Below are 53,952 nucleotides of genomic sequence, written 5' to 3' on the forward strand. Positions count from 1 at the left end.
GCCTCTACGAGCGCGCCGGCGGCTACCCGGAGGCGGCGCGGTTCGAGGACGTGGCCCTGGCGCGCGCCCTCTCCGGCCAGCTGCTGCCCCTCGATGCCGAGGTGACCGCCGCGGCCGAACCCTACCGCGCGCAGGGCTGGTGGACCGGCGGGCTGCGGCACTGGCTGGGGCTCGCCGCCCACAGTCTCGGGACGCGGGCCGGAACGCCGCTCAGGCGCCTCGCCCGGGGCGGGCGCAATGGCTGACGGCCGCTGCCGGACGGTCCTGCTGCTCGGCACCCGGCCCGGGCTGGCACCGGCGCCCTCGACCGGCGCGCTGGAGCGGCCCCGCCTGTCCTTCCCGCTGGCCCGGTTGCGCGAGCGCGCGCTGCACCGGCGCCTCGCGCATGACCGGCGCTGGAGCGTGCTCGACGCGAGCCGCTGCCCCGCGCCCCGTTCCTGCGCCGCCCCCGAGGGCGAGGCGCTGGCCCGGCTGCTGCGCGCCACCCCGCCCGGGCCCGTGCTGCTGGTCGACAGCCGGGTGCCCGGCATCGGGCGCGCGCAGATCGCCGAGGCCTTCGCGGCCCTCACCCGGGCCGACGCGGTGTTCGGCCCCACACCGGAGGGCGGCTACTGGCTGATGGGCCTCGCCCGCGCCGGCCGGCCGGTGCCCGGAGCGCTGTTCCGCGACGTGCGCTGGCACAGCCGCCACGTGCTGGGCGACACGCTGGCCGGGCTGCAGGGCCAGCGCGTGGCCTTCGTCACCCCGCTCGACGAGCCTGCCCCTCCCGGCCCTCCGGCGGCGGAGGAGCCGCCGCGTCAGCCGGCCTTGAGGCTGGTGGTCACGTAGTTCACCGAGAGATCGCGCTGCGAGAGGCTCCAGCTCCAGCCCAGCGGGTTGAACACGAAGCCCGTGCGGTCCACCGGCTCCAGCCCCGCGGTGCGGATCAGTGCGAAGAGCTCGTCGGGCGTGATGAAGCGGTGCCACTCGTGCGTGCCCTTCGGCAGCCAGCGCATCACCCATTCCGCCCCCACGATGGCCATGGCGAAGCTCTTGGGATTGCGGTTGATGGTGGAGCAGATCATCATGCCGCCGGGGCGCAGCAGGGCGGCGCAGGCGTCGAGATAGGCCTGGGGGTCGGCCACGTGCTCGACCACTTCCATGTTCAGCACCACGTCGAACTGCTCGCCGGCGGCGGCCATCTCCTCGGCCGTGCCGGCGCGGTAGTCGATGTCGAGCCCGGACTGCTCGGCGTGGATGCGCGCCACGGGGATGTTGCGCTCCGCCGCGTCGACCCCGGTGACGGAGGCGCCGAGTCGGGCCATCGGCTCGCAGAGCAGCCCGCCGCCGCAGCCGATGTCGAGCAGGCGCAGCCCCTCGAAGGGCCTGGGCGCGGAAAGGTCGCGGCCGAATTCCGCCGCGATCTGGTCGGTGATGTAGCCCAGCCGGCAGGGGTTGAGCATGTGCAGGGGCTTGAACTTGCCCTTCGGGTCCCACCACTCCGCCGCCATGGCCTCGAACTTGGCGATTTCTGCGGTATCGACGGTTGTCTGCATCTTTCTCTCCTGCCGCGACTTCGGGAGTATGGATTTTCCCGCCGCCCGCGTTATGACATAGTGCAACCATGCGCGAAAACGTGACACATGATGGCGCCGACCCGAGACGGGGTCTCTATCCGCCGCTCGAACCGTACCGGATGCACCTCTTCGAGATGCCCGGTGGCCACACGATCTATGTCGAAGAATGCGGCAATCCGAAAGGGGCGCCGGTGGTCATTCTCCATGGCGGGCCCGGCGGGGGCTGCAGCCCCGGGATGCGGCGCTTCTTCGACCCCGAGCATTACCGCATCATCCTGTTCGACCAGCGCGGCTGCGGGCGCTCGCGGCCGCACGCTTCCATCCAGGAAAACACCACCTGGCATCTCGTGGGCGACATCGAGCGCATCCGCGAGCGGCTGGAGATCGGCTCCTGGGCGGTGTTCGGCGGCTCCTGGGGCGCCACGCTCTCGCTGCTCTACGCCCAGAAGCACCCCGAGCGGGTGAAGGCGCTGGTGCTGCGCGGCGTGTTCCTGATGACGCAGCAGGAGCTCGACTGGTTCTACGGCGGCGCGGCCGGCGCCTTCTGGCCCGAACGCTGGGCCACCTTCCGCGACATGATCCCGGAGGAGGAACAGGGCGACCTGATCGCCGCCTACCACGCGCGCCTCTTCGGGCCGAGCCACGAGGAGCAGGTGCGTTTCGCCCGCGCCTGGGTGGCCTGGGAGAGCGGGCTCGCCGCCCTCGACCCCGGGCCGGTGGTGGGCCGCGGCGGGGCGGGCGAATACGCCCGCGCCTTCGCGCGGCTGGAGAATCATTACTTCGTGAACCGTGGTTTCCTCGAGGAAGACGGCCAGATCCTGCGCGACATGCCGCTGATCGAGCAGATCCCCGGCTACATCGTGCAGGGCCGCTACGACCTGATCTGCCCGCCGCGCGCCGCCTGGGCGCTGCATCAGGCCTGGCCGGGCTCCGAGCTCTCCCTCGTGATGGCCGCCGGCCACGCGCTTTCCGAGCCTGGGATAACCGCCGAGCTGGTGAGCATCATGGACCGCCTGCGCGAGCGCTGAGTCCCCCCCTCGCCGCAGGGCAGCGCCCGACCCTGGGTGGGCGCGGAAACACCTGTGGTAAGCGGTTTATCCCGAAAGCCCCGGACGATGGCTGTGCGGCGAGCGACATCGCCAAAGCGCCCTCCCGGGGGAGGGTCGGGCGCTGCCCGGGCTGGGCGCCCGGGCGGGTAGACACCAATGTCCCGCCCTCTCCGCAGGGCAGCGCCCGACCCTGGGTGGGCGCCACCACGCAGGTGGTCAGCGGTTTATCTCAAAGCCCCCGACGAGGGCTGTGCGGCGAGTGACATCGCCAGTGCGCCCTCCCGTGGGGAGGGTCGGGCGCTGCCCGGGCCAGGCGCCCGGGCCGGCAAGACGCCAATGTCCCGCCCTCTCCACAGGGCAGCGCCCGGCCCTGGGTGGGCGCCACCAAGTCGGTGGTCAGCGGTTTATCCCGAAAGCCCCGGACGATGGCTGTGCGGCGAGCCACATCGCCAAAGCGCCCTCCCGGGGGGAGGGTCGGGCGCGGCCCGGGCTGGGCGCCCGGGCAAGGGATGCCGATCGCCTGCGCCCCCCGATCCGAAGGCGCTGCCCGGGCCAGGCGCCCGGGCAGACAGGGGGATGGCAGCCGTCAGGCCTTGCCGTAGCGGTAGGGCCGCCCGGCCTTCGCCATCGCGGCGTTGTAGTCCTTCAGGATCTGCACCACGCGGGCGTTGCGCTCGCTCTCGGCGGCGATCTCGTCCCAGAACTCGTGGGCGGCGGCCTCGACCGTGTCCCATTCCTCGTCGGGGATGGAGGTGAGCTGCATCTTGGTACCCTCCACGCGCAGCTTGGCCTCGCCGCCCCAGTACCAGTGCTGGCGGTAGTAGTGCGAGCTGTCCATGCACAGGCGGAACAGCTCCTTGAGGTGGTCGGGCAGCTCCTCCCAGCGCTCGGTGTTGGCGAAGTAGCTGCCGCACCAGGCGCCGGAGATGTTGTTGGTGAGGAAATAGGGCGTCACGTCGGCCCAGCCCACGGTGTAGTCCTCGGTGATGCCCGACCAGGCGATGCCGTCGAGCTCGCCCGTCTGCACCGCCACCTGCACGTCCTCCCAGGGCAGGGTCACCGGCACCACGCCGAAGCGCGACAGGAAGCGGCCCGCGGTGGGGAAGGTGAACACCCGCTTGCCCTCGAGGTCGGCCAGCGAGCGGATCGGCTCCTTCGTGTTGAAATGGCACGGGTCCCAGGCCCCGGCGGAGAGCCAGGTCACCCCGTCGATCTCGCCGTAGGCCTCCTCCCAGATCTCGCGCAGGCCCCACTGGTTGAACAGCACCGGCACGTCGAGCGAGTAGCGCGTTGCGAAGGGGAAGTAGCCGCCGAAGACGGAGACATCCACCGGAGCGGCGATCGAATCATCGTCCGACTGCACGGCGTCGATGGTGCCGCGCTGCATGGCGCGGAACAGCTCGCCCGTGGGCACCAGCTGGTCGGCGAAGTAGAGCTCGATCTCCATCTGCCCCTGCGCCACCTTGTTGAAACTGTCGATGGAGGGCTTGATCACGTGCTCGGCCAGCGCCGGGCCGGCATAGGTCTGCAGCCGCCACCTGATCGGGCTCTGCGCCTTCACGTAAGGCGCGGCGAGCGTGGTGCCGGTGGCGGCCGCCGCGGCGCCCAGCAGGAATTCGCGTCTCTTGGTCATTGCTCTTGTCTCCCTGTTTTGAAACGGCGCGCGGGAGGGGCTCAGCCCCGCGTCTGGACATGCTGCGGCAGCCACAGGGCGATCTGCGGGAAGATCGTCACCAGCGCCAGCGCGATGAGCATGATGAGGGCGAAGGGCAGCACCGAGCGGTAGATGTCGGAGAGCGAGATCTCCGGCGGCGCCATGGCCCGCATCAGGAACAGGTTGTAGCCGAAGGGCGGCGTCATGTAGGCGATCTGGCAGGTGATGGTGTAGAGCACCCCGTACCACACCAGGTCGAACCCGAGCGCCCCCACCAGCGGGATGAACAGCGGCGCCACGATCACCAGCATCGCCGTGTCGTCGAGGAAGGTGCCCATGATGATGTAGGTGACCTGCATCAGGATGAGCACCTGCCAGGGGCTGAGGCCCCACTCATCCACGAACAGCGCCTCGATGGAGCGCACGGCGCCCAGCCCGTCGAACACCTGCCCGAAGCACAGGGCCGCGAGGATCACCCACATGAACATGCAGGAGATGCCCAGCGTCTGGCGCAGCGTGTCCTCCATCACCTTGCGGGTGAGCCGGCCGCGGATGAAGGCCGCCCCCATGGCCGAGAGCGCGCCCACTGCCGAGCTCTCCACCAGGCTCGTCACCCCCATCAGGAACAGGCCGGTCATCAGGAAGAAGATCAGCAGCGGCAGGATGCCGGCGCGCAGCAGGCCGAGCTTCTGCGACAGCGGCATGTCGCGCTCCTCGGGCGCGAGGGCGGGGCCGAGCGAGGGCTGCAGCCGGCAGCGCACGGCGATGTAGATCACGAAGAGCGCCGCCATCAGCAGCCCCGGCAGCGCGCCAGCGAGCCAGAGCTGCCCCACCGGCTGGCGCGCGATCATGCCGTAGAGCACCAGCACCACCGAGGGCGGCACCAGGATGCCGAGCGAGGAGCCGGCCTGCACCACCCCGGTCACCATCACCTTGTCATAGCCGCGGCGCAGCAGCTCGGGCAGCGCGATGGTCGCCCCGATGGCCATGCCCGCCACCGAAAGCCCGTTCATCGCCGAAACCACCACCATCACCCCGATGGTGCCGATGGCAAGCCCGCCGCGCAGGCCGCCGAACCACACGTGGAAGGCGCGGTAGAGATCGCTCGCGATGCCGCTCTCCGACAGCATGTAGCCCATGAAGATGAACAGCGGCAGGGTGAGCAGCGGGTACCATTTCATCAGCTTCATCGCGGCGGAGAAGGCGAGCTCGGAGCCGCCGTCGCCCCAGAGCAGCAGCGAGGCCACCACCGCCACGAAGCCGATGGCGCCGAACACGCGCTGCCCGGTGAGCAGCATCACCATGAGCGAGGCGAACATGGTGAGCGCGATCATCTCGTAGCTCATGCGATTTCCTCGCCGCGGATGCGCGCGATGTCGCGCAGGAACACGGCGCTGGCCTGCAGCAGCATCAGGAAGATGCCGAGGCACATCACCAGCTTGATCGGCGCCATGTAGGGCCGCCAGCTCGAGTAGCTGCGCTCGCCGTATTCCAGTGCGTAGGCGGTGCTGGACACGGCGCCGTAGAACAGCAGCGCGAGGTAGAACATCAGGAACAGGCAGGTGATGCCGTCGGCCCAGGCCTTGGCCCCCGGGCTCCAGCGGCCGTAGAGCAGGTCCATGCGCACATGGTCGCCGAGCTGCATCGAGTAGGGCCCGCCAAGCAGGTAGTAGCCGGTCATCACGAACTGGGCCATCTCGAGCGTCCAGAGCGAGGGCAGGAACACGCCCTTCGACACCGAGGACCACAGCAGGATGCCCATCATCACGAAGATCAGGTACATGGCCGCGCGGCCGATGACGCGGTTCACCCGCTCGACCCAGCGGATGTAGGCCAGGAGGAAGGCCGGCATCAGCCCGTCGCCCCCGCCGGGAAGGCTTCGACAGCGGGCCCCGGCAGCCTGTTTGGCAGGATCGGGAGGAACGTCAGCTCGGACAAACGGAGATCTCCACGGCAGAACCGCGGATCATCAATCCGGATATTGAACGGCCCGTCAATCCCCCCTGCCGATTTTCAGGGCTGTCTCTCGTCCCGTTCTGCACACAACTGACGCACATGGATCGCCGTTGCCCGATTACGTGCATCTCCCCATCCCCGCCGCACCGACGAAGCGACCGGCCGGAGCAGAGCGCCGCGCAGCGGCCCGGGACCGGGGCACGCCCCGGTCCGGGGAGCGGCACAGCCGCTCCTGCGCCGGATGCATGGCATCCGGCGGGGGCCGCGTTCCGCCCCGCCCCGACGCCGGCGCGGGATGGCGCCACCGTTCACTTCGTGAGGATAAGCTTGCCCTGGCGGGTGATGCGCAGCAGGTAGCTCTTGCCATCGAGCATGATCACCGCCTCGGTGCCGCCGGCCGTGAGTTCGCGCACCTCGTGGCGCGGGGCGGTGTCGAGCAACTGCAGGGCCGCGGCCTGCGCCTCCGCGCTGGCCCGGGCGTCGGCGGAGGGAGAGGCGGGCGCCATGCCGCCCTCGCGCCCGGCGCCGCAGCCGGCCTCGCTGTCGCGAACCGGCTCCTGCTCGCGATCCTGCGCTGGTGGCCGCTGCCGCCGGTCGTCCTCGCTCATGACCGGGTCTCCAGCCGGTCGAGCAGATGCTCGAGGGAGAGCTCCACGGGCACCAGCCAGCCCAGGCTGTCGCGCAGGAGCTCGAGCCCCTCGGCCCGCCGCCCGGCGCTTCCGGGCTCCACGGCCGCCGCGGCGCCACGGCGGCCCGGCCGGCCCGATACCGCTTCGAGATAGATGACCATCGGATCCCCCCGGGACATGCAAACTGCGCGTGCCGGGTGATCCGGACGCTGCCATTAACCTGACAAAAATACTTTTGTCAGTCAATTCGCCGCGCGCGCTCATGTTGACAGTTTTGATCGGAATACGGTAGCTGAGACCATCGAGCCACCCGCGGCAGGCCTTGCCGGTGCGGGAAGCCAGTGCACCGTGCCCGCCCCCCGGACGCTGCGCTGGCCGCGCGTCCCGCCCCCCACCCCGAGGATGGACCCATATGCTCGAATCGCCCGATCCCTCCGCCCTTTTCGCCCGGTACACGGCCCTGGTCTCGGAAGGCGGCACCCGCCGCGCCCGCGACGCGGCCGCCCAGCTGGGGGTGCCCGAGGCCCTTCTGGTGGACGCGAAGCGCGCCGGCGGCGAGGCCCGCCGCCTGCGCCCCGACCCCGAGCGGGGCTTCGCCCCCGTTCTGGAAGCGCTCCCGGGCGTGGGCGACATCATGTCCCTCACCCGCAACGAGGCCTGCGTGCACGAGCGCCACGGCCGCTTCGAGGCGCTGAGCTTCGAGGGCGGCGCCGGGCTGGTGCTGGGCCCCGAGATCGACCTGCGCCTGTTCCTGAACCGCTGGGCCTCGGGCTTTGCCGTGCGCGAGCAGGTCGCCTCCGGTGACCGCATCTCGCTGCAGTTCTTCGACGCCACGGGCACCGCGATCCAGAAGATCTACGCCACCGACGCGACCGACCGCACCGCCTTCGACGCGCTGATCGAGACCTGGGAGATGCCGGCAGAGGCCGCCGCCGCCGCCCCGCTCACCGTCGAGCCCGCCACCCCCGCGCGCCCCGACCGGCCGGACAGCGCCGTCGACACCGCCGCCCTGCGCGCCGACTGGGCGGCGATGCAGGACACGCACGAGTTCTTCGGCATGCTGCGCCGCCACGATGTCGGACGCCAGCAGGCGCTGCGCCTCGCCGACCCCGCCTTCGCCACGCCCCTCGCCCCCGGCGCCGAGACCCGGCTGCTCGAGGGCGCGGCCGCCGCGGGCCTGCCGATCATGGTCTTCGTGGGCAATGCCGGCACCATCCAGATCCACACCGGCCCGGTGGCCACCATCCGGCCGCACGGCCCCTGGATCAACGTGCTCGACCCGCGCTTCAACCTGCACCTGCGCACCGACGCGGTGGCCGGGGCCTGGGTGGTGCGCAAGCCCACCTCCGACGGCATCGTGACCTCGGTCGAGCTCTTCGACGACACCGGCTTCTGCGTCTGCATGTTCTTCGGCGCCCGCAAGCCCGGCCAGCCGGAGCGCGAGGACTGGCGCGCCCTGGTCGCCGGGCTCGAAGACCCGGTGCCGGCATGATCGCCCGTCGCCTGGCCCCAGCGCTGCTCGCCGCCCTCCTCACCACGGCAGCCGCGGCGCAGGAGCGGGTGGTTATCGCCGGCGGCGACCTCACCGAGATCGCCTTCGCCCTCGGCGAGGGCGCGCGGGTGGTGGCGGCCGACACCACGTCGAACTACCCCGCCGCGGTGGAGGCGCTGCCCAAGGTGGGCTACCTGCGCGCCCTGCCCGCCGAGGGCATCCTGGCCCAGGCGCCGGACCTGATGATCGCCGGGCCCGAGGCCGGCCCGCCGCCGGTGCTGGAGCAGCTTCGCGCCGCGGGCCTCGAGATCGCCACCGGTCCCGAGGGCATCACCCCGGACGTGGTGCCGCAGAAGATCCGCTTCGTCGCCGATGCCCTCGGCGTGCCGGAGCGGGCGGAGCCGATGGTCGCCGCCTTCGAGGCCGAGATGACCGAGCTCGCCGGCCTCGCCGAGGGCTTCACCGACCACCCGCGCGTGCTCTTCCTGCTCGCGGTGCAGGAAGGCGCGCCGCTGGTGGCCGGCAGCGGCACCGAGGCGGGCGAGATGATCCGTCTCGCCGGCGGGGTGAACGCGGTGGAGGGCATCGAGGGCTACCGCCCGATGACGCCCGAGGCGATCATCGCCGCCGCCCCCGACGTGGTGCTGATGATGCGCGATTTCCTCGGCCGCTACGGCGGGGCGGAGGCCATCCTCGCCCGCCCCGACATCGCCCAGACCGAGGCCGGACGCGAAGGCCGGCTGGTGGCGATGGACGGCATGATGCTGGTGGGCTACGGGCCGCGCACGCCCGCGGCACTGCGCGAACTGATGCGCGCCCTCCACCCCGCGGACGCCGACCGCCTTGGCCTCTGAGGCCGCCGATATCCCGGCCCCGCGGCTCACCGGCCGCAGCCTGGGCCCGCCGCTGCTGCTCGCACTCACGCTGGTGCTGGCGCTCGCGGGGCTGGGGCTCGGCCCGGTGGCCATCACCCCGGCCGAGATGCTGGCGGTGATCACCGGCCACGGCACGCCGGCGCATGAGGCGATCCTGCTGCAGATCCGCGCGCCGCGGGTGGTGCTCGCGCTTGCCGCGGGCACCAGTCTCGCGCTGTCGGGCGCCACGCTGCAGGGCGTGCTGCGCAACCCGCTGGCCGACCCCGGGCTGATCGGCGTCACCGCGGGCGCGGCGCTCGGCGCGGTCTCGGTGATCGTGCTCGCCGGCGGCGCCACGGCCCTTCCGCCGGGCCTGCGCCCCTACCTGCTGCCCGTCGGCGCCTTCGCCGGGGCCGCGGCGGTGACGAGCTTCGTCTTCCTCGCCGCGCGCAGCCGCGCCGGCACCTCGGTGGCAACCCTCATCCTCGCCGGCGTGGCGGTGAACGCCATCGCCTTCGCCGGCATCGGCGGGCTGATCTACGTGAGCGACGACGTGGCGCTGCGCACCCTCTCGCTGTGGCAGATGGGCTCGCTCGGCGGGGCGGGCTGGCCGGTGGCGCTGGTCGCACTCGGCTTCGCCGCCCTCGCCGCCGCGCGCTTCCTGCCGCTCGCCGCGGCACTCGACCTGTTCCAGCTCGGCGAGCGCGCCGCCTTCCACGCCGGGCTCGACGTGGAGCGGGCGAAGTTCCGCGCCGGGCTCTGGACCGCGGTCGCGACCGGGGCTGCCACCGCCGCCGCCGGGCCCATCGGCTTCATCGGCCTCGTCGCGCCGCATCTGGCGCGGCTGATGTGCGGGCCCGGCCACCGGGCGGTGCTGCCGGTCTCCGCGCTAATGGGCACGGCGCTCCTGCTCCTCGCCGACCTCGCGACCCGCCTCGCGGTGCCGCCGGCGGAGCCCCCCATCGGCCTTGCCACCAGCCTCATCGGCGGGCCGTTCTTCCTGTGGCTGCTGCTGCGCAAGCGGGGGGCGGCGCATGGCTGAACCCGCCTCGCTCGCGCTGGAAACCGTCACGCTGCGCCTTTCGGGCCGCGAGGTGCTGAGCGCGGTGAGCTTCGATGTGCGCCCGGGCGAGCTGCTCGCCCTCTGCGGGCCGAACGGCGCGGGCAAGTCGAGCCTGCTCTCGGTCCTCGCCGGCGACAGGGCGCCGGAGCGCGGCGCCGCCCGGCTCAACGGCGCGGAGATCACCTCCCTCCCCGCCGCCACGCTGGCGCGGGCGCGCGCGGTGCTCGAGCAATCGCCCGCCACCGCCCTGCCCTTCACCGCCGAGGCGCTGGCCGGCCTTGCCATCCCCCGCGCCATCCCGCCGGCCGAGGCCCGGGCCATCGCCGCCACCGCACTGGCCGACGTGGGCCTCGCCGACCGCGCCCGCGTGCCGCTGTCGCGCCTCTCGGGCGGGCAGCAGCTGCGCGCGCATCTCGCCCGCACGCTCGCCCAGCTGCGCGCCGGGCGGCAGCTCGGCGGCGGGCACTGGCTGCTGCTCGACGAGCCGACCGCGAGCCTCGACATCGCCCAGCAGATCGCCACCATGCGCATCGCCGCCGCCGAGGCGCGCGCCGGTGCGGGCGTGGTGGCGGTGCTGCACGACCTCAACCTCGCCGCCGCCTTCGCCGACCGGATCGGGCTGATGGAGGCCGGCCGGCTGGTGGCGCTGGGGCCGCCGCGGGCGGTCTGCACCCCCTCGCGCCTCGGCCGGCTCTACGCTACAGAGGTCTCGGTCGAGACCGGGCCGGACGGCGCCCTGCGCATCCTGCCGCATTACGGCGCCGCCCCGGCGCCCGGCCCGGGCTGAGCGGCCCGGACACCAGAAGGGAGAACCCAGATGTTCCTTGCCATGAACCGTTTCCGCGTGCTGCCCGAGGCCACCGAGAGCTTCGAGGAGGTGTGGCGCAGCCGCGAGAGCCACCTGCACGAGGTGCCGGGCTTCGTCTCCTTCCACCTGCTGAAGGGGCCGGAGGCGGAGGACCACACGCTCTACGCCTCGCACACGATCTGGAAGGACCGCGCCGCCTTCGAGGCCTGGACGAAATCCGAGCAGTTCCGCCGCGCCCATGCCGGCGCCGGGCAGAACAAGCCGATGACCCTGGGCCACCCGCAGGTGGAGCTCTTCGAGTCGATCCTCGAGGCGTAGGTTCCGTGGGGGGCGCGCCGGCGCGCCCCCGCTTGCCCGAAACGTGCAGGCGCACTAATGTAGGCGCATGGATCCCGATTGCACATGTTTCCGGGTGCGCCGCCTCGCCCGGCAGATCTCGCAGATCTATGACGCCGCCTTGCGCGAGGCGGGGCTGAAGGGCACCCAGATGACCCTTCTCGAGACCATCCGCGGCCGCGGCCCCCTGTGCATCGCCGACCTGGCCGAGGCGGTGGGGGCAGAGCGCAGCTCCGTCACCCGCGCGCTGGCGCCGCTCACCGCCGAGGGCTGGGTGTCGATCGGCCAGGGCTGCGACGGGCGCACCAAGGCGGTGCGCATCACCCCCGCCGGGGCCGAGCGCATCGCGCTGGCCGAGCCGCTCTGGGCGCGCGCCCAGGCCGAGGTGGCCCGGCTGCTGGGCACCCCCGGCAAGGTCGAGCTCGACCGCATGCTCGACGAGGCCTCCCGCCTGCTGCACGAAACCGATCCGGAGGCCGGGCCCGACCCGCACCGCGAGGCCGACACCGCCCCGCCCTGAGCCCGACCTGCCCGGGCCGACGCCGGCCCGCAGCCGCTTCCCCCCTGCCCGCGCGTTCCCGAGGTCTCCCCCACATGGTCATCACCGCCCCCGCCGCCGGGCCCCGCCCCGGCCCACAGGAGGCGCGCCGCCGCCTGCTCGAGCGGCCGCTGGCCACGCTGTTCCGCATGGCCGTCCCGGGCATGGGTGCGACGCTCATCCAGTCGGTGCTGGTGATGGTGGAGGGCGCCTTCCTCGGCCATGCCGGGCCGGTGGCCTTCGCCGCGGCGAGCCTGGTGTTTCCCTGCTACATGCTCTCGCTGATGCTGGCGGGCGGGGCCATCGGCGGCGCGGTCTCCGGCGCCATCGCGCGCGCGCTCGGCGCGGGCGAGGCGCGGCGGGCCAACGTGGTGCTGCGCATCGCCCTGCTCATCGCCTTCACCGCCGGGGTGATCAAGACGGTGCTGATCCTCGGGCTCGGCCGGCAACTCTTCGCCCTGATGGGCGGCGAGGGGCCGGTGCTGGAGGCGGCGCTCACCTATTCAGGGGTGCTGTTCTCCGGCATCGTGCTCCTGTGGCTCTACAACATGATGGGGGCGGCGCTGCGCGGCTCGGGCGACATGGTGCGCCCGCTGATGGGCTCCTTCGTGGTGGTGAGCACGCATTTCCTCGCCATCCAGGCGCTGCGCCTCGCGCCCGAGAGCTGGGCGGTGCCGGGCGCTGCGGGAGCGCTGGTGCTGGCCTATGCCGCGGGCACCGGCTTCCTCGCCTTCGTTCTGTCGCGCCCCGGGCGCGAGCTGCGGCTCAGCGTCTACGGCTGGGGCGGGCTGAGCGGCGCGGGGCGGCTGCTGCGCGCCGGCACGCTGGCGGGCGGGCAGTCCACCCTCACCATCCTCTACGCCATGGTGGTGACCGCCGCCTTCGGCCGGCTCGGGCCGGAATGGCTCGCGGGCTACGGCATCGGCGCGCGGCTCGAGCTCACGGTGATCCCGATCATCTTCGGGGTGGGCGGCTCGCTCATGGTGGTGTCGGGCACGCTGCTGGGCGCCGGACAGGCCGGGCTCGCGGTGCGCACCGCCTGGACCGGCGCCTTCCTCACCGCGGTGGCGATGGGGGTGCTGGGCACGGGGCTCGCCCTCTGGCCCGGCCTGTGGTGGAGCCTGTTCACCACCGACCCGCAGGTGGCCGCCGCCGCCACGGCCTATCTCACCCGGGTGAGCCCGCTCTACTTCTTCTTCGGCCTCGGCATGTGCCTCTACTGCGCCAGCCAGGGGCTGGAGACGCTGGCCATGCCGGTGCTCGGCGCGGTGCTGCGCTTCGTGATCGTGGCCGGCGGCATCGCCGTGCTGGGCGCGCTGGAGGGGTTGTCGGCGGATGGGCTGCTGCTGCTGGTCGCCGTGGCGATGACCGCCTACGGGCTGTTCATCGCCCTCGGCCTGCATCTCGGGCCCTGGCGGCGGCTGGCGCGGGCGGGCTGAGGGCCGGGGGCCGGGCCTCAGCCCAGCTCCAGCGTGGCGAGGCCGAAGCAGCGGGTGAGATCGGCCTTCGGCGCCGGGCCCCGGTACATCCGCGCCGTCTGGAACACCGGCTTCAGGCCCAGCCCGGTGACGAGCTTCACCCCGGCATGGTTGGGCGAGGGCACGTCGATGGACACCGGCACCCGGCCGATCCAGGGTGCGAGCCCGGCGATGAGCTGGCGCGCCACGTCCACGTCATAGGCGAGCAGCGGGCCGATCTTCACCCCCACCTCGCAGAAGCGCGCCGTGGCGAGGCCGAGCAGAACGCCGCCGTCGACCACGGCCACCGAGCGGCGGGTGACACTGTCGGTGAGCATGCGGCCGATGTAGGTGGTGCGCTGCACGCCGGCCACCTTGCGGTCGAAGCTCAGCGCGGGGGCGAGGTTGTGATGGCCCACCGGCTCCACGCTGGCGGAGCCCATGTAGGGCAGCAGCCCGGTGTAGCGGTGGCTCTGGTGCGCCTCCTCGAAGCCGGAGCGGCGGTAGTTGTCCTGCTGGTCCGGCACGCCGTCGAGCCCGACGACCCGGCCCTCCAGCCGCTCCATCCCGGCCTGCCAGATCTCCAGCCCCAGCCCCTTCCGGCGCCATTTCGGCGGCACGATGTAGAGGCCGAGAAAGCCGTAACCGGTGCCCTGGCGCACCACCGAGATCGCCGCCACCGGCTCGCCCCGGATGTGGCCGACGAGAAACCCCTCCGGGTCCGCGTCATGGAACATCGCGGCATCGTCGAGGCCCGGGTTCCAGCCCTCGTCACGCGCCCAGCCGAGGATGAGCGGCATCTCGTCCTGCCGGACGGGGCGGATGTCCATCATCCCTGCAGCGCCTTCGCGAGGCTGGAGACGGGTTTCACCCGGTCCGAGAGGTCGAGCCCCGATAGCAGGTCGACGAGATGGCTCTGCATCAGTTCCTCCGCGGCGGCGCCGTCGCCCCGGCCGATGGCCGCGAGCAGTTCGTGATGGGCATGGCTTTCGCACACCGTATCATGCCGGCGCCAGTAAAGCGCGATCACCAGCGAGGAGCGCGAGACCAGCGCGCGCACGAAGCTCGCGATCGTCTCCTGAGCGGCGATCTCGGCGATGCGGGTGTGGAACAGGCCGGAGAGATGCACCGCGCTGCCGGTGTCACCCTGCGCGAGCGCCGCGTGCTCCTCCGCCACGTGGCGGCGCAGGTCCTCCACGTCGGCCGGCACGGCGCGCTGTGCGGCAAGGCGGGCGGCGCGCGGCTCGAGCAGCGAGCGGGCCTCGAACACCTCGCGCGCCTCGCGCGGGTCGGGGCGGGCCACGAAGGCGCCGCGATTGCGCTCCAGCGTCACCAGCCCGTCATGCGAGAGCGAGAGCAGCGCCGTGCGCACCACCGTGCGGCCCACGCCGTAATGGCCGGCGGCGGCCTCCTCCGTCAGCCTCGTGCCGGGGGGCAGGCGGTGGTCGAGGATCGCGCGCCTGAGCTCGCGCTTCACGGTCTCGACGGGCGGCGATGTCTCTAGGCTGTCCCTGGCCAAGGCGGTCCATCCGTTGCATGCGGCCGGGATGGCAGGCGGCCGGCCCTGCTTGCGCACAAATGTAGACGCGCCGCGCGCGCGCACAAGCGGGAATTGTGTGCAATCTTCCATCATATTGTTGGCAATCTGCCCGATCCTTGCGCACATCCGAAAGCGCCCGAAGCCGCGCGCCCGAAAATGATGTTTCTGCTCAATATCTTAAAAGATTGTGAACAATTGGCACGCGCTTTGCATCTCCCTGCAGAGGGTCGGCAAGACGGCCCGGACCGGCAGCGGAGGAGCCCATGCGCCAAGCATCCGATCTCGAACTGGTGTCCCTCACCAAGCGCTACGGCGACACCGTGGCGGTGGACGCGATCTCGCTCATGGTGCCGGCGGGCACCTATTGCTGCCTGCTCGGCCCCTCGGGCTGCGGCAAGTCCTCCACCCTGCGCATGATCGCCGGCCACGAGACGGTGAGCGACGGCGACATCCTGCTGGGCAACCAGCGCATCGGCGCCCTGCCCCCGGCGAAGCGCGGCACGGCGATGATGTTCCAGAGCTACGCGCTCTTCCCGCATCTGAGCGTGATCGACAACGTCTCCTTCAGCCTCAAGATGAAGGGCGTGGACAAGCCCGCCCGCCACCGCCGCGCCGGCGAGCTGCTCGAGCTCGTGGACATCTCCGCCTATGCCGACCGCCTGCCGGCCCAGCTCTCGGGCGGGCAGCAGCAGCGCGTGGCGCTGGCGCGCGCGCTGATCACCGAGCCGCAGATCCTGCTGCTCGACGAGCCGCTCTCCGCGCTCGACCCGTTCCTGCGCGTGCGCATGCGCGCCGAGCTCAAGCGCCTGCAGCGCGAGCTCGGCATCTCCTTCATCCATGTCACCCACGGACAGGACGAGGCGCTGGCGCTGGCCGACATGATCGTGGTGATGAACCGCGCGAAGATCGAGCAGGCCGGCGCGCCGCGGGCGATCTTCAACACCCCCACCACCGAGTTCGTGGCCCGCTTCATGGGCGGGCACAACGTGCTCTCCGACGGCGGCCGCCGCCACGCCATCCGCACCGACCGCATCGCGGTGGGCCGCGGCGGCGAGGGGATGGCCGCCATCGTGAGCGGCATCGAGTTCCAGGGCCACAGCGTGAGCGTGGCGCTGCGCACCGCGGGGGAGGACGACCTCACCGCCATGGTGCCCGAGGCGGAGTTCTACGCCGCGCCCCTCGGGCCGGGAGACCCGGTGACCCTCTCGTGGAACCCGGCGGACCTGCATCCGCTGGCAAGCTGAACCAGAACCTCCAACAGGGAAGAGGACGATTGCAATGACCAAGAAAACGACCGGACTGAGCCGGCGCAGCATTCTCAAGGGCGCCGCCGCCACGGCCACGGTCGCGGCCGGCAGCACCCTCGGCGCGCCGATGATCTGGGCCCAGAACATCAAGGACGTCACCCTGCGCCAGTTCGGCACCGGCGTGTCGAACCTCAACGAGGTGGCCGAGAAGGTGAAGGAAGACCTCGGCTTCACCCTGGAGATGACGGCGCTCGATTCCGATTCCGTCACCCAGCGCGCCGCCACCCAGCCCAACAGCTTCGACATCGCCGACATCGAGTACTGGATCTGCAAGAAGGTCTGGCCGGCGGGCAACCTGCAGCCGATGGATGTCTCCAAGATCACCAACTACGACAAGATCGTCGGCATCTTCAAGGACGGCAAGCTCACCCCCGAGAGCGTGATCGCCCAGGGCACCGCGCCGCACACCGTGGGCTTCGTCGACGGGCCGGACGGCACCAGCTTCGCCGATCACGAGACCGGCTGGATGACCCTGATCCCCACCATCTACAACGCCGACACGCTGGGCATCCGCCCCGACCTGATCGGCCGGCCGATCGACAGCTGGGCCGAGCTGCTGAACCCCGAGTTCAAGGGCAAGGCCTCGATCCTCGACATCTCCTCCATCGGCATCATGGACGCGGCGATGGTCTGCGAGGCCATGGGCGAGATGTCCTACGGCGACAAGGGCAACATGACCCGCGAGGAGATCGACAAGACCATGGCGATCCTCACCGAGGCGAAGCGCGCCGGCCAGTTCCGCGCCTTCTGGAAGAGCTTCGACGAGAGCGTGAACCTGATGGCCTCGGGCGAGGTGGTGATCCAGTCCATGTGGTCGCCGGCGATCACCGCGGTGAAGACCAAGGGCATCCCTTGCGTCTACCAGCCGCTGAAGGAGGGCTACCGCTCCTGGGGCGGCGGGATCGGCCTGTCGAAGAACCTCTCCGGCCTCGAGCTCGACGCCGCCTACGAGTACATCAACTGGTATCTCTCCGGCTGGGTCGGCGGCTTCCTGATGCGCCAGGGCTACTACTCCGCCGTGCCCGAGACCTCGAAGGAGTTCATGACCGCCGACGAGTGGGGCTACTGGTTCGAGGGCAAGCCCGCCCAGGAGGACATCATGAACCCGCAGGGCCAGGTGATGGAGAAGGCCGGCGCCACGCGTGACGGCGGCTCCTTCGAGGAGCGCATGGGCCATGTCGCCTGCTGGAACGCGGTGATGGACGAGAACCAGTACATGGTTCGCAAGTGGAACGAGTTCATCGCCGCCTGAACCGAAGCCGCCGGCCGGAGCGCGCGCCCGGCCGGCACCCCGAAACACGCCGCCCCGTCCGCTCCGGGCTGATCGCAAGAGCCTCACCGGACACCGATCCGTCGCTGGCGCCCGGGGCCTGAGCAGCCCGAAGCGCTTGCCCGGCACGCCGGGCGGCGCCCTTCCGGACCGCCCCCGGGCGACCGCACTGAGGCTGACGCCCTGCCGAGGCCAGCAGCCGAGGCCAGCAGCCGAGGCCAGCAGCCGAGGCCAGCAGCCGAGGCCAGCAGCCGAGGCCAGCAGCCGAGGCCAGCAGCCGAGGCCAGCAGCCGAGGCCAGCAGCCGAGGCCAGCAGCCGAGAGCTGCGGAACAGACATCCGGCCAGCCCGCAAGGGCTGGTCTGCCGCCCCCGCGCATCGGGGCCCGCTCGGGTTCCCGTATGCGTGCCCTGCAGTTCGGCGCGTGGCACCGGATGGGCACCTGCCGCGGAGCCGCGCCGGCCCGCCGGTCGGGAGCCGATACGGAGCCCTCCCGTGCTCCGGCCACCTGTCGGTGTCCTGCGCTTTGGGCCCGGCCGGGTGCTGCGCACCCGGTGTCCCGGCCCGGGCGGGCGCCGCGACGGGGCCAGCCCGGCACCCGGCCCGAAGGGAGCTGCCTCCCGGCCGGGCGCTCGCGCCGGAGGGGCCCGAAGGGACACGACGCCGCCGCGGAGGCGGGGGGCGCAGCCCCTCTCCGACGCGGTCGGCCCCTCCGAAGGCGTCCCCCCGCGCCGACCGGGGGAGATGAGAGACCACCCGGTGGCGCATCGTGCCGCCGGCCCGCCTGACACCTCCCCCGCGCCGCGCGGGGCCGCAGAGCAAGGGAACCGCCGAGGATGAGCGAACTCGAGATCACCGCGCCCGCCCCGGGCCGCAGCCGCGCAGGCGCCGTGCAGCGCATTCCGGAGGCCGTCACCGCCTGGGCGCTCGCCTCGCCGCTGGTGCTGGTGCTGGGCTTCTTCCTGGTGCTGCCGGTCATCACCATCGTAGTGGTGAGCTTCTGGGGCTCGACGGAATGGTCCTTCTATCCCGCCTTCCTGTGGGACAATTACGAGTTCCTGCTCACCTCGCCGGTGACGCTCTCGGTCTATCTCAACACGCTGATGTACACCGTGCTCACCTGGGTCTTCACCCTGGTGATCGGCTTCACCGTGGCCTATTTCCTTGCCTTCCACATCCGCACCCAGACCTGGCAGATCGCGCTCTTCCTGCTCTGCACCATCCCGTTCTGGACCTCGAACATCATCCGGATGATCTCCTGGATCCCGTTCCTGGGCCGCAACGGCATCGCGAACTCGGTGCTGATGGACATAGGGCTGGTGAACGAGCCGGTGGAATGGCTGCTGTTCTCCGATTTCGCGGTGGTGCTCGCCTTCGTGCATCTCTACACGCTCTTCATGGTGGTGCCGATCTTCAACACCATGATGCGCATCGACAAATCCCTCATCGAGGCGGCACGCGACGCGGGCGCCACCGGCGCCCAGATCCTGTGGAACGTGGTGATCCCGCTCACCAAGCCGGGCATCATGATCGGCTCGATCTTCGTGGTGACCCTGGTGATGGGCGATTTCATCACCGTGCGGTTCATGTCCGGCGGGCAGTCCGCCTCGGTGGGGCGGATGATCTCCAACGAGATCGCGCTGCTGCAATACCCCGCCGCCGCCGCCGACGCGGTGATCCTGCTGCTCACCGTCCTCATCATGATCTCGGCGATGCTGCGCTTCGTCGACATCCGCAAGGAGCTCTGAGATGGAACCGCGCCCGCGCTCCTTCTACGTCCTCGCCGCCGTCTTCGCGCTGTTCGTGCTGTTCCTCTACGGGCCCACGATCACCATCGCCATCCTGAGCTTCCAGGGGCCGCAGGGCGGGCTCACCTTCCCGATGAACGGCGTCTCGCTGCACTGGTTCGCCGACCTGTTCGAGCAGCAGGCGGTGGGCGACATCTGGGGCAGCTTCGGGCGCAGCCTCGCCCTCGGGCTGATGGTGATGGTGGTGACCGTGGTGGTCTCGGTGATGGGCGGGCTCGCGTTTCGCAAGAAGTTCCGCGGCTCGGGCGTGCTGTTCCTGCTCATCATCACCTCGCTGATCATCCCCTCGATCCTGATCTCGCTCGGCGTTGGGCTGATCTTCAACATCGCCGGGCTCAACGTGCACTGGTCGACCTCCGGCTTCGGATCCCAGCTCACCTGGACCCTGCCCTTCGGCCTGCTGATCATGTTCGCGGTGTTCAACCGCTTCGACGCCTCCTATGAGGAGGCCGCGCGCGACCAGGGCGCCACGCCCTGGCAGACCATCCGCCACGTGGTGCTGCCGATCATCGCGCCCTCGCTCATCGGCGTGGCGCTGTTCGGCTTCACCCTGTCCTACGACGAGTTCGCCCGCACCCTGCTCACCGCCGGCAGCTACAACACCCTGCCGCTGGAGATCTTCGGCATGACCACCAATGTCACCTCGCCGGTGCTCTACGCGCTCGGCACGCTCACCACGCTGTTCTCGCTCGCCATCATCGGCGTGTTCCTGGGCGGCGCCTTCATCGCGCAGCGGCGGCGGGCCCGGCGGGCCTCCGACGCCGGCAAGGGCCTGGTCTGAGACGATGGCGACCCTTCCCGGATACGTCCCTCGGGGGCATCGAGCCCCCTCGTGCCGTCGCGGCGCCACCTCGCGCGCGGGCTGTCGCCGGCGGTCCTCGCCGCGGCGCGGGGCGGTCTCCCCGGCCCGCGGGGCGGCCTGAGATGCGCCTGTTGCTGGTAAACCCGAACACCACCGTATCGATGACCGAGAAGGCGGCGGAGGCGGCCCGCGGCGCGGCGCCAGCCGGGGTCGAGATCCTCGCGCGCACCTCGCTCTCTGGGCCGGCCTCGATACAGGGAGCCGAGGACGGCGCCGCCGCGCTGCCCGGGCTCTTCGCTGCCCTGCGCGCCGGGGCGGCCGAGGGCGCGGATGCCGCGATCATCGCCTGTTTCGACGACACCGGGCTCGCGGAGGCGCGGGGCTTCTTCCCCGGGCCGGTGCTGGGCATCGGACAGGCGGCCTTCCATGCCGCGGCGCTCTCGGGGCACCGGTTCTCCGTGGTCACCACGCTGTCGGTGTCCATCCCGGTGATCGAGGAGAACCTAGTGACATACGGGCTCGCCGCGCTCTGCGCCCGGGTGCGGGCCAGCGAGGTGCCGGTGCTGGCGCTCGAGGAGCCGGGCGGGGCGGCCGAGGCGCAGGTGAGCGCCGAGATCGGCCGCGCGGTGGCGGAGGACGGCGCGGGCGCGATCGTGCTCGGCTGCGCCGGGATGGCCGACCTCGCGGACCGGCTGTCGGCCGCGCACGGGGTACCGGTGATCGACGGCGTGCGCGCCGCGGTGCGCCTCGCGCATGCGATGGCGGGGCTCGGGAACGGCAGGGGCTGACGCGGGGGCGGGCCGTTTATCCCCACGCCGGATGTCGGTGCAGCCTGCCGCCGGAGCCGGTCTCGGCACATCCGGCGAGTGCCGAGCAGCCGGAATCGGTGTCTGTGGATCATCGCGTCGCCGGAAGAGCGGCATGCGACGCCTGCCCGATGCCCGATGCCCGTTCCCGGCAGCTCGCAGGCAAGTCAACACCCTCTCAGCTCGTCCCTTCCGCCCGGGCGACCAGCCCGGGCCGCGCCCGACCCTCCCCCAGGGAGGGCGCGATGGCGATGCCACTCACCGCACAACCCTCGCCCGGGGCTTTCCAGATAAACCGCCCTCCACAAGCGCAGGAGCGCCCACCCAGGGTCGGGCGCGGCCCTCCGCGCTCAGTTCAGCGCGCGCCTTCGGGCGTGCGCCGCCGCCCCGCACGGCGGGGCGGCCCGGCCCAACGCGGAGGCGACATCCGCGCGCAGCGCGGGTGTCAACGCAGGGGCGGGAGGCCTCCCGGACCCGCGCGGCGGTGATGCTGTTGCTGCCTGCAAAAGCCGCAGGTAACGGCGCTCCGGCACCGGGAGATCGGCGGGGCGCGGCACCCGCATCGCCGGCGGCCCCTCCCCTTGCCATGGTCATCAAAGGGCCATGCACGCGTCTTCGTCCTGTCATTGCAGGAGATTAGGCGGCGGAGCACCAAGCCCACATCGGAGTCCCCCATGACCGACCACACCCTTCCCCTGCTCGGCGTCTGCCTGCCCACCGACGCGCTCGAGACCTACGGCGACTGGATCATCGCCGACCAGCGCGACCTGGAAATCCAGGATTTCTTCAATGCCGAGCTGCTGGAGGGCGACTGGCGCACCACCGCGGCGAAGACGAAGCGCCTGCTCGCCGGCTACACGGGGCGCCTCGGCATCCACGGGCCGTTCTGGGGCTTCTCCATCGGCACGTCCGACCCCGACATCCGCGCCGTCGTGCAGAAGCGCTTCGGCCAGGGGCTCGACGCCTGCGAGGAGATCGGCGCCACGCAGATGGTGATCCACAGCCCCTTCACCACCTGGGACTACACCAACCGCCACCACCTGCCCGGCCAGTACCGTGCCGCAGCCAATGCCCGCGCCACGCTCGAGCCGCTGCTGCCGCGGGCCGAGGCGCTCGGCGTCACCTTCGTGATCGAGAACATCGAGGACCGCGACCCCGCCGAGCGCGTGGCGCTGGTCGAGAGCCTCGCCAGCCCCTCGGTGCGCGTCTCGCTCGACACCGGGCATGCCAACATCGCCCATCACCAGCACAGCGCGCCGCCGGTCGACCACCACGTGATCGCGGCGGGCGACATGCTCGAGCACGTGCACATCCAGGACACCGACGGCTACGCCGACCGGCACTGGCGCCCGGGGCTGGGCAACATCCTGTGGGGGTCGCTCTTCGCCGCCCTCGCCCGGCTCGAGGTGAAGCCGCGCCTGAACCTCGAGCTGCGCGACAAGGCCGAGGTGCCCGCCGCCGTGGCGCATCTCGAGGCGCTCGGCCTCGCGCGCTGAGCCGCTCCCCCCCCGGCGCCACCGCGCCGGGGGTGCCGGAGGGGCTTGCCCTGCCGGCCGATCCGCGCTTTCTGTGGCACATGAGCGACACGATCACCCTCTGGCGGCCGGTGGGGCCGGAAGAACTCGCCCTCATCCGCGACAGCGGCATGCGGGCCTTTCCGCCGCGCCTGCCCGAGCAGCCGATCTTCTACCCCGTCACCACCGAGGACTATGCGGTGAAGATCGCGCGGGACTGGAACGTGAAGGCCAGCGGCAGCGGCTTCGTCACCCGCTTCGAGGTGCTGCGCAGCTTCCTCGAACGCTACGACGTGCAGGAGGCCGGCGGCGCGGCGCACCGGGAATACTGGATCCCGGCCGAGCACCTGCCCGCCTTCAACGAAGCCATCGCGGGCGAGATCGAGGTGGTGCGGGAGTTCCGCTGACCCTCCGGGGCGACAGCCCCGCCCGCCGCCCGCTGGCGCTTCTCACACCCCCCGGAAGCCGCGAACCCGCCCGATGACGCTGCGCCGACCTGCGTCTCGGGGGCACCGGGGGGCATACGTCCCTCGGGGGCATCGAGCCCCCTCGGGCCGTCGCGACGCCCGAGGGAGCGCGGGATGGCGACGTGGAGACCCTGTCGCGGCGCGGGGCGGTCTCGCGGCAGGGGCCCGGCGCCGGGGCGTCGCCCGGGCAATGGCTCGCCAGGCTGAGCGCGAGGCCGGCCGGCGACGGTAACCCCTTGCGCGGGGGCGACCGCCAGCGCCTTTCCCCCCGCAGCGGCCCCACGCGGTGGCGGGGGACGCCGTCCGGTACGGCGGGGCCCCGGGGAAGCGGCGGCAGAGCCCGGGTTCGCGAGGGCCCGCGGAGGCTGCCGCTTCCTGTCCGATGGCCGATGCCCCTTGCCCGGCCTCAGAGGCGGTTGCCCTCGGAGAGGTAGATCCGGTTGCGGTAGCGCAGGCGCTCGAGCTCCTGGGCGAAGCCGCCCGCCCGGGCACGGTCGTGGAGGCGCTCGGCGGCGGCGGGTGCCGCGCCCCAGGCCTCTTCCAGCACCCGGCCCTCGGCCTCCTGCTGGCCCGCGCCGAGGGCGGCGAGCACGGTGGGCATCACGTCGACGATGCCGGCAGGGCAATCCCGCTCACCCGCCGTGATGCCGGGCCCGGAGAGGGCGAGCATCGTGTTGAGCTCGTGCCGGTTCAGCCCGCCATGCATGCCGCCCATCACCGGCACGCCGCCGGTGAAGGCGCCGCGGCCGGGCAGGCCGTCGGGGTCGGGGCTCACATCGGAGCGGCAGGCGTAGACGAGATCGGGCGCGCGGGGATGGTCGCCCATCACCGCGGCGAGCGGCAGGGTGCCGGGCAGGCCGTCACGCGAGAAGAGCAGGCCGAGCCAGTCCTGCTCCATCGCCCAGGCAGCGAGCTCGGCGGCCGCCACCGGGTCGGGGCCGCCGAGCAGGCGCAGCTCGCCCGCGGCACCGCGGGTGTAGCCGATCCGGTCGCCCTCGGCCGGCCGGTCGGCGGCCCGGAAGCCGGCGGCGCGCAGGGCGGCGCCGAGGTCGATCTCGCGGTCGACGGTGATCTGGCCATGGTCGGACATCGCGATCAGCAGCGTGTCGGGCGGCAGCGCGTCGCGGATGCGGGCGAAGGCGGCGTCGCAGGCGGCGAGGGCGCGGCGCGACTCCTCCGAGCCGATGCGGCAGTAGTGGAAGGAGGTGTCGGGCTCGGGGAACCAGGCGATGGCCACGTCCGGCGCCTGCTCGGCCAGCACCATGTCGCAGAACACCGTTGCGGCCCGCTCCACCGCGCCGAGCTTCGGCAGCTCGCGCCCCGGCAGCGCGCCGTGGCGGGCGAGCGAGGCGCGCACCGCCTCCGGCGTGCGGGTATGCGCCTCGCCGTGGATCGAGAAGGTCCAGTGGCCGTTCTCCAGCACCCGGGAATTGAGCAGGTAGGCCGAGCCCGCCGAGCCGCAATGCACGACAGAGAGCCGCTTGCCGGCCCGCGCCAGTGCGGTGCCCAGGTCCTCCCGACCCACCACGCCGCCGGGCCAGGCGGCGGCAGCGGCCTCGAGATGGGCGTAGTTCGATGTGTCGAGCGGGCCGCCGGCGATCAGCCCGGGCTGGTGGAACTGGTTGCCGATGATGCCGTGGCTGCGCGGCCAGGCGCCGGTGGCGATGCTGGTGGTCGCCACCCGGGTGTAGGAGGGAAACACCGAGCGCGCCTCGCGAAACCAGGCCGCGGAGGCGGCGAAGCCCGCGAGCTCGGGCATCAGCCCGGGGGTCACCATGTCGGGCCGCAGCCCGTCGAACACCACGATCACCGCCCGCCGGGCACCTGTCACATCCATCGTCCGCTCCTTGATAGCGCGGCCCCGGCGCGGAGGCACCGGCGGCACGGGGCCCCCTCATGCACCGGCTCTGTCACGGTTCGATGACGTTCGATGCCGTTCTGTGACCGGGGCTGTGCAGTGCCGCGCGCGGGGCTGCGGCCCGGCATTGTGACAGGATCGTCGCATCGCCGTCACGCGGCTGTTGCCGCGCGCGGGCATCTCTCGCCCCGTCATTCTCCAGGAACGGGACCAACCGATGCACCTCACCCGCCGCACCCTCGGCCTCGCCCTCGCAGCGAGCCTCATGGCCAGCACCCTGCTGAGCAGCCCCGCCTTCGCGCAGGAGCGCCCGCACATCACCGTCGCGGTCCAGCAGATCGTGAACGCCGGTGCCCTCGACGTGCTGCGCGAGCAGTCCAACGTCGGCGCGCGCGTGTTCTACTCGATGTTCGAGACGCTGATCGACTATGACCGCCAGCTGCCGGACCTGCCGCGCAAGCCCGGCCTTGCCACCGAGTGGACGCGCATCGACGACCGCACGGTGGAGCTGAAGCTGCGCGAGGGCGTGAAGTTCCACAACGGCGACACGATGACCGCCGACGACGTGGTGTTCACCTTCTCGCCGGAGCGCTTCGGCACCCTGCCCGAGCAGGTGCAGGCCCAGAAGGACGGCGCGCAGCTCTTCACCTCGACCATCGCGCAGATCACCAACGGCAAGGTGCCCCCCCCGGAAGTGGCCGCCGTGGCCCGCCGCGCCTGGCCGAACCTCGACCGGGTGGAGAAGGTCGACGACATGACCGTGCGCTTCGTCTCGAAGGTGCCGGACCCCACGCTGGAGGGCCGCATCTCCCGCGGGGGCGCCGAGATCCTCTCCAAGCGCGCCTACGAGGAGGCCGAGACCTGGGCCGACTACGCCCGCCACCCGGTCGGCACCGGCCCCTACAAGGTGGTGGAGTTCAAGCCCGACAACGTGCTCGTGCTCGCCGCGCATGACGAGTACTGGGGCGAGAAGCCGCCGATCGCGGAGCTGCGCTTCGTTGTGGTGCCCGAGGTGGCGAGCCGGGTGAACGGCCTGCTCTCGGGCGAGTACGACTTCATCACCGACGTGCCGCCGGACCAGATCGCCCTCATCGAGGACGAGCCGAAGTTCGACGTGGTGGGCGGCCCGATCACCAACCACCGCCTGATGGTGTTCGACAAGAACAACGGCCCGATGAAGGACGTGAAGATCCGCCAGGCGATGACCCATGCGATCGACCGCGAGTCCATCGTGGAAGCGCTCTGGGGCAGCCGCACCAAGGTGCCGGCCGGCCTGCAATGGGAATACTACGGCGACATGTACCTGTCGGACTGGACCGTGCCGGAATACGACATGGACCTGGCGCGCAAGCTGGTGGAGGAATCCGGCTACAACGGCGAGCCCATCGTGATGCGCGTGCTCAACAACTACTACACCAACCAGGTGTCGACCGCGCAGATCAACGCCGAGGCCTTCCGCCAGATCGGCCTGAACATCCAGATCGAGATGAAGGAGAACTGGCAGCAGATCTTCGACACCGAGAGCGGGCCGCGCATGGTGCGCGACTGGTCGAACTCCGCGCCCTTCCCGGACCCGGTGTCCTCCATCGTCAACCAGCACTGCCAGAACGGCCAGCAGCAGCAGGTGGGCGAGTGGACGAACGAGGAGTTCAACGCGCTCTGCACCACGCTCGAGACCTCGACCGACCTCGAGGAGCGCCGCGCCACCTTCCGCCGCATGCTCGAGATCGCCGAGCGCGAGGACCCCGCCTACACCGTGATGCACCAGAACGCGATGTTCTACGGCAAGCGCGCGGACATCGAGTGGGCGCCCTCGGCGCTGCAGTCGATGGACTTCCGGGCCGACAACTTCCACGTCGTCGCCCCGGCAAACTGACGGCCCTGCCGGGCCCGACCTGACAGGCAGCCGCCCCCGGAAGCCCCGGCCCCGGGGGCGGCAGCCGTTCCGCCGGCACCGCCCGGCCCCGCAGACAGCCAGCGGCTGCCCCCTCCGGCCGCAGGCCCCATCTCCCACAAGAGAGCAGGGCACCCGCCATGACCGAGCATTTCGAACAGCTCAAACCCCTCGTTTCGCTGCGCGGGCTCACCGTCGACTTCGACACGGGCCGGCGCTACGTGCGCGCGCTGCACGGGGTGGACCTCGACATCCACCGCGGCGAGACGCTCGGTGTCGTCGGCGAGAGCGGCTGCGGCAAGTCGATCACCTGGCTCGCGGCCACCGGCCTGCTCGACGCCCGCGCCCGCATGCGCGGCTCGGTGAAACTGGCCGGCGAGGAGATCCTCAACGCCCCCGCGAAACGCCTCGCGAAGCTGCGCGGCGGGCGCATCGCGCTCATCTTCCAGGACCCCTCCTCGGCGCTGAACCCGGTGCACCGCATCGGCCGGCAGCTCGGCGAGGCGCTGTGGCTGCACCGCGGCCTGCGCGGCAAGGACGCGCGGCGCGAGGCCACCCGCCTGCTGGAGCGCGTCGGCATCTCCAACCCCGCCCAGCGCCTGCGCGACTACCCGCACGAGCTCTCCGGCGGCATGAACCAGCGGGTGATGATCGCGATGGCGCTGGCGGGCGAGCCGGAGTTGCTGGTGGCCGACGAGCCCACCACCGCGCTCGACGCCACCATCCAGGCGCAGATCCTCGACCTGCTCGCCGACCTGCGCCGCGAAACCGGCATGGCCATGGTGCTGATCTCGCACGATCTCGGCGTGGTCTCCGACATCTGCGACCGCGTGGCGGTGATGTATTGCGGCCGGGTGATCGAGACCGCCCCGGCCGAGCGCCTGTTCGCCGCCCCCGCCCACCCCTATTCCATCGGGCTGATGCGCGCCCTGCCCGAGCTCGACGGCCCGCGCCGGCGGCTCGACGCCATTCCCGGCACAGTGCCGCCGCCCGACGCGCTGCCGCGCGGCTGCACCTTCGCGCCGCGCTGCGCCTTCGCCGACGACGCCTGCTCCGGCGCCCTGCCCGGCCTGCGCCCGGTGCAGGGCGGCGACCACCGCGCCGCCTGCCTGCGCGTGGAAGCGGTGCGCCGCGGCGCCCTGCCGCCCGAGGGCCGGGTGGCCTGCCAGACCGGGGTGCACGCATGAGCGGCGCCGGTTCCGCCACGCCGAAGCGCCGCGCGGCCAGGCTTTCCGAAGCCTGCCCGGCCGCTGCCCCGCTGCCGCGCCTGCTCGCCGGGCCCGAGCTGCCGCGCAGGCTGCTCATGCGCCGGCCCGCCCGCGCCGGCAGCGCTTCGCGCCCGCGCCCACCCGCGCCCGGCGCGGCACCACTGCACTCATCCGCGCCCGGCGCGGCGCCGCTTCACCCGGCCGGGGCCGCGGCCCTGCCCGCCTTCCCCTGCCGCCCAGCCCTTCCCCCCTGCCAGGAGGCCCGATGACCGCGCTGCTCTCCGTCCGTGGCCTCAAGCGTCACTATCCCGTCCGTCGCCCCGGCGGCCTGTTCGGCCGGCCCGCCACGCTGAAGGCGGTCGACGGGCTCGACTTCGACATCCCCGCCGGCCGCACCCTGGGCCTCGTGGGCGAGAGCGGCTGCGGCAAGTCCACCACCGCGCGGCTGGTGCTCGGCCTCGTGCCGCCCAGCGCCGGCGAGGTGCGTTTCGACGGCGGGCTGGTGACCGCGAAGCACGACGCCGCCTGGCGCCGCCAGCGCCGCCGCATGCAGATGGTCTACCAGGACCCGCTGGGCGCGCTCGACCGGCGCATGCCGGTGGCCGAGCAGATCGGCGAGCCGATCGCCATCCACGAGCCCGGCCTGCCCGCCGCGGAGCGCGCGGAGCGGGTGGCCGAGCTGATGGCGCAGGTGGGGCTCGGCGCGAGCATGGCGCAGCGCTACCCGCACGAGCTCTCCGGCGGCCAGCGCCAGCGCGTGGTCATCGCCCGGGCCCTCGCCCTCGACCCCGCGCTGCTGGTGTGCGACGAGCCGGTCTCCGCCCTCGATGTCTCCATCCAGGCGCAGGTGCTCAACCTGCTCGACGACCTGCGCGCCCGCACCGGCTTCGCGGCACTCTTCATCAGCCATGACCTGAAGGTGGTGCGGCAGATGTCGGACCGCGTGGCGGTGATGTACCTCGGCCGCATCGTGGAGGAAGGCGCCCCGGAGGAGGTGTTCCACGCCCCCCTGCACCCCTACACGCAGGCGCTGGTCTCGGCCATCCCGGTGCCGGGCCGCAGGCGGGAGCGCATCGTGCTGGAGGGCGACCCGCCGAACCCGGTGGACGTACCCGCCGGCTGCCCCTTCCACCCGCGCTGCCCCGTCGCCACCGCCCGCTGCACCCGCGAGGTGCCGCGGCTGGAGCGCGACGCCGGCCGCGCCGTTGCCTGCCATCTCGTGACCGCGCCCGCGGCACATGCCGCGGAGTGAGCCGAGCATGACCCGCTATTTCCTCTCCCGCCTCGCCCGCGCCTTCGTCACCGTGGTGCTGATCGTCTCGGCCGCCTTCATCGTGCTGCGCCTCTCGGGCGACCCCGCGATCACCATCCTCGGCCCCGAGGCGCCGCCGGAGGCCTACGCGGCCTTCCGCGCCGCCTGGGGCCTCGACCAGCCGCTGTGGAACCAGTACCTGCGCTACTTCGGCGCCGTGGCGCAGGGCGACCTCGGCACCTCGATGCGCGACGGCCGCGCCGCCCTCGACGTGGTGCTGGAGCGCGTGCCCGACACGCTGCGCATCACCCTGCCGGCGCTGCTGCTCAACCTCGCCATCGGCATCCCCGCCGGCATCTGGGCCGCCCTGCACCGCAACACGCTCATCGACCGGGCGATCATGACCGTCTCGGTGATGGGCTTCACGGTGCCGAGCTTCGTGATGGGGCTCGTGCTGGCCCTCGTCTTCGCGGTGCGGCTGCGCTGGCTGCCCTCGGGCGGCTCGGACACGGCGCTGCACGCGGTGCTGCCCATCCTCACCATGGGGCTGATCGGGGCGGCGGTGATCGCGCGCTTCACCCGCTCGGCCATGCTCGAGACCCTGGGCCAGCCCTATATCCGCACCGCCTCGGCCAAGGGGCTGCTCTGGCACCAGGTGGTGATCCGCCACGCGCTGCCCAATGCCGCCATCCCCACGCTCACCATCATCGGCTTCATGGTGGGCAGCCTGGTGGCCGGCGCCGTGGTGGTGGAGAGCATCTTCTCCTGGCCCGGCGTGGGCCGGCTGCTGGTGACCGCGGTCGCCAACCGAGACCTTGCCGTGGTGCAGGTGATCCTGCTGCTGATCGGCTTCACCATGGTGGCGGCGAACCTTCTCGTCGACATGGCCTACGGCTGGGTCGACCCCCGGCTGCGCAGCGGCCATGCCGCGAAACCCGCCTGAGCCCGGAGGACCAGACCATGACCACGATCCCCGACGACAGCGGCAGCGTCTTCACCGCCAAGAACCGCGCCGCCGCCTTCTTCCAGAGCTGGCCGCCGGGCATCCTGCTCGCCCTCGCCTGGCTCGCGATGTGCGCCCTGCTGGTGGCCTTCGCACCGCATGTGGCGCCCTATGACTACCTCGCGATGGACCTGCGCGCCCGCCTCACCCCGCCGGTGTTCTTCGGCGGCGACTGGGCGCATCCGCTGGGCACCGACGAGCTGGGCCGCGACGTGCTCTCGCGCCTCATCACCTCGGTGCGCATCTCGCTCGTCATCGCCTTCCTCTCCACGCTGATCGCCGCCACTCTGGGGGTGAGCCTGGGCTTCCTCGCCGCCTGGTTCCGCGGCCGGGTGGAGCAGGTGGTGCTGATGCTGATCGACGCGCAGGCGGCCATGCCCTTCATGATCATCGCGCTCGCCATGCTCGCCTTCCTCGGAAACTCGCTGCCGCTGCTGGTGATCCTGATGGGGTTCTACGGCTGGGAGCGGATCGCGCGCATCGCGCGCGGCCTTGCCATCGCCGCCTCCGAGCAGGGCTATGCCACCGCGGTGCGCGACCTCGGCGCCACGCCCTGGCGCATCTACGGCCGGCACATCCTGCCCAACATCGCCTCCACCCTCATCGTGTCGATGACGCTGAACTTCCCCGAGGTGATCCTGCTCGAATCCGGCCTGTCCTTCCTCGGTCTCGGCGTGCAGCCGCCGATGACCTCGCTGGGCAACATGGTGGGCTACGGGCGCGACTACATCCAGTCCGCCCCGTGGATCATGCTGGCGCCGGCGGCGGCCATCGTGCTCACCACCCTGTCGATCTCGATGATCGGCGACTGGCTGCGCGACCGGTTCGACCCCACGCTGCGCTGAAGGCCGCCGCCCCGGCCCCGGCATGCGGGGTCGGGAAGCCTCGACAAGGGTCGCCCCGATGCACGGGGCCGCCGGCCGGATCCCGGAGCGCGCCGCCTCCCTATCCGCCCGGGGCGCGGGCGAGAATGCGGACCACCCGGGCGCTGCCCTGGTGGCGGGGGCCCTCGTCGAGCCGCACCTCGCCGAAGAGCCATTCTTCGCGCGCGAAGCCCTCGAGCCAGGCGGCGAGTTCGTCGCGGCCGTAGCGCAGGGCGGGGTCGGACGGGCCGCAGCCGCCCTCGCCTTCCGCCGCGAAGCCCTCCAGCACCAGCCAGCCGCCGGGGCGCAGCGACCATGCGGCGAGGCGCACCGCCGCCTCGCGCTGTTCGGGCGGGCCCTGGAGGTAGAGCAGGAAACTGGCGTCGAAGCTGCGCTCGGGGCTCCAGCCGCGCAGGTCGGCCGTGACGCGGCGGGCGGAGACACCGGCCGCCCTGTCGCGCGCGCGGGCCCGGGCGGTGGCCTCGGCGGAGATGTCGATGGCGGTCACGTCGAGCCCGCGCCGCGCGGCCCAGGTGCCGTTGCGCCCGTCGCCATCGGCGATGAACAGGGCCCGGCGGGCGTCGAAACCCGGCCGCGCCAGGGTCATCACCAGCCAGAGGTTGGGCGCATCCCCGAACAGCCCGCCCCCGGCGCCGGCATAGGCCGCATCCCAGTCGGGCGGTGGTGCCATGCGGGAGTCCCTCCCCGGGTTCACTCCACGGCGAGCATGAGGTTGCGCACCAGCGGGTAGATCTCGTTCTGCCACTTGCGGCCGTTGAACACGCCGTAATGCCCCACGTTGGCCTGCAGGTGGTGGCGCTTGAGATGCGGGCGCAGGCCGGTGCAGAGCTCGTGCGCGGCCGCGGTCTGGCCGATGGCGCAGATGTCGTCGCGCCCGCCCTCCACCGTGAGCAGCGCGGTGCGCATGATCGCGCCGGGGCGCACCGGCCGGCCCTTGTAGCTGAGCTCGCCCTTCGCCAGCAGCGCGCGCTGGAACACCATGTCGATGGTCTCGAGGTAGAATTCCGCCGTGAGGTCGAGCACGGCGAAATACTCGTCGTAGAAGGTCTTGATCTTCTCCGCCGCCGCGTCGTCGCCCGCCACGAGATGCTCGTAGAGCTCGCGGTGGGTCTTCTTGTGGCGGTCCATGTTCATGGTCATGAAGGCGGTGAGCTGCACGAAGCCGGGGTACACCTTGCGCCCGCCGCCCTTGTAGCGCCAGGGCACGGTGGCGATGAGCTTCTCCTCGAACCACGCGAGCGGGTGCTCCATCGCGAGGTCGTTCACCGTGGTCGGGCTCTCGCGCACGTCGATCGGCCCGGCCATCAGCGTCATCGACAGCGGCGTCGCCGGGTGCCTGTCCTCCGACATCACCGCCACGGCGGCGAGGGCCTGCACGCAGGGCTGGCACACCGCGAGGATGTGCGAACGCGGCCCCATCTCCTCCAGGAAGCGGATGATGTAGGTGATGTAATCCTCGAAGCCGAAGCGCCCGGCCGACAGCGGCACATCGCGCGCATTCGTCCAGTCCGTCACGTAGACGTCATGGTCGCGCAGCAATGTCTCCACCGTGCCGCGCAGCAGCGTGGCGAAATGGCCCGAGAGCGGGGCGACGACGAGAACCCTGGGCTGCGGCACGTCGCTGTCCTTCACGAAGTGCAGCAGGTTGCCGAAGGGCAGCTCCAGCGCCACCTCCTCCCAGACCTCGACATCGCGGTTGCCCGAGGGCACGGAGGTGATGCCGAAGGCGGGGCTGGCGTGGGAGAGCTCGAACCGGGTGATCATCTCCAGCCCGGCGGCGAGGCTGCGCTCGGGCAGGCTGCGCTCCGAGGCGGGCTTCGGGCCGCCGGAGACCACGTCGAGCATGGAGAGCATCCAGTTGGCAGCATCGCGGACGGGGGTGAGCATGTCGTCCTGCGCCTGGTAGAGCTGATAGAGCATTCCCTTGCGGCCTCCCGGGGTAGATTCCGGCGAATCGTAATGTCTTTTCGCTTGCGCGGCGAGCGAATTGTGCGTTGCAATAGAGCGACCTGCCTCCGGGAGAAAATCACGATGCCGCGCGCCACGCTCACCATTTCCAGCAAGAACTACTCCTCCTGGTCGCTGCGCGGCTGGCTGCTGTGCCGCATGGCGGGGCTGGAATTCGACGAGGAGATCGTGACGGTGGACGACCCCACGGTGCGCGCCGAGCTGCTGTTGCTCTCGCCCTCCGTACTGGTGCCGCGCCTCACCGACGACAAGGTGAGCGTGTGGGACACGCTGGCCATCGGCGCCTATCTCAACGAGAAATTCCCGAAAGCCGGCCTGCTGCCCAAGGACATGGTGGCCCGCCAGCACTGCCGCGCCATCTGCGGCGAGATCCACTCCGGCTTCCACAACCTGCGCTCGGCCCTGCCGATGAACCTCAAGGCGCGCCACGAGAAATTCAAGATCTTCGCCGGCGCGCGGCCCGACATCGAGCGGGTGAAGGCGATCTGGACCGAGTGCCTGGAGCGCTACGGCGGCCCGTTCCTCTTCGGCGAGCCCACGATGGCCGATGCGATGTACGCCCCGGTCTGCACCCGTTTCCGCACCTACGCGGTGGCGCTCGACGGGCCGGTGGCCGAGTACGTCGACCATATCCTCAGCTGGTCCGTGCTCCAGCCCTGGATCGCCGACGCGCTGGAGGAGCCGGAGGAGATCGAGGAGCTCGACGTCGAGTTCTGACATCCGGAACGGGCGGGAAAGCCGATGCGCGCACCCGCGATGTCGGGGGGCGTCAGGGGCGCCACACCACCCCGCCTGCCCTTGCGGGCTTTGTCCAAGAGGCGTCCGGCGAGCTGCCAGGCCCAGCGCAGGCGGACCCGCCCCGGCACCGCGTCAAGCCACGCGTGCCCCCCCGCATGCCGGAAGATGCCCGCGTCGTCCGGGCTGCGACACCGCGCATGAGCCCGGCCGAAAAGCCGCCCCGCCCGCGCGGGCGGGGCGGATGCCTTCAGGCCACGCGCAGGCCGCGCACCCAGACGCCCTTCGTGTAGGGGAAGCCATCGGCGGTGGCGAAGCGCACCAGGTCGGCGCGCTGGCCCGGCGCGAGGGCGCCACGGTCGCTGAGGCCGGAGGCCCGGGCCGGCGCCTCGGTGACCGTGCGGATGCCGCGGGCCATGTCGCCGCTCTCGCGCCCCAGCCGCACCGCGCCCATCAGCAGGCTCGCCGGCGCGTAGTCGGAGGAGAGGATGTCGAGCAACCCGGCGTCCGCCAGGGTCTGCGCCGCCACGTTGCCCGAATGCGAGCCGCCGCGCAGCAGGTTGGGCGCGCCCATCATCACCGCGATGCCGGCGGCGCGCAGGGCCTCCGCCGCCTCCAGCGTGGTGGGAAACTCGGCGAGCCCCGCCCCGTGCGCCGCCGAGGCCGCGACATGGTCGGTCGTGGTGTCGTCATGGCTGGCGAGCACCGCGCCCCAGGCCCGGGCCGAGGCCACGGCGTCAGCCTCGTGCTGCGCGCCGAAACGGCGCTTCACCTCGAGCAGGTGCACCACATGGGCGTCGAACTCGGCGTCGGAATAGCCGTACTTGCCCTGCACATAGGTGCGGTACTGGCGCTCGTCGGCGAACTGGCGTTGGTGGGGGGTGTGGTCCATCAGGCTCAGGATGCCCACCCGGTCGGCGGGGCCGAATTCGCCGAGCTCCTCGGTGAGGGTCTCCGAGCAGATCTCGGCGCGCAGGTGCAGGAAATGGCTGATGCGCAGGCTGCCGCTGGCCCGGGCGGCGAGGATCTCGTTGGCCATCTGCCGGGCGTAGCGGCCATAGCTCTTCTTCTTGCCCGAGAGCACCGAGCCCACGCGGATGGCGTCGTAGACGGTGGTGATGCCGATGCCGGCAAGCTCGGTGTCATGCGCGAGGATGGCGGCGGCATGCGGCCAGTCCACCCCGGGGCGCGGGCGCATGTGGCGCTCCAGGTTGTCGGTGTGCAGCTCGACGAGCCCGGGCGAGAGCCAGTCTCCCCCGCAGTCGAGCGCGCCGGCGGGCACCGCGTCGCCCTCCACGATCTCGACGATCTCGCCGGCGGAGACGGTGACGCGCCCGCGCATCACCCGGTCGGGCAGCACCAGCTCGGCATTGGCGAATTCGGCGTCTCCGGCGGGGAGGGCGTGTTCGGCGGCGCCCACGGCATGGGCCTGTGCGGATGCGGTCATGTCATGCACGCGAGGGTTCCTTTCGGGTCGGGGCCGGGGCGACGGCGGGCACCGGCGGCAGGGCGGCGAGGAAATCGGCCACCGCGCGGGGCAGCGGCTGGCCATTGTCGATCACGGTCACATCGGGCCCCTCGGGGGTGGCGAAGGCGGCGCGGGCGAGGCGGCGGCGGATGGCCTCGGCATCCTCGCGCCCGCGCGCGGCGAGCCGGCAGGCCAGCACCTCCGGCGCGGCGGTGACCACGATCACCCGCAGGGCCGGGTGGGTGGCGCGGAGCGCGTCGATCACGCTGCGCGAGCCGTTGAACAGCACATGGCGGCCGGAGGCGAGCATGGGCCCGATTTCGGCCGGGATGCCGTAGGAGAGCCCGTGCGCGTGCCACAGCGTGGCGAAGGCGCCGGCAGCCTCGCGCGCGGCGAACCCGGCCACGCTCACGCCGGTGAAGGCCTCGCCGCCCGCCTCCTCCGGCCGGGTGATCACCCGGCGCGGGAAGAAGATGTCGGGCCGCGCGGCGCGGGCGGCGTCGATCAGCGTGTCCTTGCCGGCGCCCGAGGGGCCGACGACCACGATGAGCGTGCCGGGGCTCATGACGCCCCCGGCGCGAAGCCGCTCACGTCGACCTCGCGGTCGCACACCCGGGCGCGGGCCTCCTCGTCGTGGAAGATGCCGACGATGGCCGCCCCGCGCGCCTTCGCCTCCTCGATGAGGGCGAGCACGGTGCCGCGGTTGGCGGCGTCGAGGCTCGCGGTCGGCTCGTCGAGCAGCAGGGCGGGGTATTCATGGGCAAAGCCGCGGGCGATGTTCACCCGCTGCTGCTCGCCGCCCGAGAAGGTGAGCGGCGAGAGCTCCCACAGGGCGGGCGGGATGTTGAGCCGGGCGAGCAGCGCCTCGGCGCGGGCGCGGGCCTCCCCGGCCGGGCGGCCGAGGGCCAGCAGCGGCTCGGCCACCACGTCACGCGTGGGCACGCGGGGCACCACGCGCAGGAACTGGCTCACGTAGCCCAGCACCTCGCGGCGCAGCGCGATGATCTCGCGCGGGCGGGCGGTGACCACGTCGAGCGCGCCCACCCGGATCGCCCCGGAGGCGGCGAGGTAATTGCCGTAGATCATCCGCATCAGCGTGGACTTGCCGGCACCCGAGGCACCCACGAGCGCCACGCATTCGCCCGGCGCCACGGAAAGCTGCGCCCCGCGCATCACCTCCAGCGCGGCGCCGCCCTGGTTGTGCAGCGTGAACTGCTTGGAGACATTCTCGACCTGGATCATCCTCTCCCCCTGGTCTCGCGCGCATGGAGGCGTGCGGGTGGGTGGGTGGGGCACGCGTCCATGCGCGCCTCAGACATGAAGCACCGAGCTGACGAGCAGCTGGGTGTAGGCGTGCTGCGGGTCGTCGAGCACCTGGTCGGTCAGGCCCTCTTCCACCACGCGGCCGGATTTCATCACCATCAGCCGGTCGGCGAGCAGCCGCACCACCGCGAGGTCATGCGTGACGATGATCGCCGAGAGGCCGAGGTCGCGCACCAGCGCCCGGATGAGGTCGAGCAGCCGCGCCTGCACGCTCACGTCGAGCCCGCCGGTGGGCTCGTCCATGAACACCAGCCGCGGGCCGGTGACAAGGTTGCGCGCGATCTGCAGGCGCTGCTGCATGCCGCCAGAGAAGGCCGAGGGCCGGTCGTCGATGCGCTCGTCCGCGATCTCCACCCGGCCCAGCCAGTCGCTCGCCGTGGCGCGGATGTTGCCGTAGTGGCGCGCCCCCACGGCCATCAGGCGCTCGCCCACGTTGCCGCCGGCGGAGACGTTCATGCGCAGCCCGTCACGCGGGTTCTGGTGCACGAAGGCCCAGTCGGTGCGGCCGAGCATGCGGCGCTCGGGCTCGGACATGGTGAGCGTGTCGCGCGCACCGTTCGCCCGGGTGTCATACACAACCGAGCCCGTGTCCGGCGCCAGATGCCCCGCGAGGCAGGAGAGCAGCGTCGACTTGCCCGAGCCGCTCTCGCCCACGATGCCCAGCACCTCGCCGGGCCAGAGCTCGAAGGTCACATCCGCGCAGCCGATGCGCGGGCCGTAGCGTTTGGTGAGGTCGCGGACCTCGAGAAGCGGGGTCATGAGAGCTCTCCCGGTGCGGCGGAGTGAGGATGGGTCATGCGAAGGCCTCCGGCACGCCCAGCGCCCCGGTGTGGCCGGCCTCGCGGCGGGTGCGGCAATGGTCGGTGTCCGAGCACACGAACATCCGCCCGCCCTCGTCGTCGATGATCACCTCGTCGAGGTAGCTGTCGCCGGCCCCGCAGAGCGCGCAGTCATGCGCCGCCCGGCCGGCCTCGAACGGGTGGTCCTCGAAATCGAGGCTCACCACCTTCGTGAAGGGCGGCACCGCGTAGATGCGCTGCTCGCGCCCCGCGCCGAAGAGCTGCAGCGCCGGGCAGTCGTCCATCTTGGGGTTGTCGAACTTCGGGATCGGCGAGGGGTCCATCACGTAGCGCCCCTCCACCTTCACCGGATAGGCGAAGGCGGTGGCGATATGGCCGTTCTTCGCGATGTCCTCGTAGAGCTTCACATGCATCAGCCCGTATTCCTCGAGCGCGTGCATCTTGCGCGTCTCGCTCTCGCGCGGCTCGAGGAAGCGCAGCGGCTCGGGGATCGGCACCTGGTAGACGAGGATCTGCTCCTCGGAGAGCGCCTGCTCGGGGATGCGGTGGCGGGTCTGGATGATGCTCGCCTCCGAGGTGGCCTCGGTCACCGCCACATCCGCCGTGCGCTCGAAGAACTTGCGGATGGAGACGGCGTTGGTGGTGTCGTCCGCGCCCTGGTCGATCACCTTCAGCCGGTCCTCGGGGGTGAGGCAGGCGGCGGTCACCTGCACGCCGCCGGTGCCCCAGCCGTAGGGCATCGGCATCTCGCGGCTGGCGAAGGGCACCTGGTAGCCGGGGATGGCCACGGCCTTGAGCAGCGCGCGGCGGATCATTCGCTTGGTCTGCTCATCGAGATAGGCGAAGTTGTAATCCTGGCTCATGTCGGTCATTCGGCGGCCTCCTTCATGGCTGCGGCCCCGGCTGCGGCCTGCGCCTCGGCCGCCTCGCGGCGCATGCGGCGCACCAGCTCCAGTTCGGCCTGGAAATCGACGTAATGCGGCAGCTTGATGTGCTCGACAAAGCCGGTCGCCTGGATGCTGTCGCAGTGGTAGAGCACGAACTCCTCGTCCTGCGCCGGGGCGCCGACATAGTCCTCGCCCAGCTCGCGCCAGCGCATCGCCCGGTCAACGAGCGCCATCGAGATCGCCTTGCGCTCGGCCATGCCGAAGGTGAGCCCGTAGCCGCGGGTGAACTGCGGCGGCTCCAGCTTCGAGCCCTTGAACTGGTTCACCGTCTCGCATTCGGTCACCTCGATCTCGGCGATGGTGACGGCGAAGCCCAGCTCGGGGATGTCGAACTCCACCTCCACGTCGCCGATGCGCAGCTCGCCCACGAAGGCGTGGTTCTTCGCGTAGCCGCGCTGGGTGGAGTAGCCCAGGCCGAGGATGAAGCCCTCGTCGCCCCGCGCCAGCGCCTGCAGGCGCAGCGAACGGTCCGCCGGGGTTTCCAGCGGCTGGCGGGTGAGGTCGGGCGGTGTTTCCTCCGAGGGGCGCTCCTGCTGGATCAGCCCCTCGCGGTTGAGAAATCCGGTGATGTGCGGCACAGGGCCCTCCGCGGGCTCCGCCTGCGGCGCGGGCGGCACCTCGCCCTCGGCGGCCAGCGCAAAGTCGAGCAGCCGGTGGGTGTAGTCGAAGGTGGGGCCCAGCACCTGGCCGCCCGGCGCGTCCTTGAACGTGGCCGAGACCCGGCGCTTGCAGGCCATGTCGGCGGTCTCGATGGGCCGGCTCGCGCCGAAGCGCGGCAGCGTGGTGCGATAGGCGCGGATGAGGAACACCGCCTCGATCAGGTCGCCCCGCGCCTGCTTGATGGCCAGCGCCGCGAGGTCGGGGTCGTAGAGCGAGCCCTCGGCCATGACGCGGGCCACGGCGAGGCCCATCTGCTCGCGGATCTGCGCCACGGAGAGCTCGGGCACCGAAGTGTCGCCCCGCCGCTCCTCCGCCAGCCAGGCATGGGCGTTCTCGATGGCGCGCTCGCCACCCTTCACGGCAACATACATGTCTCAGCCCTCCACGCGGGTGGTGCGCGGCAGCGCTGCGAGGCGGCTGCCGGCGGTGAAGATGAAGTCGAGCCCCAGCGGGTAGAGGGCTGCGTTGCGCGCGAAGGCCTCTGCCTCCGGCAGGCTCAGCGCCGCGGCCTCGCGGATGCCCGGGCCGGTGAGACGGGCGCCGGCGGGCGCGAGCCCGGGCAGGCCCACCACCAGGGTGGCCGAGCGGTCGGGGAATTCCGCCGTGCCGATGGGGAAATCGGTGAGCGGGGCGAGCTCCTCCCAGCTTCCGAAGGCGAATTGCGCGGCCTCCCGGGGGCCCAGCGGCGCGCCGGTGTGGAAGCGCAGCCAGCCCTCCACCTCCGGCGTGGCGAGCGAGGGCGCCAGCCAGACCGGGGTTTCGGGGTCGCACAGGGTGAGGGCCACGGCCCCTGCTGCGGGCGAGAGCGGGGCGGGCGGTGCTGCCCCCGCCATCTCGTGGATGCTGCCCGGCCGGGCCATGGCGTCGAGCACGGCGCGGAAGGCGCGGGCCGCGTCGCGCGCGGTGTCGGCGAAGCCGCCGGAAAGGGTTTCGGCCTGCATCAGTTCTCTCCCCGCACCATGGTGAAGAAGTCGACCTTCGTGGCTGCGGCCTTCGCGGCGCGGGCGCGGCGGGCCTGCGCCATGCGCGCGGCGAGGGGGGTGAGGATGCGGGCGCGCACCTCCTCCGCCGCCGCGGTCTGCATCAGCGCGTCGCACAGGGCGGCGATGCGGGCCTTCTCGCGGTCGCGCCCGGCGACACAGGCATGGCCCACGGCCCCGCCCTCCTCCAGCGTGAGGGCGCAGCGGGTCACGGTCATCTCGCCGAGGTTGAAGGGCGCGCCGGTGCCGCCTGCCCGGCCGCGCACCATCACGCCACCGAATTCCGGCGCCCGCGCCCAGGCGAAGGCGGGTGACAGCCCTGCCTCCGCCCAGAGCGCCGCGAGATCGCCCGCCGGGGCGCGCGCGAGCAGGCCCATCCAGTCCTGCCGTTCGGTCCTTGCCTGTTCCACGAGTCACCTTTCGCTCTGGCCGTCTTCCGCTCCGGCCGCCTGTCCGTTCCGGCCGCGCCGGCCCCGGGACATCCCGGGCTAGACAGGTTCCGGAGTTATCTATATAACTAGACATCTAGACAAATTCTTACGGCCGAATCATGCCCGAAGCAAGGGGGCGTTCGGTGAAGCTTCCATGACGATGACGGGCAGGCAGGAGACGCGCAGATGAACACCACTGGCGGGCGCCAGGCGATCTGGGAGCAGATCCGCGACGCGCTGCACGAGGACATCGGCGCCGGCCGCTACGCGCCGGGCACGAAGCTGCCCACCGAGGCGGCGCTGTCGGAGCGTTTCGGGGTGAACCGGCACACGGCGCGGCGGGCGCTGGCGGCCCTGCAGGAGGCGGGGCTGATCCACGTGCGCCGCGGCGCCGGCGCCTTCGTGGCCACCACGCCCTTCGACTACCGGCTGGGTGCGCGCACCCGCTTCACCCGCAACATCACCGACGCGGGCCAGAGCCCGGCGCGCGAGATCACCCGGCTGGAGACCCTGCCGGTCACGGCGCGGGAGGCGTCGGAGCTGGGCCTCGCCCCCGGCGCGCCGGCGCATGTCTACGAGGGCATCGGCCTCGCCGACGGCCAGCCCTTCACCTGCGTGCATTCGCTCTTCCCCGCCGCGCGCCTGCCCGACCTGCCGGCCCACCTGCGCGAGAGCCGCTCTGTCACCGAAGCGCTGCGGCGCTGCGGCGTGGCCGATTACACCCGCAAGTGGACCCGGCTCACGGCCGAGCGCGCCACCGGCAGCGTGGCGCGCGCCCTGCGCCTCGCCGAGGGCGCGCCGGTGCTGCGTACGGTGGCGCTCAACGTAGATGCCGCGGGCGTGGCGGTGGAACTGGGCCGCACATGGTTCAACGCCGATCTTGTGCAGCTGGTGATCGACGAGAAGAGTTTCCCCAACGCCTGACCCGGGCGCCTGAGGCTCCTCCCTGCCTGCGGCTTCGGCAGGCCCGGCGGGCGCACACGCGGATGTGAGTGGAAAATCCCTCCCCCGGCGCCCCCGTCACAAAACCTCCACCGAAGTGCAAACATTGCGACACCGCGGCCCCGTATCCGGCCTCTCGGGAACACGAAGCCGCGGAGCACCTCATGGATCTGACCATCACCGGCCTGACGAAACGCTTCGGCACCGCCGTCGCCGTAGACGACGTGACGCTGACGTTCGAGCGGCCGCAGATGATCGGGGTGATCGGCCGCTCCGGCGCCGGCAAATCCACGCTGCTGCGCATGCTCAACCGGCTTACCGGCGCCTCCGAGGGCTCGGTGCGCGCCGATGGCACCGACGTGCTGGCCCTGCGCGGCCGCGCCCTGCGCCGCTGGCGCCGCGACTGCGCGATGATCTTCCAGCAGTTCAACCTGGTGCCGCGGCTCGACGTGCTCACCAACGTGCTGATGGGCCGGCTGAACGACCATTCCGCCGCCTCCGCCATCCTGCGCCTGTTCAGCCGCGAGGAGCGGCTCGAGGCCCTCGCCGCGCTCGACCGGCTCGGCATCGCCGGCCACGCGATGAAACGGGCCGAGGCGCTTTCGGGCGGGCAGCAGCAGCGCGTGGCCATCGCCCGCGCCCTGATGCAGGACCCGAAGCTGATCCTCGCCGACGAGCCCATCGCCTCGCTCGACCCGCTGAACGCCAAGGTGGTGATGGACGCCCTGCGCGCCATCCACGAGGAGGACGGCCGCATGGTGATCTGCAACCTGCACACGCTCGACACCGCCCGCGCCTATTGCGACCGCATCGTGGGCATGCGCGACGGCCGCGTGGTGTTCGACGGCCTGCCCGCGCAGCTCACCGAGGGGGCGGCGCGCGACATCTACGGCGCCGGTGACGAGTTCACCGAGGCCGCCACCTCCACCAGCATCGAGACGCTCGGCCGCCAGCCCCTGCGCGAGGCGAAAGCCCTGGCCGAGTGAGCCTTCCCGCCCCCGCCCCCGGGCGGAGGCACCGCGGGCCGGCCGGGGGGCCGGCCGGTTCTTCCACGGCCCCGCGCCATGCGGGCGCGACCATCACACCGGAGACACACATGTTGCTCAAATCCATCCTCGCCGCCGGCACCGCCGCGCTCGCGCTCAACGCCGTGGCGGCCTCCGCCGAGGGCATGGCCGGGCTCACCGAGTTCCGCATCGGCATCCTGGGCGGCGAGAACGAGGCCGACCGCCTGCGCTCCAACGAGTGCATCAAGACCCGCTTCGAGGAGCTGCTCGGCGTGCCGGTGTCGCTCTACCCGGCGGCGGACTATGCCGGCGTGATGGAAGGCCTGCTCGGCGGCAACCTCGACTACGCCCAGCTCGGCGCGTCCGGCTATGCCGGCGTCTACCTCGAGAACCCCGACGCGGTGACCCCGATCCTCACCGTGCAGCAGCTCGACGGCTCCACCGGCTACTACTCGGTGATGGTGGCGCGCGCCGACAGCGGCATCACCTCGCTGGAGGACATGAAGGGCAAGCACCTCGGCTTCGCCGACCCCAACTCCACCTCCGGCTACCTGATCCCCTCCGTGGTGCTGAGCCAGGAAGGCTACACCGCCGGCAATTTCTTCGGCTCCACCAGCTTCTCCGGCGGCCATGAGCAGAACGTGATCGCGGTGCTCAACGGCGACGTGGATGCCGGCGTGACCTGGGCCTCCGGCGTGGGCGAGTGGGAAGAGGGCTACTCGAACGGCAACCTGCGCAAGATGGTCGACAAGGGCCTGCTCGACATGAACGACCTGGTGCAGATCTGGCAGTCGCCGCTGATCCCGAACGGCCCGAACGTGGTGCGCAACGCGCTGCCGCAGGAGGTGAAGGACGCGGTGAAACAGTCGCTTCTCGCGCTGCCGACCGATGATCCGGAGTGCTTCTACTCCTCCGAGGCCGGCGAGGCGAAAGGCTACGTGGAGGTCGATCCCTCCTTCTACAAGCCGATCATCGACGCCCGCCGCGCGAAGCTGACCAACTGATCGGCCAAGGCCGGAGCGGGGCGCGCCCGAAAGGGGGCGCCCCTCTGCATTTCCACCAGACCAGAACAGAGGGCATCGCATGACGCTCGAGGCAGACGCAGGGGCGGCGGGCCCCCGACACACGGGGAGCGGCGGGCTGTCCGCGCTTGCCGAGGCCTATGACCGCGCCGAGATCCGCCGCCGCAGCTACACGGGCCTGCTGATCCTGCTGGTGCTGGCCATCCTCGTGGGCGGCTTCCGCATGGCGGAGGACGCGAATTCCGGCAGCTTCCTCGGCGGCCTCGCGCACCTGGCCGACTACCCGGCCGAGATCCTCGCCGATGCCTGGGAGAAGGGCTGGTCGTTCTGGCTGGTGCCCTTCACCGTGCAGCACGCGGAAAACGGCATCACCCACACCTACGTCCACTACCTGGTCGAGACGATCAACATGGCGGTGGTGGCCACGCTCACCGGCTTCACCATCGGCGCCGCGCTGAGCATCCTCGCCTCGCGCAACCTGGTGCGCAACCGCGCCATCGTCTGGGTGACGCGGCGCTTTCTCGACGTGGCGCGCGCCTTCCCCGAGATCGTGATCGCGCTGTTCCTGATCTTCATCATCGGCAAGAACCCGATCGCCGCCGTGGCGGCCATCGCCTTCCACACCGTGGGGGCGCTCGGCAAGCTCTACTCCGAGGTGAACGAGAACGCCGACATGAAGGCCTGGGAGGGGCTCGATGCCGCCGGGGCCTCGTGGCTGCAGAAGGTCTGGTTCGGCATCCTGCCGCAGGTGATGCCGAACTGGGTGAGCTACGCGCTGCTGCGCTTCGAGATCAACGTGCGCGCCTCGGCCATCATGGGCTTCGTGGGCGCGGCCAGCAGTTCAAGACCTTCGTGGACTGGCGCTTCGGCGCCGACATCGTCGCCATCATGGCGCTGCTCATCGTCACCATCATCGCCATCGACAGCTTCTCGGCCCGGCTGCGCCGCCGGCTGATCGGCCCCGGCGCGCACTGAGGGAGGGGGAAACATGGCTCTCGCCGATTACGACACGCTGGCCGCCCGCCACGCCGACGTCCTCGCCCCGAACCGCCGCCGGCAGGCGCTGTGGGTGGGGGGCGCGCTGCTGCTCGCGCTCTACTCGGTCTATGTCTGGTTCGCCTTCGATGTCTCCACCGCGCTGGGGCGGGCGAACATGGAGCGGGCCGAGCTGCTCGCCCTGGACAGCTACGCCCACAAGGTGCACGTGGAGATGAGCCTGCGCGACCCCTCCGAGCTCGAGGTCGAGCTCGAGGGCAACCGCCTCAACCGCTACGAGACCCTGCCCGACTGGATCACCCCCGCCGCCGCCGGCTGGCAGGTGGAGATGAACGCGGGCTACGAGATCGACCTGCGCCCCGACGGCCTGCGCATGCTGGACGAGGACGGCACCCTGCTCGCCGACATCGCCTTCGCCGAGGAAGGGCCGGTGCTGCTCTCCGCCCCGCAGCCCTGGATGAAGGTGGCGCCCAACAAGATCGAGGGCCGGCCCGACAGCTACGCCCGCTTCATCGTCACCGCCTCGAAGGTGACGTTGATGAACTACTTCACCGGCTGGGAGAACTTCTGGTTCGACTGGAGCTCGCCCCTGCACGGGATGGGCCCGCTGCAGGCCGCGGCCCTCGTCTTCTCCGCCGAGCGGGTGGACCCCGCGCAGTCCAACCTCTCGCTGGTGGTCTCCGAGTTCCTCGGCAACCAGGACTGGCAGCACGGCGAGGTGCTGGGCGCCCTCGGCATCACGGTGCTGATGGCGGTGGTGGGCACGCTGATGGCCGCGCTCTGCGCCCTGCCGCTGGCCTTCCTCGCGGCCAACAACATCACCCCCTCGGCCTGGATCCGCGGTCCGTTCAAGCGGCTGTTCGACTTCCTGCGCGGGGTGGATGCGCTGATCTGGTCGCTGATCTTCATCCGTGCCTTCGGGCTGGGGCCGCTCTCGGGCATCCTCGCCATCTGGTTCACCGACACGGGCACCTTCGGCAAGCTGTTCTCCGAGGCGATCGAGAACGCCGACCGCCGGCAGGTGGAGGGCATGCAGGCCACGGGCGCGAGCCCGGTCCAGCGCACCTGGTTCGGCATCATGCCGCAGATCATGCCGGTGTTCATCTCCCAGTCGCTTTACTTCCTCGAGTCCAACACCCGCTCGGCCACGGTCATCGGCATGCTGGGCGCGGGCGGCATCGGCCTGAAGCTTGCCGACACGATGCGCACCGGGCAGGACTGGGAGAACACGATGTACATCATCGTGCTGATCATCGGCATCGTGATCCTGATGGACAACCTTTCCGCCCGGCTGCGCCGGCGGCTCATCGAAGGCTCGAAATGAAGAAACTCTCCGAGGCCCCGACCATCCACCCCGGGGCGAAGGTGTCCGGCGGCCATCTCGGCCGCTGGACGGAGGTGGGCGAAGGCGCGCGCCTGCTCGACACCACGCTGGGCGATTACTCCTACTGCGAGCGCTTCTCCGACCTCGCCTATGCCGAGGTGGGGCGCTTCGCCAACATCGCGGCCTTCGTGCGCATCGGGCCCACCAACCACCCGATGCACCGCGCCAGCCTGCACCATTTCATGTACCGCGCCGCCGCCTACTGGGACGATGCCGAGGACGAGGCGGAGTTCTTCGAATGGCGCCGCGCGCAGGGGCCGAAGGTGGGGCACGACACCTGGTTCGGCCACCAGTCGGTCGTGCTGCCGGGGGTCACGGTGGGCACCGGGGCGGTGGTGGGCGCGGGCGCCGTGGTCTCGAAGGATGTGGGGCCTTACGAGATCGTGGCCGGCGTGCCGGCGAAGCCGATCCGCCGCCGCTTCGCCCCCGAGATCGCCGAGCGCCTGCTCGCCCTCGCCTGGTGGGAATGGGACCACGCCGCCCTGCGCACCGCCCTCACCGATTTCCGCGAGCTCTCCGTGGAAGCCTTCCTGGAGAAGCACGGCGGCTGAAGCAGGGGGCTCAGGGGCGCGCGGGCGCGCCCCCTGCCCTCAGGCGGCGCAGCCGAAGCGGTGGGAGAGCTCGGCCGCGGCGCCGGTTACCAGCTCCTGCATGCGGGTGAGGCCGTCTTCCGAGTAGCGGTCGATGGGGCCGGTGACGCCGATCGCGGCCATCACCCCGCCGCGGATGTCGCGCACCGGGGCGGCGACGCCGTACTGGCCGGCGTTCCAGTCTCCGCGGTCCACCGCGCAGCCGCGCGCGGCACTTTCGGCCATGTCGGCGCGCAGCCAGGCCAGCCCGCCGGGCGGCAGGGCGGCATCGGTGAGCGCGCGCTCGGCATGGGGAATGTCGGCATGGGCGAGCAGGATGCGCCCGATGGCGCCCTCGTGCAGCGGCAGCCGCTCGCCGGCAGGCACCGGGCAGCGGGGCGAATGCGCGCAGGCCGAGGCCATCACCCGGGCCGAGAGCCCGTCGCGCACCGCGACGATGGCGGTCTCGCCGGTGCCGCCGGCGATCTCGCCCAGCAGGTCGCGCGCCTCGCGCTCCAGGTCGACCGAATCATAGACGCGCAGGCCCAGGTCCCACAGCCGCAGCGTGGGCAGGTAGCCGCGCGTCGCGGGGTCCGCGCGCACCAGGCCCGCGGCCTCCAGCGTCTTGAGAACCCGGTGGATGTTGCTCTTCGGCAGGCCCAGCTCGCGCGAGAGCGCCGTCACGCCGCATGGGCCGCCCCGGTCGACCATATGCGTCAGAACCCGCAGACCCTTGAGAAACGTGCTGTCCAATTCCCCTCCCGACCCCCTTCTGAGATGGTCTTCCCCGTGCCGTTATTCAGAACACTGTCCCATATTGCAACAGGTACATATGTCGCGTGACCGCCCTGCGACACCGGGCCTCGACAGGCGCGGCCCCGCCCCCCAGACTGCCGCAAAACCGGAGGATCCCATGCCCGCCTATCTCATCGTCGACACCCGCCTGACCGACCCCGAGGCCTACGAGGAGTACAAGGCCCTCGCCCGGCCCGTCGCCGAGCAGTACGGCGGCACCTACCGGGTGCGCGGCGGGGCGATGGAGGTGATCGAGGCCGGGCTCTGGACCCCCTCGCGCCTCGTGGTGGTCGAGTTCCCCGACATGGCCTCCGCCCGGGCCTTTCTCGACTCGCCCGAATACGCCCCGGTGAAGCAGATCCGCCACGCCAATGCCGAGTGCACGGTGGTGCTGGTCGAGGGGTTCTGAGCCGGCCTCACCGCACCCATTCGCCGCGCCGGCGGATCTCGGAGGAGGAGATGCCCAGCATCGGCCCGGTGAGCAGCGTCCAGCAGGGCGGGCGGGCATCGGCCAGCCGGCCGGCCTGGAAGCGCGGCAGCCGGCTGCGCGCATAGCGCTGTGCGGCGGGCGAGAGGCCGGCGGCCAGCTGCTCGCCCGGCCGGGCCAGCACGCCGATGGGCACCATCTCCATGATGCGCTGCCAGTCCTCCCAGCGGTGGAAGGAGGCGAGGTTGTCCGCCCCCATCAGCCACACGAAGCGCACGCCGGGGTAGATCTTCAGCATGCCGGTGAGGGTGGCGGCGGTGTAGCGGGTGCCGAGGCGGCTCTCGATGTCGGTCACCCGCACGCGGGGGTGGTCCATCACGGCGCGGGCGGCCTGCATGCGGCGCTCGAGCGGCGCCGGGCCCTCGGCCTTCAGCGGGTTGCCCGGGCTCACCAGCCACCAGACGGCGTCGAGGTTGAGCCGGCGCAGCGCCCAGCGGGTGATGTGCACGTGCCCCGCATGCGGCGGATCGAACGACCCGCCGAGCAAACCGACCCGCATGCCGGGCATGGCCGTGGGAAACCCGTGGCGCACCTCGCCTCCTCCCCCCGCAAGAGCCGCCTTTCATGGCCAGCGGCGCGGGGGATGTCAACGCCGCACGCGCAGCCCCCGGGCCGGCGCCGTTGCGCTCATCCCCCGGTATCGTTACAACGCGCGAAACCCGAACGCGAAAGAGGCATCACATGGCGTCCTATCAGTATGTCTACCACATGGATGGGGTCTCGAAAGCCTATCCCGGCGGCAAGAAATGCTTCGAGAACATCCGCCTCTCCTTCCTGCCGGGGGTGAAGATCGGCGTGGTCGGCGTCAACGGGTCGGGCAAGTCGACCCTGATGCGCATCATGGCCGGGCAGGACAAGGACTTCAGCGGCGAGGCCTGGGCGGCCGAGGGCGTGAAGGTGGGCTACCTGCCCCAGGAGCCCCAGCTCGACGAGAGCCTCGACGTGCGCGGGAACGTGATGCTCGGCGTCGCGGCCAAGCAGGCCAAGCTCGACCGCTACAACGAGCTCGCCATGAACTACTCCGACGAGACCGCCGAGGAGATGGCCTCGCTGCAGGACCAGATCGACGCCGAGAACCTCTGGGACCTCGACAGCCAGGTCGACGTGGCGATGGAAGCCCTGCGCTGCCCGCCGGACGACGCGGATGTCTCCAAGCTCTCGGGCGGTGAGCGCCGCCGCGTGGCGCTGTGCAAGCTGCTGCTCGAGGCGCCCGAGATGCTGCTGCTCGACGAGCCGACCAACCATCTCGACGCCGAGACCATCGCCTGGCTGCAGAAGCACCTCATCGAGTACAAGGGCACGATCCTGATCGTGACCCATGACCGCTACTTCCTCGACGACATCACCTCCTGGATCCTCGAGCTGGAGCGCGGCCGCGGCATCCCCTGGGAGGGCAACTACTCCTCCTGGCTCGACCAGAAGGCCAAGCGCCTCGAGCAGGAAGCCCGCGAGGACGCCGCCCGCCAGAAGACCCTCGCCCGCGAGCTCGAGTGGGTGCGCCAGTCTCCCAAGGCCCGGCAGGCCAAGTCGAAGGCGCGTATCAACGCCTACGAGGAGCTCGCCAACCAGTCCGAGCGCGAGCGCGTGGGCCGCGCCTCGATCATCATCCCCAACGGGCCGCGCCTCGGCTCGAAGGTGATCGAGGTGGAGAACCTCTCCAAGGGCTTCGGCGAGCGCATGCTCATCGAGGGGCTGAACTTCTCGCTGCCGCCCGGCGGCATCGTGGGCGTGATCGGGCCCAACGGCGCCGGCAAGTCGACCCTGTTCAACATGCTCATCGGCACCGAGAAGCCGGATTCGGGCGAAGTGAGCTTCGGCGACACGGTGGACCTCGCCTTCGTCGACCAGTCGCGCGACGCGCTCGATGACAAGAAGACCGTCTGGGAGGAGATCTCCGACGGGCTCGACGTGATCAAGCTCGGCGATGCGGAGATGAACTCCCGCGTCTACTGCGGCGCGTTCAACTTCAAGGGCGGCGACCAGCAGAAGAAGGTGGGCATGCTCTCGGGCGGTGAGCGCAACCGCGTGCACATGGCCAAGCTGCTGCGCCGCGGCGGCAACGTGCTGCTGCTCGACGAGCCGACCAACGACCTCGACGTGGAGACCCTCCGCGCCCTCGAGGACGCCCTGCTCGACTTCGCCGGCTGCGCGGTGGTCATCAGCCATGACCGCTGGTTCCTCGACCGCATCTGCACCCATATCCTCGCCTTCGAAGGCGACAGCCACGTGGAGTGGTTCCAGGGCAGCTTCACCGATTACGAGGCCGACAAGATCCGCCGCCTCGGCCCCGACGCGGTGGAGCCCAAGCGCATCAAGTACAAGAAGTTCTCGCGCTGACATCCCCGCCCATGCATCGGACGGCCCCTCCCCCGGGAGGGGCCGTTTGCGTTTCGGGGGAGCTGACCGGGCCGTGCCGCAGGCCCCGGCCCTATTCGGCCGCCATGGCTCCGGCGCGGGGCGCGGGGGCGGCGGCGCGGAAGCGTTCGGCTTCCTGTGGGTAGCGGGCCTCGGCGAAGCGGATCAGGTTTGCCACCCGGGTGGTGTGATGCGGGAAATCCGACATCGCGCGCACCAGCCAGCCGAAGAAGCCGCCGCCCTTCGCCTCCTGGGCGAGGAAGGAGCCGACGTCGGCGCGGTCCACCACGTCGGAGCCGAGGATCATCTTCATCATCGCCGTGACACCGCTGCGCAGGTCGCCGTCGATCATGTAGAGGCCCATCTGGTCGCCCGAGAGCTTCACCGCCCGCTCGTAGGGGGTGAGCAGCAGGTTGAGCACCACGAGCTTCTCCACTCCGTTGAGAAACGCCTCGAACCAGGCAAAGCGGTAATGCCGCGAAGCGAGCGAGCCCACGAAGCGGCCGACGATGAAGCGCAGCTCGCGGTCGGAATTGCCCGGCTTCATCAGCTCGGCGTTGAGGATGAGGACCTTGTGCGAGAGCAGCGGCAGCAGCGAGGCGTTGTAGCTGCCCTCCTGGATCACGAAGGCCTCCACCCGGCCGTGATAGCCGAAGAGCTCCTGCGCCTCGCGGATGGCGGCATGCGCCTCGGGGAAGGCGCGCTCGGTCACCTGCACGGAATTGTTGATGTGCCAGGCGGTGTAGAGGCGCAGGCTGAACCACAGGAAGAACAGCGTGACGGGCACGATCAGCAGCACCACCCCCATGGTGCCGATGACCAGCGCCGCGGTGAGCACCGCGACGGGGATCAGCACGAAGAGCGTGAGCAGGAACCGCCCGTTCTCGGACGGATGACGCAGGGCCTTCAGGTCGGCTTTGCTTATGGGCATGGCGTTTCTCCTGAAATGGTCGACGCGGGCCCCTCGCTCCCGTGGCTTTGCATGCATGATCACACGCCCGCGGCCGCGGCGCGCGGAATTTCTCGCCTGATGTGAGGATATGCACGCACCGGAGGCGGCGGTGCGGGGAGTGTCAGCCTCGCGACGGCCCGTTCGCCACGCTGGTGACAGCGGCATAGGCCGCGCCGAGCGGGAGGGTGAAGACCCCGGCCTCGCCGGCGAGGTGCTTCTCGCGCCAGGAGGCGTAACCCGCCTCGAAGCCGCTCACCGGGCTGCCGGCCGCATCGTCGAACAGGCGCATGCCGCTGTCGGCAAGCGCCGTGGCGCAGAAGGCCATGTGCATCACGTTCGGCCAGCCGGCCTCGCGCGCCTGCGGATGCGCCAGCACGCTGACGGAGACGATGGTCTACCGCGCCCCGGGCTCGACACGGCCAATGATGCACATGAGCGGGGGCAGACCGTCAGCGGCGGAGGTGAGCCAGATCTGGCCGGGCTCGAAAGCGCTCTGGTCCATGCGGCTTTCCCCTCTGCGCCCCGGCGCGCTGCCGCGCGCGCTGGTACGGGTGGTCGGACTCGAACCGACACTCTGTCTCCAGAAACGGATTTTGAATCCGTCGCGTCTACCATTCCGCCACACCCGCGCGGCGCGATGCCCGGGCAGGGAATCACCGCGCGCCGGCGGACATTACGTGAAAGCCCCCGGCGCGGAAAGCGCGTGCGTCAGAGATAGCGGCCGCCGCGCTGGAGCACCTCGATGAGGTAGCCGTCGGGGTCGGCCACGAAGAAGAACTTCGCCACCACCGCGCCCTCGTGGCTCATCTCCACCAGCTTGCGCGGGGCGAGGCCCTCGGCCTCGAAGCGCGCGTGCTCGGCGGCCACATCCTCCACGCTCACCGCGAGATGGCCGTAGCCGTCGCCGAGCGCGTAGGGCTCGGTGCGGCCCTTGTTCACGGTGAGCTCCAGCTCGAAGCCGGTCTCGGGGTTGGAGAGGTAGATCAGGGTGAAGCCGTCGAACTCCAGCCGGTCCGCCACCTCCAGCCCGAAGGCGGCGCGGTAGAAGGCGACCGAGCGCGCCTCGTCGAGCACGCGGATCATGCTGTGGATCATCCTGGCCATCGGGAAGGCTCCTCTCTGCCGGTCAACGGGTATCCGGCCCTCTGTGCCCCGGTGGCGCCGGCTTGGCAAGGGCGCCGGCGATGTGTGATGCAGGGCACGTTCGCGTGATGCAGGCTCGCTGTTCGGCGGGCCGCGGCTGGTCTATATTGCCGGGCATGCGACATGTCATGATCCTCCTCGTCGCGGCCCTGACCCTGGTCTCGGGCTGCTCTGCCCTGCCCCCGGAGCCGCTGGACGCCCAGTCCTGCGCGCCGCAGAACTGGCGCACCCTCGGCTACGAGGACGGCGCCGCCGGCCGCTCGCGCGATGCGCTGGAGCGTCGGGCGGAGCAATGCGAGAGCCACGGCCCCCCGCAGGCCGTGCTCTGGGACCTCGGCTACAACGAGGGCCTGCTGACCTGGTGCACCCCCGCGCGGGCCTATGACCTCGGGCGCGGCGGACAGGCGATCCCGGTGGATTGCCCGGCCGGCAGCCGCGGGCCCTTCCTGCAGGCCTACGAGGACGGCCGCTACGACTACTACCGCACCCGCCCGGCCTATTACGGCAACTACGGCTTCTCCGCCGGGCCATGGGGCGTGTCGCCCTATGTCGGGGTCTGGGCGCCCTACTACTACCGGCCCTGGCCGGGCTACGGCCCCGGCTACTACCGCCCGCCGCATTACCATCCGCCCAAGCCGGGCGGTGGCGGAGGGGGGGGGCGGCGGCGGTCCCGGCCCCGGGCCCGGCCCCGGCCCCGGTCCCGGCCCGAAGCCGACCCCGCCGCAGCGCGGGCCGATGCCGCCGCTCGACACCCATTCCCAGTAATGCAGAACGGCGCCCCGGGGGGCGCCGTTTCGCTGTTCGGGGCCGGGCCGTGCGGCTCAGCGGTTCATGCGGTTCTCGATCAGGTCGTCGACCACGCCGGGGTCGGCCAGGGTCGAGGTGTCGCCCAGCGCGCCGTAATCGTTCTCGGCGATCTTGCGCAGGATGCGGCGCATGATCTTGCCGGAGCGGGTCTTGGGCAGGCCCGGCGCCCACTGGATGAGGTCGGGCGAGGCGATGGGCCCGATCTCCGAGCGCACCCATTGGACGAGTTCCTTGCGCAGCTCCTCCGTGGGCTCCTCGCCGTGCATCAGCGTGACATAGGCATAGATGCCCTGGCCCTTGATGCGGTGCGGGTAGCCCACCACGGCGCTCTCGGACACCTTGGGATGGGCGACGAGGGCGCTTTCCACCTCCGCCGTGCCCATGCGGTGGCCCGAGACGTTGATCACGTCGTCCACGCGGCCGGTGATCCAGTAGTAGCCGTCCGCGTCGCGGCGGCAGCCGTCGCCGGTGAAGTAGCTGCCCTTGTACTGCTCGAAATAGGTCGAGACGAAACGGTCGTGGTCGCCGTAGACCGTGCGCATCTGGCCCGGCCAGCTGTCGGAGATGGCGAGCACGCCCTCGGCCACGGTCTCGGTGATCTCCTCGCCGGAATGCGGGTCGAGCACGGCGGGCTGCACGCCGAAGAACGGCCGCGTGGCCGAGCCGGGCTTGGTGGGCGTGGCGCCGGGCAGCGGCGCGATCAGGATGCCGCCGGTCTCGGTCTGCCACCAGGTGTCGACGATGGGGCAGCGGCCCTTGCCCACCACGCGGTCGTACCAGTCCCAGGCCTCGGGGTTGATCGGCTCGCCGACCGAGCCGAGCACACGCAGCGAGGAGAGGTCGACCCCCTCCACGAACTGGTCGCCCTGCCCCATCAGCGCGCGGATGGCGGTGGGGGCGGTGTAGAAGATGTTGACCTTGTGCTTCTCGCACACCTGCCAGCAGCGCGAGGCGTCGGGCCAGGTGGGCACGCCCTCGAACATCAGCGTGGTGGCGCCGTTGGCCAGCGGGCCGTAAACGATGTAGCTGTGCCCGGTCACCCAGCCCACGTCGGCGGTGCACCAGTAGATGTCGCCGTCATGGTAGTCGAACACGTACTGATGCGTCATCGAGGCATAGACGAGGTAGCCGCCGGAGGTGTGCAGCACCCCCTTGGGCTTGCCGGTGGAGCCGGAGG

56 protein-coding genes, 1 tRNA gene and 1 pseudogene (2 of these 58 cut by a window edge) are annotated in these 53,952 nt (G+C 71.5%); 32 read left to right on the forward strand and 26 right to left on the reverse strand.

Annotation, left to right across the window (positions count from 1 at the left end; all coding sequences use genetic code 11):
* A protein-coding gene (locus tag D3P35_RS07025) for a glycosyltransferase (RefSeq protein WP_118133911.1) crosses the window boundary here: on the forward strand, positions 1-245 show its 3' end. Its footprint begins 454 nt before the window's first position; only the last 245 of its 699 coding nucleotides appear in the window; its start codon lies off the left edge, out of view; the stop codon is at positions 243-245.
* Positions 238-828: a DUF2064 domain-containing protein gene (locus D3P35_RS07030; RefSeq protein ID WP_118133913.1), complete on the forward strand. Its 591-nt coding sequence runs from the start codon at positions 238-240 to the stop codon at positions 826-828. The genes D3P35_RS07025 and D3P35_RS07030 overlap by 8 nt, the downstream gene beginning before the upstream one ends.
* Here the strand turns inward: D3P35_RS07030 and ubiG are convergent.
* Positions 798-1,535: a bifunctional 2-polyprenyl-6-hydroxyphenol methylase/3-demethylubiquinol 3-O-methyltransferase UbiG gene (gene ubiG / locus D3P35_RS07035; RefSeq protein ID WP_118133915.1), complete on the reverse strand. Its 738-nt coding sequence runs from the start codon at positions 1,533-1,535 to the stop codon at positions 798-800. The genes D3P35_RS07030 and ubiG overlap by 31 nt on opposite strands.
* 140 nt (positions 1,536-1,675) lie before the next feature.
* On the opposite strand from ubiG, the gene pip reads away from it, so the two are divergent.
* On the forward strand, positions 1,676-2,584 hold the full coding sequence (pip, locus tag D3P35_RS07040) for a prolyl aminopeptidase (protein ID WP_232830413.1): 909 nt from the start codon (positions 1,676-1,678) through the stop codon (positions 2,582-2,584).
* 607 nt (positions 2,585-3,191) lie between these two features.
* On the opposite strand, the gene D3P35_RS07045 is transcribed toward pip, so the two are convergent.
* The 5 genes from D3P35_RS07045 to D3P35_RS07065 form a co-directional block, all read right to left on the reverse strand.
* Positions 3,192-4,238, reverse strand: a complete 1,047-nt coding sequence (locus D3P35_RS07045) for a TRAP transporter substrate-binding protein (RefSeq protein ID WP_118133919.1) — start codon at positions 4,236-4,238, stop codon at positions 3,192-3,194.
* Between the two features lie 41 nt (positions 4,239-4,279).
* Positions 4,280-5,605: a TRAP transporter large permease subunit gene (locus tag D3P35_RS07050; protein ID WP_118133921.1), complete on the reverse strand. Its 1,326-nt coding sequence runs from the start codon at positions 5,603-5,605 to the stop codon at positions 4,280-4,282.
* Positions 5,602-6,111, reverse strand: coding sequence for a TRAP transporter small permease subunit (locus tag D3P35_RS07055; RefSeq protein WP_118133923.1), 510 nt, complete (start codon positions 6,109-6,111; stop codon positions 5,602-5,604). Before D3P35_RS07055 ends, D3P35_RS07050 begins: the two co-directional genes overlap by 4 nt.
* 412 nt (positions 6,112-6,523) lie before the next feature.
* Positions 6,524-6,721 carry a hemin uptake protein HemP gene (gene hemP / locus D3P35_RS07060; protein ID WP_118134097.1) on the reverse strand — a complete coding sequence of 66 codons (198 nt, stop codon included), beginning with the start codon at positions 6,719-6,721 and terminating at the stop codon, positions 6,524-6,526.
* Positions 6,722-6,819: 98 nt separating this feature from the next.
* Positions 6,820-7,005, reverse strand: a complete 186-nt coding sequence (locus D3P35_RS07065; protein ID WP_118133925.1) for a hypothetical protein — start codon at positions 7,003-7,005, stop codon at positions 6,820-6,822.
* Positions 7,006-7,256: 251 nt separating this feature from the next.
* Here D3P35_RS07065 and D3P35_RS07070 point away from each other — a divergent pair, with 251 nt between their 5' ends.
* The 7 genes from D3P35_RS07070 to D3P35_RS07100 all read left to right on the forward strand — a co-directional run bounded on the left by D3P35_RS07070 (position 7,257) and on the right by D3P35_RS07100 (position 13,374).
* Positions 7,257-8,336, forward strand: coding sequence for a hemin-degrading factor (locus tag D3P35_RS07070; RefSeq protein ID WP_118133927.1), 1,080 nt, complete (start codon positions 7,257-7,259; stop codon positions 8,334-8,336).
* Positions 8,333-9,190 (forward strand): hemin ABC transporter substrate-binding protein, encoded by an 858-nt coding sequence (locus tag D3P35_RS07075; RefSeq protein ID WP_118133929.1) that lies wholly within the window; start codon positions 8,333-8,335, stop codon positions 9,188-9,190. The genes D3P35_RS07070 and D3P35_RS07075 overlap by 4 nt, the downstream gene beginning before the upstream one ends.
* On the forward strand, positions 9,180-10,232 hold the full coding sequence (locus D3P35_RS07080; protein ID WP_198670498.1) for an iron ABC transporter permease: 1,053 nt from the start codon (positions 9,180-9,182) through the stop codon (positions 10,230-10,232). The genes D3P35_RS07075 and D3P35_RS07080 overlap by 11 nt, the downstream gene beginning before the upstream one ends.
* The gene (locus tag D3P35_RS07085; protein WP_118133931.1) at positions 10,225-11,040 is read left to right on the forward strand and encodes an ATP-binding cassette domain-containing protein; all 816 of its coding nucleotides are present in this window, start codon (positions 10,225-10,227) and stop codon (positions 11,038-11,040) included. The genes D3P35_RS07080 and D3P35_RS07085 overlap by 8 nt, the downstream gene beginning before the upstream one ends.
* A gap of 30 nt (positions 11,041-11,070) precedes the next feature.
* Positions 11,071-11,379 carry an antibiotic biosynthesis monooxygenase gene (locus tag D3P35_RS07090; protein ID WP_118133933.1) on the forward strand — a complete coding sequence of 103 codons (309 nt, stop codon included), beginning with the start codon at positions 11,071-11,073 and terminating at the stop codon, positions 11,377-11,379.
* Positions 11,380-11,446: 67 nt separating this feature from the next.
* Positions 11,447-11,917, forward strand: a complete 471-nt coding sequence (locus D3P35_RS07095) for a MarR family winged helix-turn-helix transcriptional regulator (RefSeq protein WP_118133935.1) — start codon at positions 11,447-11,449, stop codon at positions 11,915-11,917.
* A 74-nt stretch (positions 11,918-11,991) separates the two neighbouring features.
* On the forward strand, positions 11,992-13,374 hold the full coding sequence (locus tag D3P35_RS07100) for an MATE family efflux transporter (RefSeq protein ID WP_118133938.1): 1,383 nt from the start codon (positions 11,992-11,994) through the stop codon (positions 13,372-13,374).
* 17 nt (positions 13,375-13,391) lie between these two features.
* Here the strand turns inward: D3P35_RS07100 and D3P35_RS07105 are convergent, their stop codons facing one another.
* The gene (locus D3P35_RS07105; protein WP_118133940.1) at positions 13,392-14,225 is read right to left on the reverse strand and encodes a GNAT family N-acetyltransferase; all 834 of its coding nucleotides are present in this window, start codon (positions 14,223-14,225) and stop codon (positions 13,392-13,394) included.
* Entirely contained in the window at positions 14,222-14,911 is a 690-nt protein-coding gene (locus D3P35_RS07110; protein WP_370030478.1) for a GntR family transcriptional regulator, read from the reverse strand. Before D3P35_RS07110 ends, D3P35_RS07105 begins: the two co-directional genes overlap by 4 nt.
* 284 nt (positions 14,912-15,195) lie before the next feature.
* Here D3P35_RS07110 and D3P35_RS07115 point away from each other — a divergent pair, with 284 nt between their 5' ends.
* The 7 genes from D3P35_RS07115 to D3P35_RS07145 all read left to right on the forward strand — a co-directional run bounded on the left by D3P35_RS07115 (position 15,196) and on the right by D3P35_RS07145 (position 22,845).
* On the forward strand, positions 15,196-16,176 hold the full coding sequence (locus tag D3P35_RS07115) for an ABC transporter ATP-binding protein (RefSeq protein WP_118133942.1): 981 nt from the start codon (positions 15,196-15,198) through the stop codon (positions 16,174-16,176).
* Between the two features lie 34 nt (positions 16,177-16,210).
* Positions 16,211-17,491: a PotD/PotF family extracellular solute-binding protein gene (locus D3P35_RS07120; protein WP_118133944.1), complete on the forward strand. Its 1,281-nt coding sequence runs from the start codon at positions 16,211-16,213 to the stop codon at positions 17,489-17,491.
* An 853-nt stretch (positions 17,492-18,344) separates the two neighbouring features.
* Complete coding sequence (locus D3P35_RS07125) at positions 18,345-19,256, forward strand: ABC transporter permease (RefSeq protein WP_370030483.1); 912 nt, start codon at positions 18,345-18,347, stop codon at positions 19,254-19,256.
* A gap of 1 nt (position 19,257) precedes the next feature.
* Positions 19,258-20,097, forward strand: coding sequence for an ABC transporter permease (locus D3P35_RS07130; RefSeq protein ID WP_118133947.1), 840 nt, complete (start codon positions 19,258-19,260; stop codon positions 20,095-20,097).
* Positions 20,098-20,240: 143 nt separating this feature from the next.
* On the forward strand, positions 20,241-20,906 hold the full coding sequence (locus tag D3P35_RS07135) for an aspartate/glutamate racemase family protein (protein ID WP_118133949.1): 666 nt from the start codon (positions 20,241-20,243) through the stop codon (positions 20,904-20,906).
* A 692-nt stretch (positions 20,907-21,598) separates the two neighbouring features.
* The gene (locus D3P35_RS07140) at positions 21,599-22,420 is read left to right on the forward strand and encodes a sugar phosphate isomerase/epimerase (RefSeq protein WP_118133951.1); all 822 of its coding nucleotides are present in this window, start codon (positions 21,599-21,601) and stop codon (positions 22,418-22,420) included.
* An 80-nt stretch (positions 22,421-22,500) separates the two neighbouring features.
* Entirely contained in the window at positions 22,501-22,845 is a 345-nt protein-coding gene (locus D3P35_RS07145) for an ADP-ribosylation/crystallin J1 (RefSeq protein WP_118134101.1), read from the forward strand.
* A gap of 466 nt (positions 22,846-23,311) precedes the next feature.
* Here the strand turns inward: D3P35_RS07145 and D3P35_RS07150 are convergent, their stop codons facing one another.
* On the reverse strand, positions 23,312-24,742 hold the full coding sequence (locus D3P35_RS07150) for an alkaline phosphatase family protein (protein ID WP_118133953.1): 1,431 nt from the start codon (positions 24,740-24,742) through the stop codon (positions 23,312-23,314).
* Positions 24,743-24,980: 238 nt separating this feature from the next.
* Between D3P35_RS07150 and D3P35_RS07155 the strand changes: the two genes are divergently transcribed.
* The 5 genes from D3P35_RS07155 (at position 24,981) to D3P35_RS07175 (ending at position 30,965) form a co-directional block, all read left to right on the forward strand.
* A complete protein-coding gene (locus D3P35_RS07155; protein WP_118133954.1) occupies positions 24,981-26,639 on the forward strand; it encodes an ABC transporter substrate-binding protein in 1,659 nt (552 codons plus the stop codon).
* A 158-nt stretch (positions 26,640-26,797) separates the two neighbouring features.
* Positions 26,798-27,844 (forward strand): ABC transporter ATP-binding protein, encoded by a 1,047-nt coding sequence (locus D3P35_RS07160; RefSeq protein ID WP_118133956.1) that lies wholly within the window; start codon positions 26,798-26,800, stop codon positions 27,842-27,844.
* A 286-nt stretch (positions 27,845-28,130) separates the two neighbouring features.
* Positions 28,131-29,117 (forward strand): ABC transporter ATP-binding protein, encoded by a 987-nt coding sequence (locus D3P35_RS07165; RefSeq protein ID WP_118133958.1) that lies wholly within the window; start codon positions 28,131-28,133, stop codon positions 29,115-29,117.
* Positions 29,118-29,124: 7 nt separating this feature from the next.
* A complete protein-coding gene (locus tag D3P35_RS07170; protein WP_118133960.1) occupies positions 29,125-30,060 on the forward strand; it encodes an ABC transporter permease in 936 nt (311 codons plus the stop codon).
* Between the two features lie 17 nt (positions 30,061-30,077).
* Positions 30,078-30,965: an ABC transporter permease gene (locus tag D3P35_RS07175; protein ID WP_118133962.1), complete on the forward strand. Its 888-nt coding sequence runs from the start codon at positions 30,078-30,080 to the stop codon at positions 30,963-30,965.
* A gap of 100 nt (positions 30,966-31,065) precedes the next feature.
* Here the strand turns inward: D3P35_RS07175 and D3P35_RS07180 are convergent, their stop codons facing one another.
* A complete protein-coding gene (locus tag D3P35_RS07180) occupies positions 31,066-31,674 on the reverse strand; it encodes a cyclopropane-fatty-acyl-phospholipid synthase family protein (RefSeq protein WP_118133964.1) in 609 nt (202 codons plus the stop codon).
* A gap of 20 nt (positions 31,675-31,694) precedes the next feature.
* The gene (locus tag D3P35_RS07185) at positions 31,695-32,924 is read right to left on the reverse strand and encodes a polyhydroxyalkanoate depolymerase (protein WP_118133966.1); all 1,230 of its coding nucleotides are present in this window, start codon (positions 32,922-32,924) and stop codon (positions 31,695-31,697) included.
* Between the two features lie 111 nt (positions 32,925-33,035).
* Between D3P35_RS07185 and D3P35_RS07190 the strand changes: the two genes are divergently transcribed.
* Entirely contained in the window at positions 33,036-33,689 is a 654-nt protein-coding gene (locus tag D3P35_RS07190; RefSeq protein WP_118133968.1) for a glutathione S-transferase, read from the forward strand.
* 268 nt (positions 33,690-33,957) lie between these two features.
* Here the strand turns inward: D3P35_RS07190 and D3P35_RS07195 are convergent, their stop codons facing one another.
* The 8 genes from D3P35_RS07195 to phnG all read right to left on the reverse strand — a co-directional run bounded on the left by D3P35_RS07195 (position 33,958) and on the right by phnG (position 40,295).
* Complete coding sequence (locus D3P35_RS07195; protein ID WP_118133970.1) at positions 33,958-35,154, reverse strand: alpha-D-ribose 1-methylphosphonate 5-triphosphate diphosphatase; 1,197 nt, start codon at positions 35,152-35,154, stop codon at positions 33,958-33,960.
* A 1-nt stretch (position 35,155) separates the two neighbouring features.
* The gene (phnN, locus tag D3P35_RS07200; RefSeq protein ID WP_118133972.1) at positions 35,156-35,740 is read right to left on the reverse strand and encodes a phosphonate metabolism protein/1,5-bisphosphokinase (PRPP-forming) PhnN; all 585 of its coding nucleotides are present in this window, start codon (positions 35,738-35,740) and stop codon (positions 35,156-35,158) included.
* Complete coding sequence (gene phnL / locus D3P35_RS07205) at positions 35,737-36,417, reverse strand: phosphonate C-P lyase system protein PhnL (RefSeq protein WP_118133974.1); 681 nt, start codon at positions 36,415-36,417, stop codon at positions 35,737-35,739. Before phnL ends, phnN begins: the two co-directional genes overlap by 4 nt.
* A 69-nt stretch (positions 36,418-36,486) precedes the next feature.
* Positions 36,487-37,257 (reverse strand): phosphonate C-P lyase system protein PhnK, encoded by a 771-nt coding sequence (phnK, locus tag D3P35_RS07210; protein WP_118133976.1) that lies wholly within the window; start codon positions 37,255-37,257, stop codon positions 36,487-36,489.
* A gap of 34 nt (positions 37,258-37,291) precedes the next feature.
* Positions 37,292-38,170 carry an alpha-D-ribose 1-methylphosphonate 5-phosphate C-P-lyase PhnJ gene (locus D3P35_RS07215; RefSeq protein WP_118133978.1) on the reverse strand — a complete coding sequence of 293 codons (879 nt, stop codon included), beginning with the start codon at positions 38,168-38,170 and terminating at the stop codon, positions 37,292-37,294.
* Positions 38,167-39,276 carry a carbon-phosphorus lyase complex subunit PhnI gene (locus D3P35_RS07220; RefSeq protein WP_118133980.1) on the reverse strand — a complete coding sequence of 370 codons (1,110 nt, stop codon included), beginning with the start codon at positions 39,274-39,276 and terminating at the stop codon, positions 38,167-38,169. The genes D3P35_RS07215 and D3P35_RS07220 overlap by 4 nt, the downstream gene beginning before the upstream one ends.
* A gap of 3 nt (positions 39,277-39,279) precedes the next feature.
* Positions 39,280-39,846 (reverse strand): phosphonate C-P lyase system protein PhnH, encoded by a 567-nt coding sequence (gene phnH / locus D3P35_RS07225; protein WP_118133982.1) that lies wholly within the window; start codon positions 39,844-39,846, stop codon positions 39,280-39,282.
* Positions 39,846-40,295, reverse strand: coding sequence for a phosphonate C-P lyase system protein PhnG (gene phnG / locus D3P35_RS07230; protein WP_255418346.1), 450 nt, complete (start codon positions 40,293-40,295; stop codon positions 39,846-39,848). The genes phnH and phnG overlap by 1 nt, the downstream gene beginning before the upstream one ends.
* A 207-nt stretch (positions 40,296-40,502) precedes the next feature.
* Between phnG and phnF the strand changes: the two genes are divergently transcribed.
* The 6 genes from phnF (at position 40,503) to D3P35_RS07260 (ending at position 46,218) form a co-directional block, all read left to right on the forward strand.
* Complete coding sequence (gene phnF / locus D3P35_RS07235; protein ID WP_118133986.1) at positions 40,503-41,240, forward strand: phosphonate metabolism transcriptional regulator PhnF; 738 nt, start codon at positions 40,503-40,505, stop codon at positions 41,238-41,240.
* 182 nt (positions 41,241-41,422) lie between these two features.
* Complete coding sequence (phnC, locus tag D3P35_RS07240) at positions 41,423-42,244, forward strand: phosphonate ABC transporter ATP-binding protein (RefSeq protein ID WP_118133988.1); 822 nt, start codon at positions 41,423-41,425, stop codon at positions 42,242-42,244.
* 110 nt (positions 42,245-42,354) lie between these two features.
* Positions 42,355-43,269 (forward strand): phosphonate ABC transporter substrate-binding protein, encoded by a 915-nt coding sequence (gene phnD / locus D3P35_RS07245; protein ID WP_118133990.1) that lies wholly within the window; start codon positions 42,355-42,357, stop codon positions 43,267-43,269.
* Positions 43,270-43,348: 79 nt separating this feature from the next.
* On the forward strand, positions 43,349-44,242 hold the full coding sequence (locus tag D3P35_RS07250; protein ID WP_232830414.1) for an ABC transporter permease: 894 nt from the start codon (positions 43,349-43,351) through the stop codon (positions 44,240-44,242).
* 33 nt (positions 44,243-44,275) lie between these two features.
* Entirely contained in the window at positions 44,276-45,607 is a 1,332-nt protein-coding gene (phnE, locus tag D3P35_RS07255) for a phosphonate ABC transporter, permease protein PhnE (RefSeq protein WP_118133992.1), read from the forward strand.
* Entirely contained in the window at positions 45,604-46,218 is a 615-nt protein-coding gene (locus D3P35_RS07260; protein ID WP_118133994.1) for a hypothetical protein, read from the forward strand. The genes phnE and D3P35_RS07260 overlap by 4 nt, the downstream gene beginning before the upstream one ends.
* A 39-nt stretch (positions 46,219-46,257) precedes the next feature.
* Here the strand turns inward: D3P35_RS07260 and D3P35_RS07265 are convergent, their stop codons facing one another.
* Positions 46,258-46,989 carry an IclR family transcriptional regulator gene (locus D3P35_RS07265; RefSeq protein WP_118133996.1) on the reverse strand — a complete coding sequence of 244 codons (732 nt, stop codon included), beginning with the start codon at positions 46,987-46,989 and terminating at the stop codon, positions 46,258-46,260.
* A 160-nt stretch (positions 46,990-47,149) separates the two neighbouring features.
* On the opposite strand from D3P35_RS07265, the gene D3P35_RS07270 reads away from it, so the two are divergent.
* Positions 47,150-47,440, forward strand: coding sequence for a DUF1330 domain-containing protein (locus D3P35_RS07270; protein WP_118133998.1), 291 nt, complete (start codon positions 47,150-47,152; stop codon positions 47,438-47,440).
* A 7-nt stretch (positions 47,441-47,447) separates the two neighbouring features.
* On the opposite strand, the gene D3P35_RS07275 is transcribed toward D3P35_RS07270, so the two are convergent.
* A complete protein-coding gene (locus D3P35_RS07275) occupies positions 47,448-48,050 on the reverse strand; it encodes a nicotinate-nucleotide adenylyltransferase (RefSeq protein WP_118134000.1) in 603 nt (200 codons plus the stop codon).
* Between the two features lie 149 nt (positions 48,051-48,199).
* On the opposite strand from D3P35_RS07275, the gene ettA reads away from it, so the two are divergent.
* Entirely contained in the window at positions 48,200-49,855 is a 1,656-nt protein-coding gene (gene ettA, locus D3P35_RS07280; RefSeq protein ID WP_118134001.1) for an energy-dependent translational throttle protein EttA, read from the forward strand.
* 91 nt (positions 49,856-49,946) lie between these two features.
* On the opposite strand, the gene D3P35_RS07285 is transcribed toward ettA, so the two are convergent.
* The 4 genes from D3P35_RS07285 to D3P35_RS07300 all read right to left on the reverse strand — a co-directional run bounded on the left by D3P35_RS07285 (position 49,947) and on the right by D3P35_RS07300 (position 51,929).
* Positions 49,947-50,804, reverse strand: a complete 858-nt coding sequence (locus D3P35_RS07285) for a M48 family metallopeptidase (protein WP_118134003.1) — start codon at positions 50,802-50,804, stop codon at positions 49,947-49,949.
* 142 nt (positions 50,805-50,946) lie between these two features.
* A complete protein-coding gene (locus tag D3P35_RS07290) occupies positions 50,947-51,201 on the reverse strand; it encodes a hypothetical protein (protein WP_118134005.1) in 255 nt (84 codons plus the stop codon).
* 167 nt (positions 51,202-51,368) lie between these two features.
* Positions 51,369-51,454 (reverse strand) — tRNA-Leu (locus tag D3P35_RS07295).
* Between the two features lie 79 nt (positions 51,455-51,533).
* Complete coding sequence (locus D3P35_RS07300; protein WP_118134007.1) at positions 51,534-51,929, reverse strand: VOC family protein; 396 nt, start codon at positions 51,927-51,929, stop codon at positions 51,534-51,536.
* Positions 51,930-52,096: 167 nt separating this feature from the next.
* Between D3P35_RS07300 and D3P35_RS26975 the strand changes: the two are divergent.
* Positions 52,097-52,426, forward strand: a pseudogene (locus D3P35_RS26975) (DUF2799 domain-containing protein); the annotation flags it as partial.
* A 363-nt stretch (positions 52,427-52,789) separates the two neighbouring features.
* Here the strand turns inward: D3P35_RS26975 and acs are convergent.
* A protein-coding gene (acs, locus tag D3P35_RS07310; protein ID WP_118134009.1) for an acetate--CoA ligase crosses the window boundary here: on the reverse strand, positions 52,790-53,952 show its 3' portion. The gene runs 775 nt beyond the window's last position; the window shows 1,163 of its 1,938 coding nt (coding positions 776-1,938); its start codon lies off the right edge, out of view; the stop codon is at positions 52,790-52,792.

It is taken from the genome of Oceanicella sp. SM1341 (genome assembly GCF_003448965.1).
Lineage (GTDB): Bacteria > Pseudomonadota > Alphaproteobacteria > Rhodobacterales > Rhodobacteraceae > Paroceanicella.

What these genes read in the sequence shown, in the direction of transcription:
- D3P35_RS07105 (WP_118133940.1), bottom strand. Translation starts at nt 14,225, where the DNA reads ATGATGGACATCCGCCCCGTCCGGCAGGACGAGATGCCGCTCATCCTC.
- hemP (WP_118134097.1), bottom strand. Translation starts at nt 6,721, where the DNA reads ATGGCGCCCGCCTCTCCCTCCGCCGACGCCCGGGCCAGCGCGGAGGCG.
- D3P35_RS07300 (WP_118134007.1), bottom strand. Translation starts at nt 51,929, where the DNA reads ATGGCCAGGATGATCCACAGCATGATCCGCGTGCTCGACGAGGCGCGC.
- D3P35_RS07050 (WP_118133921.1), bottom strand. Translation starts at nt 5,605, where the DNA reads ATGAGCTACGAGATGATCGCGCTCACCATGTTCGCCTCGCTCATGGTG.
- D3P35_RS07030 (WP_118133913.1), top strand. Translation starts at nt 238, where the DNA reads ATGGCTGACGGCCGCTGCCGGACGGTCCTGCTGCTCGGCACCCGGCCC.
- D3P35_RS07250 (WP_232830414.1), top strand. Translation starts at nt 43,349, where the DNA reads ATGACGCTCGAGGCAGACGCAGGGGCGGCGGGCCCCCGACACACGGGG.
- D3P35_RS07055 (WP_118133923.1), bottom strand. Translation starts at nt 6,111, where the DNA reads ATGCCGGCCTTCCTCCTGGCCTACATCCGCTGGGTCGAGCGGGTGAAC.
- D3P35_RS07075 (WP_118133929.1), top strand. Translation starts at nt 8,333, where the DNA reads ATGATCGCCCGTCGCCTGGCCCCAGCGCTGCTCGCCGCCCTCCTCACC.
- D3P35_RS07125 (WP_370030483.1), top strand. Translation starts at nt 18,345, where the DNA reads ATGAGCGAACTCGAGATCACCGCGCCCGCCCCGGGCCGCAGCCGCGCA.
- D3P35_RS07160 (WP_118133956.1), top strand. Translation starts at nt 26,798, where the DNA reads ATGACCGAGCATTTCGAACAGCTCAAACCCCTCGTTTCGCTGCGCGGG.
- D3P35_RS07285 (WP_118134003.1), bottom strand. Translation starts at nt 50,804, where the DNA reads ATGCCCATAAGCAAAGCCGACCTGAAGGCCCTGCGTCATCCGTCCGAG.
- D3P35_RS07175 (WP_118133962.1), top strand. Translation starts at nt 30,078, where the DNA reads ATGACCACGATCCCCGACGACAGCGGCAGCGTCTTCACCGCCAAGAAC.
- ubiG (WP_118133915.1), bottom strand. Translation starts at nt 1,535, where the DNA reads ATGCAGACAACCGTCGATACCGCAGAAATCGCCAAGTTCGAGGCCATG.
- D3P35_RS07140 (WP_118133951.1), top strand. Translation starts at nt 21,599, where the DNA reads ATGACCGACCACACCCTTCCCCTGCTCGGCGTCTGCCTGCCCACCGAC.
- phnL (WP_118133974.1), bottom strand. Translation starts at nt 36,417, where the DNA reads ATGATCCAGGTCGAGAATGTCTCCAAGCAGTTCACGCTGCACAACCAG.
- D3P35_RS07195 (WP_118133970.1), bottom strand. Translation starts at nt 35,154, where the DNA reads ATGACCGCATCCGCACAGGCCCATGCCGTGGGCGCCGCCGAACACGCC.
- D3P35_RS07220 (WP_118133980.1), bottom strand. Translation starts at nt 39,276, where the DNA reads ATGTATGTTGCCGTGAAGGGTGGCGAGCGCGCCATCGAGAACGCCCAT.
- phnH (WP_118133982.1), bottom strand. Translation starts at nt 39,846, where the DNA reads ATGCAGGCCGAAACCCTTTCCGGCGGCTTCGCCGACACCGCGCGCGAC.
- D3P35_RS07145 (WP_118134101.1), top strand. Translation starts at nt 22,501, where the DNA reads ATGAGCGACACGATCACCCTCTGGCGGCCGGTGGGGCCGGAAGAACTC.
- D3P35_RS07215 (WP_118133978.1), bottom strand. Translation starts at nt 38,170, where the DNA reads ATGACCGACATGAGCCAGGATTACAACTTCGCCTATCTCGATGAGCAG.
- phnD (WP_118133990.1), top strand. Translation starts at nt 42,355, where the DNA reads ATGTTGCTCAAATCCATCCTCGCCGCCGGCACCGCCGCGCTCGCGCTC.
- D3P35_RS07185 (WP_118133966.1), bottom strand. Translation starts at nt 32,924, where the DNA reads ATGCTCTATCAGCTCTACCAGGCGCAGGACGACATGCTCACCCCCGTC.
- phnF (WP_118133986.1), top strand. Translation starts at nt 40,503, where the DNA reads ATGAACACCACTGGCGGGCGCCAGGCGATCTGGGAGCAGATCCGCGAC.
- D3P35_RS07130 (WP_118133947.1), top strand. Translation starts at nt 19,258, where the DNA reads ATGGAACCGCGCCCGCGCTCCTTCTACGTCCTCGCCGCCGTCTTCGCG.
- ettA (WP_118134001.1), top strand. Translation starts at nt 48,200, where the DNA reads ATGGCGTCCTATCAGTATGTCTACCACATGGATGGGGTCTCGAAAGCC.
- D3P35_RS07065 (WP_118133925.1), bottom strand. Translation starts at nt 7,005, where the DNA reads ATGGTCATCTATCTCGAAGCGGTATCGGGCCGGCCGGGCCGCCGTGGC.
- D3P35_RS07095 (WP_118133935.1), top strand. Translation starts at nt 11,447, where the DNA reads ATGGATCCCGATTGCACATGTTTCCGGGTGCGCCGCCTCGCCCGGCAG.
- D3P35_RS07120 (WP_118133944.1), top strand. Translation starts at nt 16,211, where the DNA reads ATGACCAAGAAAACGACCGGACTGAGCCGGCGCAGCATTCTCAAGGGC.
- D3P35_RS07085 (WP_118133931.1), top strand. Translation starts at nt 10,225, where the DNA reads ATGGCTGAACCCGCCTCGCTCGCGCTGGAAACCGTCACGCTGCGCCTT.
- D3P35_RS07170 (WP_118133960.1), top strand. Translation starts at nt 29,125, where the DNA reads ATGACCCGCTATTTCCTCTCCCGCCTCGCCCGCGCCTTCGTCACCGTG.
- D3P35_RS07260 (WP_118133994.1), top strand. Translation starts at nt 45,604, where the DNA reads ATGAAGAAACTCTCCGAGGCCCCGACCATCCACCCCGGGGCGAAGGTG.
- D3P35_RS07070 (WP_118133927.1), top strand. Translation starts at nt 7,257, where the DNA reads ATGCTCGAATCGCCCGATCCCTCCGCCCTTTTCGCCCGGTACACGGCC.
- D3P35_RS07045 (WP_118133919.1), bottom strand. Translation starts at nt 4,238, where the DNA reads ATGACCAAGAGACGCGAATTCCTGCTGGGCGCCGCGGCGGCCGCCACC.
- D3P35_RS07150 (WP_118133953.1), bottom strand. Translation starts at nt 24,742, where the DNA reads ATGGATGTGACAGGTGCCCGGCGGGCGGTGATCGTGGTGTTCGACGGG.
- D3P35_RS07090 (WP_118133933.1), top strand. Translation starts at nt 11,071, where the DNA reads ATGTTCCTTGCCATGAACCGTTTCCGCGTGCTGCCCGAGGCCACCGAG.
- phnN (WP_118133972.1), bottom strand. Translation starts at nt 35,740, where the DNA reads ATGAGCCCCGGCACGCTCATCGTGGTCGTCGGCCCCTCGGGCGCCGGC.
- phnK (WP_118133976.1), bottom strand. Translation starts at nt 37,257, where the DNA reads ATGACCCCGCTTCTCGAGGTCCGCGACCTCACCAAACGCTACGGCCCG.
- D3P35_RS07180 (WP_118133964.1), bottom strand. Translation starts at nt 31,674, where the DNA reads ATGGCACCACCGCCCGACTGGGATGCGGCCTATGCCGGCGCCGGGGGC.
- D3P35_RS07135 (WP_118133949.1), top strand. Translation starts at nt 20,241, where the DNA reads ATGCGCCTGTTGCTGGTAAACCCGAACACCACCGTATCGATGACCGAG.
- D3P35_RS07115 (WP_118133942.1), top strand. Translation starts at nt 15,196, where the DNA reads ATGCGCCAAGCATCCGATCTCGAACTGGTGTCCCTCACCAAGCGCTAC.
- D3P35_RS07190 (WP_118133968.1), top strand. Translation starts at nt 33,036, where the DNA reads ATGCCGCGCGCCACGCTCACCATTTCCAGCAAGAACTACTCCTCCTGG.
- phnC (WP_118133988.1), top strand. Translation starts at nt 41,423, where the DNA reads ATGGATCTGACCATCACCGGCCTGACGAAACGCTTCGGCACCGCCGTC.
- pip (WP_232830413.1), top strand. Translation starts at nt 1,676, where the DNA reads ATGCACCTCTTCGAGATGCCCGGTGGCCACACGATCTATGTCGAAGAA.
- D3P35_RS07165 (WP_118133958.1), top strand. Translation starts at nt 28,131, where the DNA reads ATGACCGCGCTGCTCTCCGTCCGTGGCCTCAAGCGTCACTATCCCGTC.
- D3P35_RS07270 (WP_118133998.1), top strand. Translation starts at nt 47,150, where the DNA reads ATGCCCGCCTATCTCATCGTCGACACCCGCCTGACCGACCCCGAGGCC.
- phnE (WP_118133992.1), top strand. Translation starts at nt 44,276, where the DNA reads ATGGCTCTCGCCGATTACGACACGCTGGCCGCCCGCCACGCCGACGTC.
- D3P35_RS07155 (WP_118133954.1), top strand. Translation starts at nt 24,981, where the DNA reads ATGCACCTCACCCGCCGCACCCTCGGCCTCGCCCTCGCAGCGAGCCTC.
- D3P35_RS07100 (WP_118133938.1), top strand. Translation starts at nt 11,992, where the DNA reads ATGGTCATCACCGCCCCCGCCGCCGGGCCCCGCCCCGGCCCACAGGAG.